Origin of the sequence: Halomonas meridiana (assembly GCF_009846525.1) — a bacterium.
Lineage (GTDB): Bacteria > Pseudomonadota > Gammaproteobacteria > Pseudomonadales > Halomonadaceae > Vreelandella.
Genome location: NZ_CP024621.1, coordinates 2326296 through 2383744 on the forward strand (window position 1 = coordinate 2326296; position 57449 = coordinate 2383744).

The 57449-nt window shown below is 58.9% G+C and carries 57 protein-coding genes, 1 other RNA gene and 2 pseudogenes (2 of these 60 cut by a window edge); 19 read left to right on the forward strand and 41 right to left on the reverse strand.

Annotated features, from left to right (window positions below):
* Nucleotides 1–1011 carry the beginning of a DNA internalization-related competence protein ComEC/Rec2 gene (locus tag CTT34_RS11295; RefSeq protein WP_159342526.1) on the reverse strand. 1254 nt of this gene lie to the left of the window's left edge, so 1011 of the gene's 2265 nt are visible here — the first part of the coding sequence; its start codon is at nt 1009–1011; the stop codon falls past the left edge of the window.
* A 97-nt stretch (nt 1012–1108) separates the two neighbouring features.
* On the opposite strand from CTT34_RS11295, the gene CTT34_RS11300 reads away from it, so the two are divergent.
* Nucleotides 1109–1660 (forward strand): DUF2062 domain-containing protein, encoded by a 552-nt coding sequence (locus tag CTT34_RS11300; protein ID WP_159342527.1) that lies wholly within the window; start codon nt 1109–1111, stop codon nt 1658–1660.
* A gap of 1 nt (nt 1661) precedes the next feature.
* Here CTT34_RS11300 and CTT34_RS11305 read toward each other — a convergent pair whose 3' ends face one another.
* Together CTT34_RS11305 and CTT34_RS11310 are read right to left on the reverse strand one after the other, a co-directional pair.
* Nucleotides 1662–2363 (reverse strand): ABC transporter ATP-binding protein, encoded by a 702-nt coding sequence (locus CTT34_RS11305; protein WP_159342528.1) that lies wholly within the window; start codon nt 2361–2363, stop codon nt 1662–1664.
* Between the two features lie 10 nt (nt 2364–2373).
* Nucleotides 2374–3615: a lipoprotein-releasing ABC transporter permease subunit gene (locus tag CTT34_RS11310; RefSeq protein ID WP_159342529.1), complete on the reverse strand. Its 1242-nt coding sequence runs from the start codon at nt 3613–3615 to the stop codon at nt 2374–2376.
* A gap of 198 nt (nt 3616–3813) precedes the next feature.
* Here CTT34_RS11310 and CTT34_RS11315 point away from each other — a divergent pair, with 198 nt between their 5' ends.
* Both CTT34_RS11315 and CTT34_RS11320 read left to right on the forward strand, forming a co-directional pair.
* A complete protein-coding gene (locus CTT34_RS11315; RefSeq protein ID WP_159342530.1) occupies nt 3814–4884 on the forward strand; it encodes an agmatine deiminase family protein in 1071 nt (356 codons plus the stop codon).
* A gap of 10 nt (nt 4885–4894) precedes the next feature.
* Nucleotides 4895–5797, forward strand: a complete 903-nt coding sequence (locus CTT34_RS11320; RefSeq protein WP_159342531.1) for a carbon-nitrogen hydrolase — start codon at nt 4895–4897, stop codon at nt 5795–5797.
* An 84-nt stretch (nt 5798–5881) separates the two neighbouring features.
* Here CTT34_RS11320 and CTT34_RS11325 read toward each other — a convergent pair whose 3' ends face one another.
* From CTT34_RS11325 to secA, 3 genes are all read right to left on the reverse strand, one after another.
* A complete protein-coding gene (locus CTT34_RS11325; RefSeq protein ID WP_174788526.1) occupies nt 5882–6838 on the reverse strand; it encodes a Nudix family hydrolase in 957 nt (318 codons plus the stop codon).
* A gap of 75 nt (nt 6839–6913) precedes the next feature.
* Entirely contained in the window at nt 6914–8143 is a 1230-nt protein-coding gene (argJ, locus tag CTT34_RS11330; protein ID WP_159342532.1) for a bifunctional glutamate N-acetyltransferase/amino-acid acetyltransferase ArgJ, read from the reverse strand.
* A gap of 37 nt (nt 8144–8180) precedes the next feature.
* A complete protein-coding gene (gene secA / locus CTT34_RS11335; protein ID WP_159342533.1) occupies nt 8181–10904 on the reverse strand; it encodes a preprotein translocase subunit SecA in 2724 nt (907 codons plus the stop codon).
* A gap of 546 nt (nt 10905–11450) precedes the next feature.
* Between secA and CTT34_RS11340 the strand changes: the two genes are divergently transcribed.
* A complete protein-coding gene (locus tag CTT34_RS11340) occupies nt 11451–11927 on the forward strand; it encodes a DUF721 domain-containing protein (protein ID WP_159342534.1) in 477 nt (158 codons plus the stop codon).
* A gap of 104 nt (nt 11928–12031) precedes the next feature.
* On the opposite strand, the gene lpxC is transcribed toward CTT34_RS11340, so the two are convergent.
* The 17 genes and pseudogenes from lpxC to rsmI all read right to left on the reverse strand — a co-directional run bounded on the left by lpxC (nt 12032) and on the right by rsmI (nt 31066).
* Complete coding sequence (lpxC, locus tag CTT34_RS11345; RefSeq protein ID WP_159342535.1) at nt 12032–12943, reverse strand: UDP-3-O-acyl-N-acetylglucosamine deacetylase; 912 nt, start codon at nt 12941–12943, stop codon at nt 12032–12034.
* Nucleotides 12944–13099: 156 nt separating this feature from the next.
* Nucleotides 13100–14283: pseudogene (gene ftsZ, locus CTT34_RS11350) on the reverse strand (cell division protein FtsZ).
* Between the two features lie 34 nt (nt 14284–14317).
* Nucleotides 14318–15607: a cell division protein FtsA gene (gene ftsA, locus CTT34_RS11355; RefSeq protein WP_159342536.1), complete on the reverse strand. Its 1290-nt coding sequence runs from the start codon at nt 15605–15607 to the stop codon at nt 14318–14320.
* A gap of 313 nt (nt 15608–15920) precedes the next feature.
* Nucleotides 15921–16649, reverse strand: a complete 729-nt coding sequence (locus tag CTT34_RS11360) for a cell division protein FtsQ/DivIB (protein ID WP_159342537.1) — start codon at nt 16647–16649, stop codon at nt 15921–15923.
* Between the two features lie 22 nt (nt 16650–16671).
* Complete coding sequence (locus CTT34_RS11365; protein WP_159342538.1) at nt 16672–17610, reverse strand: D-alanine--D-alanine ligase; 939 nt, start codon at nt 17608–17610, stop codon at nt 16672–16674.
* Nucleotides 17607–19019 (reverse strand): UDP-N-acetylmuramate--L-alanine ligase, encoded by a 1413-nt coding sequence (murC, locus tag CTT34_RS11370; protein ID WP_159343771.1) that lies wholly within the window; start codon nt 19017–19019, stop codon nt 17607–17609. Before murC ends, CTT34_RS11365 begins: the two co-directional genes overlap by 4 nt.
* Nucleotides 19020–19072: 53 nt before the next feature.
* Nucleotides 19073–20170, reverse strand: a complete 1098-nt coding sequence (gene murG / locus CTT34_RS11375; protein ID WP_159342539.1) for an undecaprenyldiphospho-muramoylpentapeptide beta-N-acetylglucosaminyltransferase — start codon at nt 20168–20170, stop codon at nt 19073–19075.
* Between the two features lie 18 nt (nt 20171–20188).
* Entirely contained in the window at nt 20189–21385 is a 1197-nt protein-coding gene (ftsW, locus tag CTT34_RS11380) for a putative lipid II flippase FtsW (RefSeq protein WP_159342540.1), read from the reverse strand.
* Complete coding sequence (murD, locus tag CTT34_RS11385; RefSeq protein WP_159342541.1) at nt 21382–22761, reverse strand: UDP-N-acetylmuramoyl-L-alanine--D-glutamate ligase; 1380 nt, start codon at nt 22759–22761, stop codon at nt 21382–21384. Before murD ends, ftsW begins: the two co-directional genes overlap by 4 nt.
* 54 nt (nt 22762–22815) lie before the next feature.
* Nucleotides 22816–23898 carry a phospho-N-acetylmuramoyl-pentapeptide-transferase gene (mraY, locus tag CTT34_RS11390; RefSeq protein WP_159342542.1) on the reverse strand — a complete coding sequence of 361 codons (1083 nt, stop codon included), beginning with the start codon at nt 23896–23898 and terminating at the stop codon, nt 22816–22818.
* 9 nt (nt 23899–23907) lie between these two features.
* A complete protein-coding gene (locus CTT34_RS11395) occupies nt 23908–25266 on the reverse strand; it encodes a UDP-N-acetylmuramoyl-tripeptide--D-alanyl-D-alanine ligase (protein ID WP_159342543.1) in 1359 nt (452 codons plus the stop codon).
* Nucleotides 25263–26753 carry a UDP-N-acetylmuramoyl-L-alanyl-D-glutamate--2,6-diaminopimelate ligase gene (locus CTT34_RS11400; protein WP_159342544.1) on the reverse strand — a complete coding sequence of 497 codons (1491 nt, stop codon included), beginning with the start codon at nt 26751–26753 and terminating at the stop codon, nt 25263–25265. Before CTT34_RS11400 ends, CTT34_RS11395 begins: the two co-directional genes overlap by 4 nt.
* Nucleotides 26754–26769: 16 nt before the next feature.
* Entirely contained in the window at nt 26770–28476 is a 1707-nt protein-coding gene (locus CTT34_RS11405; protein WP_159342545.1) for a peptidoglycan D,D-transpeptidase FtsI family protein, read from the reverse strand.
* The gene (gene ftsL, locus CTT34_RS11410; RefSeq protein ID WP_159342546.1) at nt 28473–28808 is read right to left on the reverse strand and encodes a cell division protein FtsL; all 336 of its coding nucleotides are present in this window, start codon (nt 28806–28808) and stop codon (nt 28473–28475) included. The genes CTT34_RS11405 and ftsL overlap by 4 nt, the downstream gene beginning before the upstream one ends.
* Before the next feature lie 2 nt (nt 28809–28810).
* Nucleotides 28811–29764 (reverse strand): 16S rRNA (cytosine(1402)-N(4))-methyltransferase RsmH, encoded by a 954-nt coding sequence (gene rsmH, locus CTT34_RS11415; protein ID WP_159342547.1) that lies wholly within the window; start codon nt 29762–29764, stop codon nt 28811–28813.
* A gap of 52 nt (nt 29765–29816) precedes the next feature.
* Nucleotides 29817–30176: RNase P RNA component class A (gene rnpB, locus CTT34_RS11420), an RNA gene on the reverse strand.
* 32 nt (nt 30177–30208) lie between these two features.
* Nucleotides 30209–31066: a 16S rRNA (cytidine(1402)-2'-O)-methyltransferase gene (gene rsmI / locus CTT34_RS11425; protein ID WP_159342548.1), complete on the reverse strand. Its 858-nt coding sequence runs from the start codon at nt 31064–31066 to the stop codon at nt 30209–30211.
* Between the two features lie 112 nt (nt 31067–31178).
* On the opposite strand from rsmI, the gene CTT34_RS11430 reads away from it, so the two are divergent.
* Genes CTT34_RS11430 through CTT34_RS11445 form a run of 4 tightly spaced genes read left to right on the forward strand, consistent with a single transcriptional unit; the run spans nt 31179 to nt 34281 of the window.
* A complete protein-coding gene (locus CTT34_RS11430; protein WP_159342549.1) occupies nt 31179–32687 on the forward strand; it encodes a penicillin-binding protein activator in 1509 nt (502 codons plus the stop codon).
* Complete coding sequence (locus CTT34_RS11435; RefSeq protein ID WP_159342550.1) at nt 32674–33048, forward strand: YraN family protein; 375 nt, start codon at nt 32674–32676, stop codon at nt 33046–33048. The genes CTT34_RS11430 and CTT34_RS11435 overlap by 14 nt, the downstream gene beginning before the upstream one ends.
* Nucleotides 33049–33070: 22 nt before the next feature.
* A complete protein-coding gene (locus CTT34_RS11440) occupies nt 33071–33664 on the forward strand; it encodes a phosphoheptose isomerase (protein WP_139527185.1) in 594 nt (197 codons plus the stop codon).
* 44 nt (nt 33665–33708) lie between these two features.
* Nucleotides 33709–34281 (forward strand): BON domain-containing protein, encoded by a 573-nt coding sequence (locus CTT34_RS11445; RefSeq protein WP_159342551.1) that lies wholly within the window; start codon nt 33709–33711, stop codon nt 34279–34281.
* A gap of 69 nt (nt 34282–34350) precedes the next feature.
* Here CTT34_RS11445 and CTT34_RS11450 read toward each other — a convergent pair whose 3' ends face one another.
* The 8 genes from CTT34_RS11450 to zapE all read right to left on the reverse strand — a co-directional run bounded on the left by CTT34_RS11450 (nt 34351) and on the right by zapE (nt 40708).
* Nucleotides 34351–34851, reverse strand: coding sequence for a ClpXP protease specificity-enhancing factor (locus CTT34_RS11450; protein WP_159342552.1), 501 nt, complete (start codon nt 34849–34851; stop codon nt 34351–34353).
* A 60-nt stretch (nt 34852–34911) separates the two neighbouring features.
* Complete coding sequence (gene sspA / locus CTT34_RS11455; protein ID WP_159342553.1) at nt 34912–35538, reverse strand: stringent starvation protein SspA; 627 nt, start codon at nt 35536–35538, stop codon at nt 34912–34914.
* A gap of 149 nt (nt 35539–35687) precedes the next feature.
* Nucleotides 35688–36455 carry a cytochrome c1 gene (locus CTT34_RS11460; protein WP_159342554.1) on the reverse strand — a complete coding sequence of 256 codons (768 nt, stop codon included), beginning with the start codon at nt 36453–36455 and terminating at the stop codon, nt 35688–35690.
* Nucleotides 36455–37714: a cytochrome b gene (locus CTT34_RS11465; RefSeq protein ID WP_159342555.1), complete on the reverse strand. Its 1260-nt coding sequence runs from the start codon at nt 37712–37714 to the stop codon at nt 36455–36457. The genes CTT34_RS11460 and CTT34_RS11465 overlap by 1 nt, the downstream gene beginning before the upstream one ends.
* Nucleotides 37714–38313 carry a ubiquinol-cytochrome c reductase iron-sulfur subunit gene (gene petA, locus CTT34_RS11470; RefSeq protein ID WP_159342556.1) on the reverse strand — a complete coding sequence of 200 codons (600 nt, stop codon included), beginning with the start codon at nt 38311–38313 and terminating at the stop codon, nt 37714–37716. Before petA ends, CTT34_RS11465 begins: the two co-directional genes overlap by 1 nt.
* 208 nt (nt 38314–38521) lie before the next feature.
* Nucleotides 38522–38911, reverse strand: coding sequence for a 30S ribosomal protein S9 (rpsI, locus tag CTT34_RS11475; protein WP_044629966.1), 390 nt, complete (start codon nt 38909–38911; stop codon nt 38522–38524).
* 13 nt (nt 38912–38924) lie between these two features.
* Nucleotides 38925–39353, reverse strand: a complete 429-nt coding sequence (gene rplM / locus CTT34_RS11480) for a 50S ribosomal protein L13 (protein ID WP_159342557.1) — start codon at nt 39351–39353, stop codon at nt 38925–38927.
* Between the two features lie 173 nt (nt 39354–39526).
* Complete coding sequence (gene zapE / locus CTT34_RS11485; RefSeq protein ID WP_159342558.1) at nt 39527–40708, reverse strand: cell division protein ZapE; 1182 nt, start codon at nt 40706–40708, stop codon at nt 39527–39529.
* A gap of 217 nt (nt 40709–40925) precedes the next feature.
* Here zapE and CTT34_RS11490 point away from each other — a divergent pair, with 217 nt between their 5' ends.
* Complete coding sequence (locus CTT34_RS11490) at nt 40926–41363, forward strand: ZapG family protein (RefSeq protein ID WP_159342559.1); 438 nt, start codon at nt 40926–40928, stop codon at nt 41361–41363.
* Nucleotides 41364–41438: 75 nt separating this feature from the next.
* Here the strand turns inward: CTT34_RS11490 and CTT34_RS11495 are convergent, their stop codons facing one another.
* Nucleotides 41439–42200 (reverse strand): Nif3-like dinuclear metal center hexameric protein, encoded by a 762-nt coding sequence (locus tag CTT34_RS11495; protein ID WP_159342560.1) that lies wholly within the window; start codon nt 42198–42200, stop codon nt 41439–41441.
* A gap of 140 nt (nt 42201–42340) precedes the next feature.
* On the opposite strand from CTT34_RS11495, the gene CTT34_RS11500 reads away from it, so the two are divergent.
* A complete protein-coding gene (locus CTT34_RS11500) occupies nt 42341–43606 on the forward strand; it encodes a S1C family serine protease (protein ID WP_159342561.1) in 1266 nt (421 codons plus the stop codon).
* Between the two features lie 30 nt (nt 43607–43636).
* Here the strand turns inward: CTT34_RS11500 and hisD are convergent, their stop codons facing one another.
* The 9 genes from hisD to CTT34_RS11545 form a co-directional block, all read right to left on the reverse strand.
* Entirely contained in the window at nt 43637–44953 is a 1317-nt protein-coding gene (hisD, locus tag CTT34_RS11505) for a histidinol dehydrogenase (protein ID WP_159342562.1), read from the reverse strand.
* 13 nt (nt 44954–44966) lie between these two features.
* On the reverse strand, nt 44967–45620 hold the full coding sequence (gene hisG, locus CTT34_RS11510; protein WP_159342563.1) for an ATP phosphoribosyltransferase: 654 nt from the start codon (nt 45618–45620) through the stop codon (nt 44967–44969).
* A gap of 28 nt (nt 45621–45648) precedes the next feature.
* Nucleotides 45649–46911 carry a UDP-N-acetylglucosamine 1-carboxyvinyltransferase gene (murA, locus tag CTT34_RS11515; protein WP_159342564.1) on the reverse strand — a complete coding sequence of 421 codons (1263 nt, stop codon included), beginning with the start codon at nt 46909–46911 and terminating at the stop codon, nt 45649–45651.
* A gap of 10 nt (nt 46912–46921) precedes the next feature.
* Nucleotides 46922–47173 (reverse strand): BolA family protein, encoded by a 252-nt coding sequence (locus CTT34_RS11520; RefSeq protein ID WP_044629957.1) that lies wholly within the window; start codon nt 47171–47173, stop codon nt 46922–46924.
* A 139-nt stretch (nt 47174–47312) separates the two neighbouring features.
* The gene (locus CTT34_RS11525) at nt 47313–47642 is read right to left on the reverse strand and encodes an STAS domain-containing protein (protein WP_159342565.1); all 330 of its coding nucleotides are present in this window, start codon (nt 47640–47642) and stop codon (nt 47313–47315) included.
* Nucleotides 47639–48238, reverse strand: coding sequence for an MlaC/ttg2D family ABC transporter substrate-binding protein (locus CTT34_RS11530; RefSeq protein WP_285263550.1), 600 nt, complete (start codon nt 48236–48238; stop codon nt 47639–47641). Before CTT34_RS11530 ends, CTT34_RS11525 begins: the two co-directional genes overlap by 4 nt.
* 90 nt (nt 48239–48328) lie before the next feature.
* Nucleotides 48329–48793 (reverse strand): outer membrane lipid asymmetry maintenance protein MlaD, encoded by a 465-nt coding sequence (gene mlaD / locus CTT34_RS11535; protein ID WP_159342566.1) that lies wholly within the window; start codon nt 48791–48793, stop codon nt 48329–48331.
* Nucleotides 48794–48808: 15 nt separating this feature from the next.
* Nucleotides 48809–49609, reverse strand: a complete 801-nt coding sequence (gene mlaE / locus CTT34_RS11540; RefSeq protein WP_159342567.1) for a lipid asymmetry maintenance ABC transporter permease subunit MlaE — start codon at nt 49607–49609, stop codon at nt 48809–48811.
* The gene (locus CTT34_RS11545) at nt 49610–50431 is read right to left on the reverse strand and encodes an ATP-binding cassette domain-containing protein (RefSeq protein WP_159342568.1); all 822 of its coding nucleotides are present in this window, start codon (nt 50429–50431) and stop codon (nt 49610–49612) included.
* 272 nt (nt 50432–50703) lie between these two features.
* Here CTT34_RS11545 and CTT34_RS11550 point away from each other — a divergent pair, with 272 nt between their 5' ends.
* The 9 genes and pseudogenes from CTT34_RS11550 to rapZ form a co-directional block, all read left to right on the forward strand.
* The gene (locus CTT34_RS11550) at nt 50704–51690 is read left to right on the forward strand and encodes a KpsF/GutQ family sugar-phosphate isomerase (protein WP_159342569.1); all 987 of its coding nucleotides are present in this window, start codon (nt 50704–50706) and stop codon (nt 51688–51690) included.
* 42 nt (nt 51691–51732) lie between these two features.
* Nucleotides 51733–52275 carry a KdsC family phosphatase gene (locus CTT34_RS11555; protein ID WP_159342570.1) on the forward strand — a complete coding sequence of 181 codons (543 nt, stop codon included), beginning with the start codon at nt 51733–51735 and terminating at the stop codon, nt 52273–52275.
* Nucleotides 52275–52859: an LPS export ABC transporter periplasmic protein LptC gene (gene lptC, locus CTT34_RS11560; RefSeq protein WP_159342571.1), complete on the forward strand. Its 585-nt coding sequence runs from the start codon at nt 52275–52277 to the stop codon at nt 52857–52859. Before CTT34_RS11555 ends, lptC begins: the two co-directional genes overlap by 1 nt.
* Nucleotides 52856–53350, forward strand: coding sequence for a lipopolysaccharide transport periplasmic protein LptA (lptA, locus tag CTT34_RS11565; protein ID WP_159342572.1), 495 nt, complete (start codon nt 52856–52858; stop codon nt 53348–53350). Before lptC ends, lptA begins: the two co-directional genes overlap by 4 nt.
* 11 nt (nt 53351–53361) lie before the next feature.
* On the forward strand, nt 53362–54120 hold the full coding sequence (lptB, locus tag CTT34_RS11570) for an LPS export ABC transporter ATP-binding protein (protein ID WP_159342573.1): 759 nt from the start codon (nt 53362–53364) through the stop codon (nt 54118–54120).
* A 105-nt stretch (nt 54121–54225) separates the two neighbouring features.
* Nucleotides 54226–55641, forward strand: coding sequence for an RNA polymerase factor sigma-54 (locus CTT34_RS11575; RefSeq protein WP_159342574.1), 1416 nt, complete (start codon nt 54226–54228; stop codon nt 55639–55641).
* A gap of 97 nt (nt 55642–55738) precedes the next feature.
* Nucleotides 55739–56047, forward strand: a complete 309-nt coding sequence (hpf, locus tag CTT34_RS11580) for a ribosome hibernation-promoting factor, HPF/YfiA family (RefSeq protein WP_027335376.1) — start codon at nt 55739–55741, stop codon at nt 56045–56047.
* Nucleotides 56048–56051: 4 nt separating this feature from the next.
* A pseudogene (gene ptsN, locus CTT34_RS11585) lies at nt 56052–56518 on the forward strand (PTS IIA-like nitrogen regulatory protein PtsN).
* Between the two features lie 57 nt (nt 56519–56575).
* Nucleotides 56576–57449 carry the 5' portion of an RNase adapter RapZ gene (rapZ, locus tag CTT34_RS11590; protein ID WP_159342575.1) on the forward strand. The gene runs 47 nt beyond the window's last position, so the window shows 874 of its 921 coding nt (coding positions 1–874); it begins with the start codon at nt 56576–56578; its stop codon lies off the right edge, out of view.

Below are 57449 nucleotides of genomic sequence, written 5' to 3' on the forward strand. Positions count from 1 at the left end.
TGGTCGCCACAAGGCAAGGGGGTCGACGATCAGTACCAGCGCAAGCGCGAGCCACCACGCCTGCCAGGGTCCGGGAGCATGACGACCGCTCAACACCCAAAGGCCTAGTAGCGTCATAATCATCGCACGCATGGCCGGGGGCGCTAATCCTGCCAGTCCGGCATAGGCGACGGCCGCCGCACCGGCTAGCCACCAGGGCCACGTCCGCAGCCGCCAATGGGTGGGAGAGCTCAAGCGAGCGCTATAGCGCCCTAGCAACAGCACGAAAGAGGCCACCAACCCCACGTGCAATCCGGAGATCACCACTAGGTGCGTCGTCCCGGTGGCATTCAGCAGCGCCCAGTCCTCCTGGGTAAGCTGCTCGCTATCTCCTAGCGTGAGCGCCGCTAACCAGCGTTGAGTACGGGGTGCAAGTGGACGCTGTGCCAACCACGCTGAGGCCCACGGGCGTAACCGAGGAGCGGCAGCGGCCAGCTTTTGCGGCGCAGGGTCCGTACGCACGTAGCCGGTAGCGTGTATCCCTTCGCGCCAAAGCCACTGCTCGTAGTCGAACGCATGAGGATTGAGAAAGCCAGAAGGCGGCCGCAGTCGCAAGATCATCCGCCAGCGCTCGCCTGCTTGGAACGTATGACCGTAGGCACTTACCCGAACGCTGCCTAAGCGCTCGCAGTTGGGTACGTGTGCAGGCGCCGTACAGCGCTCGATGTGCAAGCGCAGCCGCTGTGCCCCGGGCTGTGCTTGTACATCGACGACTTTGGCGTCAACCTCGAGATCTTGCCCGCTCAACCCAACGGGCAACCTGCGTGACCACTCCTGCTGAACGCTCAGCGCCACGACTCCCGCGATGAGCAGCCACGGCAGTGCGCTCGGCCGCGATGCCAGGCTCAGCAGGCCGCCCACGCTCAGCGCCAGCGGCAGTAGCCACGTGCCGCTCTGGGCACCGGTGAATCCTACGACAAGCCCGCCCACCAACGCCGCCAAGGCGGCAGGGATTGCCACCCCCCGTCCCATGCGCCCCTCCCTGGTGCTTCACCATTCCTGTGCACGCCATAGCCGAAGCCCTGCGCTATATGGATAATAGAAACCACTTATCGCAAGAGTACCTGACATGCCGCGCCGTTTCCTGCAGCGCTACATGCCAAAACCCGACACGCTAAAGCGCCAGCGCTCCCTGCGCTTCATGGCACCGCTGATTGCGGACCCGGGTTTATGGCTACTGACTCGACGCAGCGTGGCCAACGCGTTTAGCGTTGGGCTGTTCTGCGCGATGCTGCCCATCCCCTTTCAGATGGTGGTGGCAGCGTTGGGCGCGCGACTGAGTCGCTGTAATTTGGCGCTGTCGGTGGGGTTGGTGTGGGTCACCAACCCGCTCACCATGCCGCTGATTTTTTATGCTAATTATCGCATCGGCACGTTTTTGTTGGACGCCCCTGCACGGGAGGCGCCTTCACGTATCTCGACACGCTGGGTTGCCGAACAGATGCACGACATTCTGCCGCCCTTACTGCTCGGGTCGTTGATCACGGCCATCGTCCTTGCCGCCGTTGCAAACGTCGGCATTCGTCTTATCTGGCGCTGGCACGTCTCTCATAACTGGAAGCGCCGCCGCCTGAAGAGGCGGCGGCGCAGGGCTCGCATCGAATCAGAGTTTGACGACTAAGTCACCCCGCCTGTGCTACCAGGCGTCCTCCATCGAGCTTCATCACGCGATCCTGATGGGCCGCAAGACCCACATCGTGCGTAACGATGACGAAGGCGCAGGCGCTCTCTTTGGCCAGCTCATCCATTAGGCCCAGAATGGTAGCGGCAGTCGTCTGGTCCAGGTTGCCTGTTGGTTCATCCATTAAAACGAGACTAGGATCCGTGACGAGCGCGCGTGCAATCGCGACGCGCTGGCGCTCGCCCCCTGACAGCTCACCCGGCTTGTGGTCGGCACGGGCTTTCATGCCCACCCGCTCCAGTAACTGCATGGCCCGCTGTTCGGCGGCTTTTTTCGACTGACCACGAATGATCAGCGGTAGCGCCGCGTTCTCTACGGCGGTGAACTCCGCTAGCAGATGGTGGAATTGATAGACAAAGCCAATATATTGATTACGAAAGCGGCCTAGCGCCGCTTCGTTCAGCCCTGACAGCGGCTCACCGCCGATCACCACGCTGCCCGCACTGGGTCGATCCAACCCACCCAACAGGTTCAGCAGGGTCGTTTTTCCCGATCCAGAGCTACCCACGATCGCGACGCGCTCACCGGCATGCACGGTGAGTTCGAGCTGGTCCAGTACGGTCAGATCCTGCGGGCCTTCGCTGTAAATGCGAGTCAGCTCACGGCATTCTAGCATGACGGCGTTTGTGTTGGTTGACGTCATCGGAGCATCCTTATTCATAGCGAAGTACATCGGCAGGCTGAACCCGAGCGGCTCGCCATGCAGGGTAAAGCGTCGAGAGGAAGGTCAGGCCGAAGGCAGCCAACACGATGTCACGCACATCGCTCCACTCCAGCCGTGACGGCAGGTCGCTGATGAAGTAAACCCCGGCATCCAGGAACTGAATACCAAAGGCGCTCTCGAACCAGCTAATGAGGTCGGAAATGGTGAGCGCCAACAAAATGCCCACGGCGACGCCAACGACAATCCCAATCAGCCCGATGGCTAGGCCCTGTACGATGAAAATGCCCATGATCGAGCGCGGCGTGGCGCCAATCGTGCGAAGAATGGCGATATCGGCACGCTTGTCCGTGACGACCATGACCAGCGTGGAGACGATATTGAAGGCGGCAACGGCGATGATCACCGTGAGCAGCAGCGCGATCATGCGCTTTTCCATTTGAATCGCCTGGAAAAGATTACCGTGGGAAAAGGTCCAATCCGTGCCGCGATAGCCCGGGCCCAGCTCGTTCACGATGGCTTGGGTTTCACTCCCAGCAATGAACAAGTCATCGAGTTCCAGTCGCAGCCCGCCCACCGCATCGCCCAAGCGAGCCAGCGTTTGCATATCCTCAATATTGGCATACGCAAGACTTGCATCGAGATCGGCACCGACGCTGAAAATACCGCTCACAGTAAATCGCTTGAGCCTGGGGAACACGCCCGCTGGCGTAATGGATGCCTCAGGCACGAGCAGAGTTACGCGGTCACCCACCCCGACGCCTAATCGACGCGCAAGCATCGACCCCAGCACGACGTTCCACTCTCCCGGCACCAGATCGGACAGTTCACCCTCGCGCATGTGCTCACCAATGATGGAAACGCGATCTTCCCAATCCGGGTGAATGCCGTTGACCATCGCCCCTTGGTTTCGGCCACCGGCAGAGAACATGCCCTGCTGCTCCACGTAAGGTGCGGCGCCGATCACTCGCTCGCGCTGCATCAACTGCTCTGCCAGCGACTCCCACTCCACCAACCCTTCCTGGGATTCGATTTTGGTGTGGGGCACCATGCCCAAAATGCGTGTGCGCAGCTCGTGATCGAACCCATTCATCACCGACAGCACCAGAATCAGTACCGCGACGCCCAACATCAAGCCCAACATCGACGTCAGGGAAATGAACGAAATAAAGTGGTTCCGGCGTTTAGCGCGCACATAGCGCAGCCCCACCAGAAAAGGCAAACGATCAAGCATGGCGACATTCCTTAATAATGGGCGTCCATGGTACGGTTTTTTTAGCATGGCTGCATGTGCAAACGCAGCCTTAGAGTCGCGGCTGCGAACACCGTTCCCTTGATGACGGTATCGCTTGCAACTTGTGAGGCAACCCCCTAAATTGCGCCCGTTCCTCTTGCCCGCTGGGTAAGCTTATTCTGACTAGAGAGAGCACCGTTGACGTTGGCTACCAAGACCCACCGCCTACTGCCCGAGTGGCACCCTCAAGATGGCCTGCAGCTCACCTGGCCCCGCCCTGACGGCGACTGGGCACCGATGCTGGCGCGTATCGAGGCCACGCTCGAGCGCATCGTACTGGCCGCCGCGCGCTACCAACGCGTCATCATTAGCGTGCCCGACGAGGCGACTTACCAGCGCCTAACCGCCAGCTTCGAAGCGTACGGCATCCCCAAACAGCAGCTGCTGCTCATTGTCGCACCCACCGACGATACCTGGGCGCGGGATCACGGGCCGATCACGGTGTTGGACGAAGATGACCAGCCGTTGCTGCTGGATTACACCTTCACTGGCTGGGGCGGCAAGTTTCCTGCCGAACGGGATAACCAGCTAACGCAGTGGCTGGCAGATGCAGGCGTATGGGCCTGCCCGGTGGCTTCTCGTGACATGGTACTGGAAGGCGGCGCCATCGAAACCGACGGCGAAGGCACACTGCTCACCACCGACGCTTGCTTGCTGAATCCCAACCGCAACCCGTCACTCTCCCGTGCCGATGTCGAAGCGAGATTGGCAGACGACTTTGGTGTCGACCGAGTACTGTGGCTTACGCATGGGCACTTAGAAGGTGACGACACCGACAGCCACGTGGATACGCTGGCACGTTTTTGTAGTCCCACCACCATTGCCTACGTGCGCTGCGATGACCCCACCGATCCCCACTATGCGGCCCTTCAGGCCATGGAGCAGGAACTGAAAGCGTTTCGTCAGCGTAATGGCGATCCCTACCGGCTCGTTCCGCTTCCCTGGCCCCAGGCCTGCTTTGATCCTGAAGATGGGCATCGCCTACCGGCCACCTACGCCAACTTTTTGATCATTAACGATGCCGTGCTGGTCCCTACCTACGGGGATCCTGCGGATGTCACGGCCCTCCAGGCGCTGGCTACGGCCTTTCCCGAGCATACGCTGATTCCCATCGAGTGCGTCAGCGTAATTCGACAGCACGGTAGCCTGCACTGCTTAACCATGCAGCTACCCAAAGGTACGCTTGTGCCTGCGACCACTCACTCTTAAGGAGGGCAGCATGTCCCAGACACTCAACGTGGCGGTTGTTCAACAAGCCGCATGGCCAGACAAAGCACGCAGTTTAGCCGAAAGCGAAGCAGGCATTCGCACGGCAGCGAGCCAAGGGGCACAGCTCGTGCTATTGCAAGAGCTGCATGCCACCCACTACTTCTGCCAATATGAAGACCCGGCACTGTTCGATCTTGCTGAACCCCTGGATGGCCCCACCGGCCAGCGGCTAGCAGCACTGGCAAAAGAGTTGGATATCGTGCTGGTAGGCTCGCTGTTCGAGAAACGCGCGGCGGGGCTTTACCACAACACGGCCGTGGTCTACGACCGCGCTCAGGGGCGGGTGGGTCAGTACCGTAAGATGCACATTCCCGACGACCCTGGGTTCTACGAGAAGTTTTACTTCACCCCTGGCGACGCCGACGACACTCGCAAAGAGGGCTTTACCCCAATCGATACGTCCGTGGGGCGGTTAGGAATTTTGGTGTGCTGGGACCAGTGGTATCCAGAAGCTGCGCGCCTGATGGCGCTGGCGGGTGCCGAGCTGCTGCTCTACCCCACCGCCATTGGCTGGGATCCTAACGACGACGACGCCGAAAAGACGCGTCAAAAAGATGCCTGGACGCTGATTCAGCGTGCCCATGGCGTTGCCAACGGACTGCCTGTTCTGGTGGCTAACCGCGTCGGCTTTGAAGCGGACCACTCCGGCGTGGGCGACGGTATCGCGTTTTGGGGCGGTAGCTTTATTTGCGGCCCACAAGGCGAGCTGTTAGCACATGCGGGTGAAGAGACCGAGCAGTTGGTCGTAAGCCTGGATATGGCGCGTAGCGAAAACACCCGCCGCATTTGGCCCTACCTGCGCGACCGTCGGGTCGACGCGTATGGCGACCTGACCCGCCGCTATCGCGACTAAGCGTAGACACTCGCCCTGAAAACTCAAAACGCCTGCCCTGTTACCAGAGCAGGCGTTTTGCTATCGGCGATCAGGTAAAAGCGCTTACTTCCAGAAATCGCGAATCGAGGCAATCCCTTGAGCGCCCACTGCGCGCGCGTGGTTGGCATCGAAGCGGGTCATGCCACCTAGCGCGAACACTGGCATACCGGCACGCTCCACCAGCTGCTGGAAGTCATGCCAGCCCATGGGGGCCACTTCCGGGTGCGACGGCGTCGTACGCAGCGGCGATAGGGTGACGAAATCACACCCTAATACGGCCGCCTGGGAGAGCTGTTTCTGGTCGTGGGTAGAAGCCGACAGCCACTTGTTTTCGGCAATAGGGCGGCGATCTAGCTGCATCAACCGGGCGCTAGTCAGGTGAATGCCATCGGCGTCGACCTGGTCCAGCAGGGTTGGTTCACCGTTGAGCAGCAGTTTCGCGCCGTATTCGCGACACAGCGTGAGGGCGCGTTCGGCACGCGCGACGTACGCCGCATCATCCAAGCTTTTCGCACGCAATTGAACAAGACGGATGTTGTCTTCGTGCAGTGCGCGCTCCAGCAGCGCTGCGAAACGCTCGTCATCAGGCTCTTCACCAGTGATCAGGTACTCGGTGGGTAGCATGACGGCTCGGAGGATCGGCAGGTTTGCCGCCGGGAACGGATAGTTCACCAGCTCGTTCATCGGCACCCAGCGCACCGCCTGACCTTCACGACCAAATGGCTCACCCGCAAACTCGTGTACCTGCCATACATCAAGCAGGATATGTTTGTCAGGGTATTCATGGTGAACACGAATGAGCGGCTGGGCACGAACGATCTCTACCCCCAACTCTTCATGCAGCTCACGTTTGAGGCCCTCTAGTCCCGTTTCGTAAGGGGCCAGTTTGCCACCAGGAAACTCCCAAAGGCCGCCGTGATCGACGTTGGAAGGTCGGCGCGCGATCAGCACGTGCTTTTGATCGGCGCTGATCATCGCAGCCGCCGCAACATGAACCCGTCGTTTTACCATTACACTCATTACGTCTTATCCACTTTGTGCGCGCCGCCTTGCTTGCACGGCGCTATCTCGCTGCGTTAGCACGTTGCCGCAGCCTTAGCTGCGGTAATCCGCGTTGATGGACACATAGTCATGGGAGAGATCCGAGGTCCACACAGTGGCCGCCTCGTCACCACGTCCCAAATTAATGCGAATTGTGATCTCTTCCTCGGCCATGACGGCACTGCCCGCCGCCTCGGTATAGCTGTTCGCACGGCCACCGTTTTCCACCAAACGCACATCGCCCAAATCGATGACGACACGGCTGACATCGAACGACGCCACCGGCGCGCGCCCCACCGCCGCCAAGATACGTCCCCAGTTGGCGTCGGAAGCGTACAGTGCGGTTTTGACCAGCGGCGAGTGAGCCACGGTGAAGGCGACGTCCAATGCCTCTTGGCGCGTACAGGCCTCGTTCACCTGCAGCGTGATGAACTTGGTCGCCCCCTCGCCATCGCGAATGATCGATTGGGCCAGCTCGGTCATCACCCGCTGCAGGGCATTACGGAAAACGGCGACGTGTTCGTCGCTTTCGATACGCGCTCCGGTGCCCGTTGCCGCCAGCATGCAGGCATCGTTGGTCGAGGTATCGCTATCCACCGTGATGCAGTTGAACGAACGATCCACCGTTTCTCGCAGTAGCGTGGCGAGTAACGGCTGCGCGATGGCCGCATCGGTCACCACAAACCCCAGCATGGTGGCCATGTTGGGCTTGATCATACCCGAGCCTTTGGTAATGCCGTTGATCGTGACCTGCTGGTCGCCAATCATCACGGTGACCGTGGCCCCTTTCGCGCGGGTGTCGGTGGTGAGAATGCCTTCTCCTGCCTGCTGCCACGCCTGGCTCGAGTCGGCCAGCGTTGCCAACGCGTCAGGCAAGCCTGCCAGCAGACGAGCCATGGGCAGCGGCTCGCCAATCACGCCGGTGGAGAACGGCAGTACCTGGGTGGTGTCCACCCCGGCTTGCTCGGCCACCGCGGCACAGCTGGCATAGGCATCCTGCAGTCCTGCCTCACCCGTTCCCGCATTGGCGTTGCCGGTATTGATGAGCCAGTACCGGGGCGCAAGGCCGCTCTCTGCGCACGCCTCAAGGTGTGACTTGGCCACCACCACGGGAGCAGCACAGAACGCATTGCGCGTGAACACGCCCGCCACGGTGGCCGTCTCGGGCAGTTCGATCACGACCATGTCGCGGCGGTCCGGCTTCTTGATGCCCGCCTTTGCAGTCCCTAGACGCACCCCGTCAAGGGGTGGCAATTCCGGAAAGGGAAGATGTCCCACCGCCATGTTTCTCTCCTTTACGCACACTGACGTATGCGCGTGATTAGCTCAATTTGCCGCAGCACTGCTTGTACTTCTTACCGGAGCCACATACGCAGGGGTCGTTGCGGCCGACTTTCGGGTTTTCACGACGCAGCGGACGACCATCGGCGCCGGGAGCGGCTTCGCTCGGCTCGGTATCGGGTGCCTCATGACGGCTAGCAGCCGTCGCCTTCTCACGGGCCAGTTCTTCACGGCGCTTCTGCTCCAGAGCATCGACCTCTTCTGGCTGACGCACCTGAACGTGGCTGAGAATACGCGTGACATCGGCTTTGATGTTGGTCAACAGATGCTGGAACAGCTCGAAGGACTCGCGCTTGTACTCCTGTTTGGGGTTTTTCTGTGCATAGCCACGCAGGTGGATACCGCGACGCAAATGATCCATGGACTGCAGGTGCTCTTTCCAGCGGGTATCCAGCACTTGCAGCATCACCTGTTTCTCGAAGCGACGAATCAGCGCTTCACCAGCGGACTCGATCTTCGCTTGGTAGGCGTCTCGATGCATGGTTTGCAGACGCTCGCGCAACTTCTCTTCACTGAAGCGCTCGTCCTCGTCCGCCCACTTAACGACCGGAGCATCGAGATTGAACTCCGTTTTCAGATGCGCTTCCAGACCAGGCAGATCCCACTGCTCGGCCAGACTTTGAGGGGGCACGTAGTCGCTAATTGCGTCTTGCATTACCTCCTCTCGAATACCCACCACCGCAGCGGAGACGTCATCAGAGGCAAGGATTTCATTACGCTGCTCGTAAATCACGCGGCGCTGATCGTTGGCAACGTCATCGTACTCCAGCAGCTGCTTACGAATATCGAAGTTACGCCCTTCTACTTTCTTCTGCGCGCGCTCGACCGCATTGGAAACCATCTTGTGCTCGATGGCTTCGCCACGCTCAAGCCCCAGCGCCTGCATCAAGCGCTTCACCCGGTCGGAGCCAAATAGGCGCATGAGGCTGTCTTCCAGCGAGAGGAAGAAGCGTGTAGAGCCTGGATCGCCCTGACGACCGGCACGACCACGGAGCTGGTTATCGATACGTCGAGATTCATGGCGCTCAGAGCCCACCACGTGCAAGCCACCGGCTTCCAGCACCGCATCATGGCGCTTTTGCCACTCGGCTTTGAGCGCATCGATTTGAGCTTGCGAGGGGTTGTGCAGCTTAGCGGCCTCAGCTTCCCAGTTACCGCCTAGCATGATATCGGTACCGCGACCCGCCATGTTGGTAGCGATAGTGATCGCGCCGGGACGGCCAGCCTGGGCAATAATTTCCGCTTCGCTTTGGTGCTGCTTGGCGTTCAAAACGTTAAATTTCAGCCCAGCCTCACGCATTAGGCGAGCTAAATACTCAGACGTTTCAATGGAGGCGGTACCCACCAACACCGGGCGACCAGCGTCGGTTTCCGCCTTCACGTCTTTGATGATGGCTTCGTACTTCTCTTCCGCACTGAGGTACACCAGATCGTTGAGATCCTTACGCGCCAGCGGACGGTTGGTGGGAATGACGATGACATCCAGGCCGTAAATCTGACGGAATTCGAACGCTTCGGTATCCGCCGTGCCCGTCATGCCCGACAACTTTTCATACAGACGGAAGTAGTTCTGGAACGTGGTAGACGCCAACGTCTGACTTTCTCGCTGAACCGTTACTCCCTCTTTGGCTTCGACGGCTTGGTGCAACCCCTCGGACCAACGACGGCCCGGCATCGTGCGGCCAGTGTGCTCGTCGACGATCACTACCTGACCTTCGGCGACGATGTAATCCACATCCAGGTGATAGAGATGGCGTGCGCGCAGCGCAGAGTGCATGTGCTGTAACAGGTTGAGGTTTTGCGCGGCGTAGAGCGACTCGCCTTCGCCCAACAGCCCTTCGGCTCGCATGAGCTCTTCGACTTTGTTGTGCCCCTGTTCGGTCAACTCTACCTGCTTCTGCTTCTCGTCGAGCACGAAATCGCCGCTTACCGGCGCGTCCTCATCTTCGGAGACTTCTCCCTGCTCGAGCTGCTGGGCGAGGCGGTTGACGATGCCATAGAGGTCGGTATTTTCATCTACCGCGCCGGAGATGATCAGCGGCGTGCGCGCTTCATCGATCAGGATGGAGTCCACTTCGTCGACAATCGCGTAGTGCAAACCGCGCTGGACTTTGTCTTCCAGCGAGAACGCCATGTTGTCGCGCAGGTAGTCGAAGCCAAACTCGTTGTTGGTGCCGTAGGTAATGTCACACTGGTACGCGTGACGTTTCTCTTCCCCCGTCTGTCCGGCGAAAATAACGCCCACCGTGAGCCCCAGGAATTCATACAGGGGGCGCATCCACTCCGCATCGCGACGGGCAAGGTAGTCGTTCACGGTCACGACATGCACGCCTTTACGGGTCAGCGCGTTCAAATAGACCGCGAGCGTGGCAACCAGCGTTTTACCTTCCCCGGTTTTCATTTCCGCGATTCGACCACGATGCAAGGTCATACCACCGACCATTTGCACGTCAAAGTGGCGCATTCCCATGACTCGCTTGCTGGCTTCACGCACCACGGCAAACGCATCGGGCAGTAGGCTATCCAGCGCTGCCCCGTCGTCTAGGCGCTGGCGCAGTTCTAGAGTTTTCGCTTGAAGCTCGGCATCGCTCAGGCCCGCCAGGGTCTCTTCCAGCGCATTGATGCTCTGCACGCTTTTCTGCATGCGCTTGACTTCACGGTCGTTCTTGGAACCGACTACTTTACGTAACAAGTTGTTAATCATGAAATTTCCAAATCATCGTGAGCGCCCCATCCAGGTACGCTCAGGTATCAAGCAAAGAGGGTGATATGAAGCGATGCGTTATCGAGCAGGCGGGCCACGGGGCGTCACGACATCGCGGGCAGCGACGAGCGGGAGCGCGAACGGCAGAAAAGACAAAGGGCGACGGGGGGCCTGGGGCGCTCGCCGCGTTTGACGGTGAAACCAGCGGCGAAGCGCGCGCCGTTTCTTCGCGATCCAGTGAGATTGGGCGCGAAGCATAGCAGGCATCCAAAAGCAGATGCAGACGCCACGGTCACTACTTCTCAGTGCGTCGGATGGGTGTAGACTAGCGGGTAATAAACAGCTCACCAGTAAACCAGCCAACCACCAACGCGCTAGGCCATAGCGTCGAGGACGCCTTGGCGAAGCAGATTCGATCTGTAACGTTGATGACATGCTGTGGACTGGCTCCCGAGCGTGTTAGGCTCTGTCTATTGGCGGTCAAACACAGGTGCTGCTCGTAGTTGCCAGTACGACGCCACTCGCAACACCCTAGGAATCAAGTTGATGAGTATAAAGGTTAAGCGTTCTCGCGCACAGCCCATTGCCCAACTGCTGACCAAGTCAGGCGGCGTTGGCCAGCTCATGCGGCAAACACGCTTGATTGATCAAGCGCAGCGCCATCTTCGCGCTCATTTACCCGACGAGATGCGCGAACACATTTTCGTGGGCGGCTTCAGCAGCGGGCGCCTGACTCTCATCAGCGGACAAGCAAGCTGGCTGACGTGGCTACGCTATGAACAGTCGCGACTATTATCGTTACTTCATCAGCTCCCTGGCTTTGAAGGGGTAACAGGATTTACCCTCAAAGTACGTCCCGTACGCCCCATCGAATCGCCTAAACGCTTCACGCGAACGCTTTCCGACGACGCAGGCAAAACCTTGGCCGAATGCGCCAAAGACACCGACAGCCCTAGCCTGAGACATGCCTTAGAGCGCTTGGCCTCTCACGCGCGTTCGGAAGATACCAAAACGTCACGCTAGAAGCGCTTACCCAAAACAAACAAAGCACCGCCGAAGCAGTGCTTTGTAGATGGGGGACCCTTTCATGATTTCAACTCGTCCCCAACGTTTTGTTTTTCGGCAAATTACGCCATCGCCGGTGCCGCATAGGAGATAGGGGCCACGGCCTTCTCTTCTTCGAACGTCACGATCTCGTAAGCATCCGGCTGAGCCATCAGCTCACGGCACAGCTGATTATTCAGGGCATGACCCGACTTCACGCCACGGAATTCGCCAATCAAGCTGTATCCCAGCTGGTACAAATCGCCAATGGCATCCAGCACCTTGTGTTTGACGAACTCGTCTTCGTAGCGCAGACCGCCCTCGTTGACGATACGGTAATCGTCGACCACGATTGCGTTTTCCAGGCTGCCCCCCAAGGCTAAATTGTTGGAGCGCAGGTACTCTAGATCGCGCATGAACCCAAAGGTGCGCGCCCGTGAGACTTCTTTGACAAACGACGTGGTCGAAAAATCGATCAGCGCAGTTTGTTTCTGCTGTTCGAAAACCGGATGGTCGAAATCGATGGCAAACGAAACCTTGAAACCTTGATGGGGCAAAAAGGTGGCTTCTTTATCGCCATCGGTCACGCCAATACGGCGCTTGATGCGAATAAATTTTTTCGCCGCGTCCTGCTCCAGGATACCGGCCGATTGAATCAGAAAAACGAACGGACTAGCGCTACCATCCATGATAGGCACTTCGGGGGCGCTGATATCGACGTAGGCATTGTCGATGCCCAAACCCGCAAAGGCGGACATGAGGTGCTCGACGGTCGCCACTTTGACGCCTTCATGAGAGAGTGCCGTACACAGCGTGGTGTCTTCGACTAGCTCGGCACGGGCAGGTACATGTACCACGGGGTCCAGATCGGTTCTGACAAACACAATGCCGGTGTTGGCCGGCGCCGGACGCAAAGCCATATGGACTTTTTTGCCAGAGTGCAGACCCACTCCAGTGGCGCGAATGACGTTTTGTAATGTGCGTTGTCTGATCATGGGTAGTGGTCAAGCTCTAATGACGGCGGTTTGCAGCGAATTGCCACAGGGTCCGCAGGGGAAGAAAGTTATCAAACAGTGTTCACTTTAACAGCAAACGAGCGTTTTAACCAATAAAACTCTCGTTTGCTGCTGCAATGAACCTGATAGCGAGCGTTAATCCGCCTGACGGCGTAGAAACGCGGGGATATCCAGGTAGTCGTCAGCATCCGCTGCGCGACGTTTCTCAGCGCGCGGTTTTGGCGCTGCATCGGGGGCTTCCGCGCGTGCCGTGGCCTGCTGACGCATCACGGTGGGTTGCTGAAGTTTACGGTAGTCAGAGCCACCGGCCTCTGCCGCTGAACGACGAGCGGGCTCGCGCGCTGCCGCAGCTTTGGCTTTACTGCCATCGAGTCCCGCCGCAACGACCGTCACACGCAGCTCATCGGACATTTCCATGTCGATGGACGTACCGACCACGATCGTCGCCTCTTGGGACGCAAACTCCTGAACCGTGGCACCGACATCGTTGAATTCGCCAATCGAGAGGTCGGGACCTGCAGTGATGTTGACCAAAATGCCGCGCGCGCCGTGTAGATCGATATCTTCTAGTAGCGGGCTGCGAATGGCTTTTTCAGCCGCTTCGCGGGCACGGTTTTCACCCGTGGCTCCGCCAGTGCCCATCATCGCCATGCCCATTTCCGACATAACGGTGCGCACATCGGCAAAGTCGACGTTGATGATGCCAGGGCTGGTGATCAGCTCCGCGATACCCTGGACCGCGCCCAGCAGTACATCGTTGGCAGCACTGAAAGCCGTCAGCAGCGTGGCATTCTTCCCAAGCACCGACAGCAGCTTTTCATTTGGAATGGTGATCAACGAATCGACGTGCTCGGAGAGCTCTTTCATGCCCTCTTCAGCAGCGCGCATCCGCTTAGGCCCTTCGAAGGGGAAGGGGCGTGTCACGACCGCTACCGTCAAAATACCCAGCTCTTTGGCTACCTGCGCTACCACGGGCGCACCGCCGGTACCGGTGCCCCCCCCATGCCAGCGGTAATGAAGACCATGTCGGCACCGCTGAGCAGTTCGGCAATGCGCTCACGATCCTCCATGGCAGCCTGACGGCCCACTTCGGGATTCGCGCCAGCACCAAGGCCTTTGGTGATCTCGCTACCTAGCTGCAGCACCGTCTTTGCCGATACGCGCTTGAGGGCCTGAGCATCGGTATTGGCGCAAATGAATTCGACGCCTTCGATGTTGCTCTCGACCATGTGGTTGACCGCGTTACCGCCACCGCCGCCAACGCCCACTACTTTGATGACCGCACTGCTCGAGGGTGCGTTATCTACCAATTCGAACATAAGCCCCGTCTCCTGAACCGCGCTTGCGGCCCTATCAGAAATTTCCTTTGAACCAGCCTTTGATTCTTGCCAGCGCCGAATGGCCATCCTTGATATCACGCCGGGCTAATTCGTTACGTCCTTTGTGGGCCGCAACGACTCCCCCGTGGCTTTCTAGGCCTTGCCCATGACGCGTTTCCTGCAGTGCATAATGCAGTAAACCAACGCCCGTCGCATAGATAGGATTGCGAACCACATCTGCCAAGCCTCTGACATTTTGCGGGCAGGCAATACGAACCGGCATGTGAAAAATCTCTTCTGCCAATTCGCTCACACCTTCCATGCGCGAGGTGCCGCCGGTGAGCACCACCCCCGCAGCGACCATATCCTCATAGCCGCTGCGACGTAATTCGTCTCTTACCAAGGTAAACAGCTCTTCGTAACGTGGCTCGACCACTTCTGCCAGCGCTTGGCGCGATAGGTCTCTGGCTGGACGGTCACCGACACTGGGAACCTTGATCATCTCATCGCTTGCTGCCAATTGTGTTAACGCGCAAGCGTATTTCACTTTAATCTCTTCGGCGTGCTGAGTCGGCGTGCGCAGCGCCATGGCGATATCGTTGGTAACCTGATCGCCAGCAATGGGAATGACCGCCGTGTGGCGAATCGCTCCCTCGGTAAAGATCGCCATATCGGTGGTGCCACCGCCGATATCGACCATACAAACACCCAGCTCACGCTCGTCCTCAGTCAGCACGGCCATGCTTGACGCCAGCTGTTCGAGAATGATCGCGTCGACATCCAACCCACAGCGGCGCACGCACTTCTCGATATTCTGAACGGCATTGAGGGCCGCCGTCACCAGATGCACTTGGGCTTCCAGCCGCACGCCGGACATCCCCAACGGCTCGCGAATGCCGCCTTGGGCATCGATCGAGAACTCCTGCGGCAGCACGTGCAGCACACGCTGGCCTTCGGAAATCGCACGAGCGCGCGCAGAGTCGATCACTCGGTCGATATCGGAAGGCGTGACTTCACGCTCTTTAATTGCCACGACACCGTCTGAGTTCATCGAGCTAATATGGCTGCCGGCCACACCCACGTACACCGAGTGAATATCGCACCCTGCCATCAACTCCGCTTCTTCTACGGCGCGCTGAATCGACTGAACCGTCGATTCGATATTGATGACGACGCCGCGCTTCATGCCGCGCGACGGATGTGAACCGATACCGGCAATTTCAATCCCACCATCATCGGTGGGTTGACCGACTATCGCGACGACCTTGGACGTTCCAATGTCCAGCCCGACAACCATATTGGATGCGTTGGGTGAGCCTGCCATGAGTCGGGGAATCTCCTTGCCGTCATTTTAAATAATACGGAAGATACTTTAATTGCCTTAGCAAAAAGAGCAGCTGCCAAATTGAAATTAGTAACGTTAAACTTGATACGCGATGAACCGTGCTAACCGCTGATAGGATAATAAAAACCCACCCACAGCACCGCTAGGGACATAGTATAGAAACAATAGTCGCAATACGACTAGCCCACGCCCACGATAATTGGCTTGAACGGCAATTTAAACCCCATTGACGGGTTTTTCGGCGTTGGCAACCACTCACCTTTACCTACTTTTTGCACATTGTCATCGACGGTTACTCTGCATTTGTCGATGGTTCACTCTCTTGAAACTCTGTTTCTCCGTGCCAAGCGACCGCGACACCATTAGGGTAGCGCAAATCGATGTAGCGAATATGATCGCTGACATTGGCAAGTTCGCGTTGCCAAGAAGCTGACAGCCTCGCCAATCGCTCGCCGTGCTGACGACGGCCCAACATTACCCAAGCACCGCTGGATAGCTGTAAACGCCAGGCGCCACGCGGCTCCAATCGTAGCTGAGCGAGCGACAGGGATAACCCAGCGAAGTGCGGCAGCAAACGCTGATAGTAGGCCAACACTTCTTCGCTGCTCCCCCCAGGGCCTGCCAAGTCGGGCAAGCCTTCAGGAACGGCAAGGGGAGCAAAAGCAAACGGCTCCCCTTCGGGGTTCAAGAGAAACTCGTCGTTCCAGCGTGCCACCGGCGTTTGCTCGACGAGTTCGAAGACCAGCGCGTTGGGCCACTCACGGGAGATGCGCACCTCGTTTAGCCACCCAATGGTGAGTGCGCGACGGCGAAGTTCGCCCAAATCAGCCGATAACCAAGTCGCTTCCTGCACCAGCGGCGCTAACTGGGTACGTAAATATTCGGCGCTGACGTACTCCCACTCACCGCGGATCGACACTCGCTCGATGGGGCGGTCCAGCCATAACCACAGCGCTCGCCCCCCGGCACCCAGCAGTAGTGCCAACAGCACAACGCCTAGCCATGCGTTGCGTTTTTTCATAACACGCCTTTTACCCAGTCCATCATGACGCAACGCTCGGCGCGATCGCCGTCTGCAAAATCCGCATGACCAGGGTGTCGAAGTCGATACCCGCATGGGCAGCCGCTTGCGGAACGAGGCTATGATCGGTCATGCCCGGCACCGTGTTCACTTCGATGAGCCAAAACTGCCCAGCTTTGTCCCGCATGACGTCGATGCGTCCCCAGCCCTGACCGCCTACCGCGACAAACGCTTCTTTACAGAGCGCTGCCAAAGACTGCTCCTCCTCATCGGACAAGCCGCAGGGCAAGTGGTATTGGGTGGTATTGGCGATGTATTTGGCTTCATAGTCATAGAAACCGCCCGGCACCTCGACGCGAATGGCGGGCAAGACATCATCTCCCAGCAGCGCCACGGTGTACTCATCACCGACGACGAATCGCTCGGCCATGACACGCGCATCGAACTTGGCCGCTGCCGTATACGCCGATCGCAGCTCCTCTTGGCTTTTGACGATACTGATGCCCAAGGTAGAGCCTTCATGCACCGGTTTGACCATCATTGGCAGGCCGAGCTGCTCAACCACGGCGGCCCAGTCGGCGTGCTCGCTGAGCATGATGCATTCCGGCGTGGGCAAGCCCACGGCCTGCCACACTTGCTTGGTACGCTGCTTGTCCATCCCCAACGCGGAGGCCAGTACGCCGCTGCCGGTATAGGGCAGGCCTAGCAGCTCGAGTGCCCCTTGCAAGGTTCCGTCTTCGCCGCCGCGACCGTGTAGCGCAACGAACACTGCGCTGGGTGCCAAACGCTCGAGTCCAGCGAGGCCACCCTCTTTAGGGTCGTAGCCGATCGCATCCACACCCTGACGCTTTAGGGCAGCCAAAATCGCTGCGCCGCTTTTGAGAGACACCTCTCGCTCGGCAGAGGTGCCGCCATACACGACGACGACACGGTCCAAGGAACCGACTTGCCCCCTGTTCATAGCGCCACCTCGTCTAGCGCCAGCTTGGCCTGAGCCAAACGTAGCGAAATACCGCCCACATCCCCAGCGCCCTGAGTAATCAAGATATCACCCGGCCGCAGCACGTTAGTCAGCAAGGCGGGCAGTTCATGCTTGTGCTCGACAAAGAGCGGGTCGACTTCCCCGCGCTGTCGGATGGAGCCTGCCAACGTGCGCCCTTCTGCCCCAGGCAGTACGGCCTCGCCCGCGCTGTACACATCCAGCAGCACCAGCGTATCCACCTGAGAGAGCACGCGTACGAAATCCTCGTATAGATCCCGAGTGCGGCTATAGCGGTGAGGCTGGTAGAGCATTACCAGACGGCGGTCGGGCCAGCCGGCTCGCACTGCCTGAATCACCATGTCGACTTCACGGGGATGGTGGCCATAGTCGTCCACCAGCATGATCTCGCCGCTCCCCGACGGTGCTGGAAAGTGGCCGTGTACCTGAAAACGGCGCCCCACGCCTGCAAATCCGGTCAGTCCCCGCTGAATCGCCTCATCGCTGACGCCTGCGTCCGTCGCCACCACGATCGCCGCCATGGCGTTGAGCGCATTGTGTCGTCCTGGCATGGCCAAGCGAATAGCCAGCGGCGCGGCATCGCCGGGGCGCAGCGCGGTGAACGAGACCTCTCCCCCCTGCTGCGAAAAGTCGACGATGCGATAGTCGGCATCTTCGTCGAAGCCATAGGTGACGAACTGTCGCTTCACCTGCTCACACAGGCCACGCACGTGGGGGTCGTCGATACACAGCACCGCCAGCCCGTAGAACGGCAGATTGTGCAAGAATTCGATGAACGTGCTTTTTAGCCGCTCGAAGTCACCGCCATAGGTCGCCATGTGGTCGGCATCGATGTTCGTCACGATCGAAACCATGGGCTGCAGGTGCAGGAACGACGCGTCGGATTCATCGGCCTCGGCCACAAGGTAGTCGCCCTCACCCAAGCGGGCGTTGGCACCGGCACTAGTGAGCTTACCCCCAATCACGAACGTCGGATCCAACCCCCCTTCCGCTAGCAGCGTGGCCGTCAAGCTGGTGGTGGTGGTTTTGCCATGGGTGCCCGCCACGGCAATGCCATGGCGAAAGCGCATCAGCTCTGCCAGCATTTCAGCACGACGCACCACCGGCACGCGGTGCTCATGGGCCCAGCGTATTTCAGGGTTGGCATCGTCAATCGCACTGGACACCACGACCACGTCGGCTCCCTGGACATGCGCTTCCGCATGACCGATCGCCACGTTGACACCGCACTGGCGCAGACGCTCTACCACGGCGGACGCTTTCATATCGCTACCGCTGACTTGGTAACCCTGGTTCGCCAATACCTCGGCGATACCGCACATGCCTGCACCACCGATACCCACGAAATGCAGCCGCTGAATACGACGCATGCCGGGGCCGGCAGGGCGTGCGCCCCGCGGCGACAGGTTAGTCACTGAATCGGTCACGCAGTTTCTCCTTGCTTTACCAAACCCAAACAGCCGTCGGCAAGACGCTCGGTGGCATCTAAATGAGCAGCCTGGCGCGCCTTCGACGCCATGGTCGCGAGCCTGTCAGGGTCCAATAATTCATCTAGTAATTGGGTTAAACGCTCAGGCGTCAGCGCGGACTGAACCACACACTGCGCCGCTCCCGCCTTGACCAACACATCGGCATTGACTCGCTGATGGTCATCGACGGCAAAGGGAAAAGGCACCAACAGCGCCGGTTTGGCGGCAGCCGCCAACTCTGCCACCGTTAATGCCCCCGCACGGCATACCACCAAATCCGCCCAGGCATAGGCCGCTGCCATATCATCAATGAACGGGCTGACATCGGCGACGATGCCATGTTCCGTGTAAGCTTGCGCCGTCGCGACATCGCGCTCTTTACCGGCTTGGTGGCGAACGTCAGGACGCCGCTCTGGCGGTAGCGCGGCCAGTGCCGGGGGCAGCCGCTCGTTGAGAGCAACTGCTCCCAAGGAGCCACCCACTACCAGCAGCCTGAGCGGCCGCCCCACCAGATCCGACACCTGCTTGGGATGCTCCCCTAGCGCCGCGATCTCATCACGCACGGGGTTACCAATGACGACAGCCCGCTGGCCGAACGCATCGTCGAAGGCGGCGTAGGTACGCGTCGCCAGGCGCGACAGCACTTTGTTGGTCAGACCCGCCACGGCGTTCTGTTCGTGAATCACGAGCGGCACCCGCGACAGCCACGCCGCTAGCCCGCCAGGGCCGCTGGCGAAACCGCCAAGCCCCACGACGACGTCCGGCTTGAAACGCTGAATGATACGCCGCGCCTGCAATACCGCCTTGGAAAGATTCATGGGCGCTTTGCACCAGCCAACGAGCCCTTTACCTCTTAGCCCTTGAATGGCGATGGTGTGCAGCGGAATACCGGCTTTGGGCACCAACTGATTTTCGATACCGCGCGGGCTCCCGAGCCATTCCACGTCGACACCCTTGGCTTGTAACGCATGCGCTAACGAAAGCGCAGGAATGACGTGCCCACCGGTCCCCCCGGCCATGATCAATATCCGTCGACGTGAGTTGGTCGCCACAAACGGCTCCTTGAGTGATTACGATAAACGTGGTTCTCGACGCGCACGATAAGGGGTCGGCGTACGTCGCGGGCGGTGGCGAGTTTCCGCATCGACCCGTAGCAGCAGCCCGATCATCATACCGGTCACCAAGAGGCTAGAACCGCCGTAACTGATGAGTGGCAATGTGAGGCCTTTGGTCGGCAACAGACCAGAGCTCACCGCCATATTAATGAACGCTTGAGCAGCGACGATAAAACCAATCCCATAGCTGACGTAGGCACCGAACAGATGACCTGCCAGCTCTGCCCGACGGCCTACCCACATCGCGCGTACGATGAACAGGGTAAACAGCAGCACCATGGCAATGGCGCCAATCATGCCCAGCTCTTCGGCCACCACGGCAAAAATGAAATCCGTATGCGCTTCCGGCAAATAGTGAAGCTTTTGGACACTGTTGCCCAACCCCGTGCCGGTGACGTGGCCACGGCCAAACGCAATCAGCGCCTGGGTCAACTGATAGCCAGTGGCAAACTGATCCGCCCAAGGGTCGAGGAAGCTGGTCCAGCGCGCCAAGCGGTAAGGCTCCATCACGACCATCATGACCGCGCCAAACCCTAACACGCCACCGCTACCAACCAGCAGCGTCAGCGACGCACCGCTCATCATCAGCATGCCAATGACACAAACGGTGTAGACCACCATGCCGCCGAAGTCTGGAGCAAGAAATAGCAGACTCGCAGGCACCGCCAGAACGGCCAAGGGCCGCCACATGGTAAACGCCCGCTGACGCAACTCGTAGGTAAAACGCGACATAAATGCCGCCATGTAGAAGATCAAACCGATTTTCGCCAACTCCGAGACCTGCAAACTCGGTAGCGGTCCTGGCAGTGAAATCCAGCGCTTACTGCCGTTCACTTCCTGACCGATGATCAGCACCACTACCAGCATGAAAATACTGACGAGCAGAATGAGCGCCGCATTCTGGCGCCAAAGCTCCAGGGGCACGCACAGCATGAACAGGCAAGCCGCCATCGCCAACACCAAAAAAATGCCGTGCTGCCGGGAGTAGTGGTAGCTATTCTCCAGAAGTCCTATCGAGGCAGAGCTGACCATGACCCAGCCCAATCCCGCCAGCGCCACGACGGCCAAGACCAGCCAGATATCACAGGGCAGATGCTGAGTCGTCAAGGCAGCGCGCAAGCGCTGAATACGGCTAACGGACGCATCGCTCATATCGTCAACTCATTACGTTTGCGCGCCACCCACTGACGAAAGACATCGCCACGGGCTTGGTAATTCGCGAATTGATCCAGGCTGGCACAGGCGGGAGACAGCAGCACACAATCACCGGGCTCGGCCATGGCAAAGGCGACTTCCATGGCCTGCGTCAAGTGCTCGACCCGCTCCACGGGCAGTGCCCCTGCCAGCGTTTCCATCAAACGAGGCGCATCGGTGCCAAACACGATCGCCGCACGGGCACACTCAGCAAGTGGAGCCGTTAGGGGCGTAAAGTCAGCGCCCTTACCCACGCCCCCCGCCAGCAGGATAAGCTTTCCATCGAGAGTGGGACCAATACCGTTGATGGCCGCCAACGTGGCCCCAACGTTGGTTCCTTTGGAATCATTGACCCAACGGACCCCGTTAATATCGGCGATCCATTCGCTTCGATGGGGCAAACCCGCGAATGCTCGCAGGGCACGACACATCTCCTCGCGACCGAAGCCTAACGCGTTTCCCATCGCCAGTGCAGCCAACGCATTGGCATAATTATGCCGACCCGCCATCTGAAGCTCGTCAGCCGCCAACCAAGGCGTCTGCCCCTGCATCAACCACCAGCGTCCCTGGCGCTCGTCGAGCCCCCAGGACTGGCCGGTGGGTGGTTCACTGCGGAAGTAGTCGACGCGGTCGAGCATCGGCTCTGGCCACGTCTGGGCATCGTCTGCGTTCACCACGGCGTGCGCGGCGCCCAGGAAGATGCGCTGTTTGGCCTGACGGTAACCCGCCAAGTCGCCGTGCCGATCCAGATGGTCGTCGCAAAGATTCAAAAACGCCACCGATGCAGCGCCTAGCCACGGGGTCGTTTCTAGCTGAAAACTGGATAGCTCCAGAATGTAGAGGTCAGCGTCAGGCTGCTGCGCCAACAGATCGAGCGCAGGTGTCCCTAAATTGCCCCCCACCGCGGCCTCGATTCCCGATGCAGCGGCCATCTCGCCGAGCAGCGTGGTGACGGTGGATTTGGCATTCGACCCGGTAATCGCGGCAATGGGTGCCTTGACGGCACGCTTGAACAGGGCAATTTCACCCACGAGCATCGGGTCACCGGTGGCCGGATTGTGACGATCCAGCAACCCGTCCAAACCTGCCGTCCGAGGGTCGACCCCCGGACTGATGACGACCTCGTAAGCCTCGCGCATATCCAGCAGCGTCAAGGCACCACAATGTACGTGGACACCAGGGTGCGCTTGCTGAAAGGCTTCGAGTCCCGGCGGGGTCTCGCGGGTATCCGCCACCATGAACGGCCTACCCAACTGGGTAAGATGACGGCAAATGGCCTGACCAGAAACTCCTAGTCCGACGACCACCGTAAATCCGTTGGGTACCTGCACCATGTGGCTCCTTCTGCCTTGTGCTAAAGGCGGGCTTACCGCCTATCGGGTCTCGACTTATCGCAATTTCAAAGTGGCGAGGCCAAGTAGGACTAGCACCACCGTGATGATCCAGAAGCGTACGATGACCCGAGGCTCTGGCCACCCCTTTAGCTCGTAGTGGTGGTGCAGTGGGGCCATACGGAAGATACGGCGTCCGGTGAGCTTATAGGAGCCCACCTGCAGGATCACGGAGACAGTTTCCAGCACGAAAATACCGCCCATGATGAACAGTACGATCTCTTGACGAACGATGACTGCCACCACGCCAAGCGCCGCGCCCAGCGCCAGGGCACCGACATCCCCCATGAACACTTGGGCGGGATAGGTGTTGAACCACAGAAAGCCAAGACCGGCGCCAGCAATGGTGGCGCAAAAGACCGCCAGCTCACCGGTGCCGTGAATGAAAGGAATATGCAGATAGTTCGCAAACACCGCGTTGCCGCTAGCGTAGGCAAAGACCGACAGCCCCATGGCCACGAGCACGGTCGGCATGATCGCCAAGCCATCCAAGCCATCGGTGAGATTGACGGCATTCGAGCTGCCTACGATCACGAAGTAGCTCAGCACGATATAAAACACGCCCAGCGGAAGCGCGACGTCCTTGAACATGGGAATGAGCAGGCTGGTTTCTGCAGGCGTGGCGGCCGTTACGTAGAGCACCACGGCCGCTCCAATCCCCACGACCGACTGCCAGAAGTATTTCCAACGTGCCGGCAGGCCACGGGGATTCTTCTCGACCACTTTACGGTAATCATCGACCCAGCCAATCGCACCAAATCCGAGCGTCACCAGCAGCACGACCCACACGTAGTGGTTGGTCAAGTCGCCCCAGACCAGTGTACTAATAGCAATTGCCAACAGAATCATGGCCCCGCCCATCGTCGGGGTACCCGCTTTGGAGAGATGCGACTGGGGGCCGTCATCCCGCACTGCTTGCCCAATTTGGCCTTCCACCAACCGGCGAATTACCCACGGGCCCAACCAGAGGCAGAGCATGAGTGCGGTGAGCGCGGCCAAAATAACGCGCAGTGTCAAATAGTTAAAAACTTGAAACGTTGACTGGTATTGGGCTAAGAAATTCGCCAAATGAAGTAACATGAACGGCGTTTACCTTGTGTCATCCGCGCGCAGTGCAGCGATGACCGTTTCCATGCCAGCACTACGCGACCCTTTCACCAGCAGTGTGGTGTGGGGTGGAAGAGTATTAATAACATGACGCACCAGCGTCTCGTGATCGTCAAAATGCTGCCCGCGACCAAAGGCATCCGAGGCGGCCCGGGCTGCCTCGCCGTACGTCAATAGCGCATCGATGCCCAGCGACGCCGCGTAGCGGCCAATCTCGGCATGGAGGGCTTGCGATTCGTCCCCCAACTCCCCCATCGCTCCTAACGCGCACCAGCGCGGCGCTGGAAAGCTGGCCAGGGCATCCAGTGCAGCTTTCACCGCGCCAGGATTGGCATTGTACGTGTCATCCAACAGCGTAGTGTGGCGTAACCCGGCAACCACGCTCAGACGCCCGGACAGCGAGGTCAAACCGCTCAACCCGGTCACCACGTCCTGCGGTGGCACGCCCAGCGCCAGTGCCGCTGCCGAGGCAGCCAGGGCATTGCTGACGTTATGCCTGCCAATGAGCGGCAGTTGAACGTCGCCGAGAGGCTGACCATGGGCAATAAGCGTGAAAGCATACCGCCCCTGAGAGTCGCAGGAAAGTGCCCGAGCGTGAACGTCCGCATCCTCGTGTAAGCCATAACTTACACAACGCCGCGGAGCGGCGCAGGCCGACCAAAAAGCGTAGTAATGATCGTCTCGGTTGATGATGGCCGTGCCATGGGCGTCGAGGCCCGATAAGATCTCGCTTTTGGCCTGTGCAATCTGCCCCATGCCACCAAATTCCCCTACGTGTGCACCGGTCACATTCGTCAGGATGGTCACTTGCGGGGCGGTGAGCTGGCTCGTCCAAGCAATTTCGCCAAGATGATTCGCTCCCAGCTCGATCACGCCCGCCTGATGCTCTTCGGAGAGACGCAGCAGCGTTAGCGGAGCACCGATATCGTTGTTGAGATTACCCGTTGTCGCCAGCACCTTCCCTAACGGTGCCAGCAGGGCAGCGGTCATCTCTTTCACCGTGGTCTTGCCGCTGTTACCGGTGACCGCCACGAGCGGCAGGCTAAACCGTCTGCGCCATGCTTTGGCCAATAGCCCTAGCCCCAAGCGGGTATCCGAGCACAACAGTTGCGGCATGGCGCTATCCACACGCCTCTCTACGAGCGCGGCGGCGGCTCCTTGCGCTCTTGCCTGTTCCACGAACGCATGACCATCGAAGCGCGGCCCCTTCAAGGCGATGAACAAGCAGCCCGGAACGATGTTGCGCGTATCGGTCACGATGGCTGACACCCGCTGCTCTGCAAGTTCTGGCGGCACAGGGCTCCCCAGCGCGGTAGCCATTTCTGCCAACGTCCACATCACGCGGCTCCTCGCGTAGCAAGCGCGTCGCGCACCTGCTCGTCGTCTTGGAAGGCATGACGTACGCCATCGATCTCTTGATATGCTTCGTGCCCTTTGCCGGCCACGAGAATGACATCCTCTGGCGCGGCCTGATGTACCGCGTGGCGGATGGCTTGGCGGCGGTCACCGACTTCATCGACCGTGGCACGCCCGGTAAAGCCGGTGAGAATCTGTTGGCGAATGTGCGCCGCCGACTCACCGCGCGGATTGTCATCGGTCACCACGATCCGGTCTGCCAGCTGCTCTGCCACGCTGGCCATTTCGGCGCGCTTGCCGGTATCGCGCTCGCCTCCACAGCCAAACAAGCACCATAGCTTACCCTGACTGCCCAAATGGGCACGCAACGCACCCAATGCACTTTGTAGTGCATCTGGGGTATGGGCATAATCCACCACCACACTGGGCGCGTGTTCACCACCGAAGCACGCCATACGCCCCGGCACCGGCGAAAGCGTTGTCGCAGCCTCGAACAGAGCGTCCAACGACTCCCCCAACCCGTACAGCACGGCGATGGCCAGCAGCACATTGTCCAGATTGAAGCGGCCCATGAGTCCTAGCTGCAGCGCTTTCTCACCGTCTGGAGTCGCAATCAACGCCTGCTGCCCGAGAGCATGCGGCTGCCAATCCAACACCCGTAGCGTCACGGCTTCATCACTGCCGGTCGCCAACACACGCACGCGCTGATCGCACCCGGCCAGCATCAAGCGGGCCAGGGGGTCGTCACCGTTCACAACGGCCAGGGTCAACTCTGTCCGACGAAAGAGCTTGGCCTTCGCCGCCGCATAAGCGGCCATGCTGCCGTGGTAATCCAAGTGATCCCGAGTCAGGTTGGTAAACACGCCAACGTTCACGTCCACCGCATCCAAGCGCTGCTGATCCAACGCGTGGGAAGAGGCCTCCAGCGCGACCCGTTTGACGCCCTGGCGTGCCAGTTCACCTAGCGTCGATTGCAGCGCCAGCGGTCCTGGTGTCGTCAACCCGCTCTCCGACAGCTTCCCTGGACGTCCCACGCCTAAGGTGCCGATCACACCGGCGGGCGTTCCCAAGCGTTCGCTGAGCTCAGCAACGTAGTGGGTCACCGAGCTCTTACCGTTGGTTCCCGTGACCGCAATGATCTCAAGTCCGCTCGGCACGTCAAATAACGTACGCCCCAGCTCCCCCAGGCGTAGCGACAAATGCGGCAAAAACAGCACGCGCCCGTCCAGGCTCACGTCGCTCTCTTTGGTATGCGCCAGCACCAGGGTAGCCCCACTGGCCAACGCCTGCTCGATATACGCTCGGCCATCACTCTGACTGCCGGGCACGGCAACGAACACATCGCCTGCCTGGAGCTTGCGAGAATCGGTGATCAGATGAAGCTGCCGAGGTAGGTCAGGCAGGGCCGGCAGTTCGGCGCTCGGCCATACGTGGTGCAACGCTTTCCGTAACTGATCTGGGCATATGGTCATGCCATCTCCTTAAACACTATTCGACCTCGTAGTCTGGCGGCACATCCAGCAAGCGCAGAGCGTTACCGGTGACGCTCGAAAACACCGGAGCTGCCACGGCTCCCCCATAAAACTCACCTGCTTTGGGGTGATCGATCATTACTACCGTCACGATACGCGGGTCCGAAATCGGGGCGATACCGGCAAACACGCTGCGGTAAGCATCGGTGGCGTATCCCTGCTGGCCGGTTTTGCGCACCGTGCCGGTTTTACCGCCTACGCGATACCCTTCTACCCGTGCCCGTCGCCCCCCGGTGTAAGCCCCTACCGATGTCTCCAAGATGTCGAGCAAGTCGTTCGCAACGCTAGGCTCAATGGCGGGAATGCCCTGCGGGGGTTCTGACAACCTTAGCAGCGAAGGAGGGAGGCGCTCACCGTCATTGGCTAACGCTGTGTACGCGCTGGCCAATTGGACAGCGGTGACGGATAGGCCATAGCCATAGGAAAGTGCCGCGCGTTCACTTCGGGACCATTGCACACGGGCGGGTAAATTACCCGTCGATTCGCCCGGAAATCCTGTGCCTGGACTCTGCCCAAGGCCCAGTTGGTTGTACTTTTCCCAAATCGCCGTATCGCTCAACTGCAATGCCAAACGGGACATACCGATGTTGGACGACTTTTCGAGAATCCCCGCGAGGTCCAACTCACCATAATTACGAAAATCGCGGATCGTGAACTCATCCAGACGCATCCACCCCGGCGAGGTGTCGACGACCGCATCACGACCAACGATGCCACTTTCAAGAACGGCCGCCATCGCGAGCGGTTTCATCACCGACCCCGGCTCGAATACATCGACCAGCGCCTGGTTACGCAACCCGCGAGGATCCAACCCGGCCCGATTATTGGGGTTGTAGGAGGGAAAATTGGCCATTGCCAGCACTTCACCGGTGCGTGCATCCATCATCACGAGCACGCCCCCATCGGCTTGATGCTCGGCCACGGCGGCGCGGAGCTCACGATAGGCCATGTACTGAATACGCTGGTCGATCGCCAATGTTAGCTCTCCGCCGGGCTGCGCCTCGCGAATGACTCCCAGCTCTCGTACCAGCCGGCCGCGTCGGTCCTTGATGACGCGCCGCTGACCGGGGTGGCCTGCTAGATAAGGCTGATACGCCAACTCCAAGCCTTCCTGGCCAACGTCGTCCACATTGGTGACCCCGAGTATTTGAGCCGCGACTTCACCAGCAGGGTAGTAGCGTTTGTACTCACGCTGGGGGTAGACACCTGGCGTGCGCAAATCGAGGATGCGTTGTGCCGACTCGGGCGTCATCTGCCGCCGCAGGTACATGAACTCACGGCTGCTGTAGCGAGCCACGCGAGATTCGAAATCCTCCAGCGTCATGCCTAACGCCTGGGCAAGCATGACGCGCTGGATGGCGTCCGTCGGCAACTCTTGCGGATTCGCCCACAGCGTCACGACCGGGGTAGAAATGGCTAACGGCTCACCGTTTCGGTCGGTGATCATGCCACGGTGGGCGGGAATGGTTTCATGGCGCAGCGTGCGGGCATCGCCCTGGCTCTGCAAGAAGGGGCGATCGATGACCTGGAGCAGCGTAATTCGCCCAATCAAAATCGCCGATGCCAAGCCAACGGCCAATAAGATAAAGAAAAAACGCCCACCGGCAAGCGGCGGCGCAATGGGGTATTGGCGGGACTTCCCTCCCCGACCGTCACGCCTCATGGCCGAATCACCTCGACATCATTTACGTCAGGAATACGCATTTCTAGCCGTTCCGTGGCAATTTGCTCAATGCGGGCGGGTGTAGACCACGCCCCCTCCTCCAACAACAGCTGGCCCCACTCGGTCTGCAGCTGGTTTTTCTCCTGCTCCAACCGCTGCAGCTCGGCATACTGCATCCGCGTCATGTGCGTTGTCGTCACTACGGCCAAACCGGTCAGCAAACAAGCCATGAAAAGCACGATCATCGTGATGGGCCACCAACGTAGGCGCAGTTTAAACGGCCACTCTGCCCTCAATGTGGACGCCCAGTGCCCTAACCGCTCCATGTTCATGATTAGCCTCGCTTACGAGCCGCCCGCATGACGGCACTACGCGCGCGGGGGTTAGCATCGACTTCCTCGTCGCTCGGACGACTCCCCTTGCCCAACGCCTCCAGACGGCGATTCAACTGATCGTCCCGAATGGGTACCCCGCGGGGTAAGTGAGTATCTCCCCGCACGTGATGACGAATGAACCGCTTCACGCGACGGTCTTCCAAAGAGTGGAAGCTGATCACCACGAGGTGCCCACCCGGTGCCAGCGCCTCTAACGCTGCCTCTAAGGCGGCGTCTAATTGCTCGAGTTCCCCGTTGAGGTAAATTCGTAGCCCCTGGAACGCTTTGGTCGCCGGATGGCGCCCCTTTTCCCACGCCGGATGGGCAGCCTTCAGCACCTCGGCCAGATCCACCGTATGGGTGAAAGGCTGCTCCACACGACGCTTCACGACGGCATTCGCCAATCGCTTGGCGTAGCGCTCTTCACCATAGGTTTTGAAGACGTTGGCGATATCGGCTTCGCTGGCGCGGGCTAAAAACTCGGCGGCGCTCTCCCCCTGGGTAGGGTCCATGCGCATGTCCAGCGGGCCGTTACGCATGAAGCTGAAACCGCGCTCCGGGTCGTCGAGCTGTGGGGAAGAGACGCCGACGTCTAGCAGCACGCCAGAGAGTTTGCCGTAGAGCCCTTGCTCCTTGGCAAATTCCGCCAAATGGGCGAACTCACGCTGAGTAATGTGGAAACGGGCGTCATCTATTTCAGCCGCGGCAGCAATGGCCTGCGGGTCGCGGTCCATGGCCAACAATCGGCCCTGGTCGCTCAAGCGCGAAAGAATCAATCGGGAGTGACCGCCACGACCAAAGGTACCGTCCAGATAGACTCCTTCAGGGTCATGGACCAGGGCATCTACCGCTCCTTCCAATAAAACGCTGGTATGACGAAAGCGGGTGACCTGATCAGCGTCAGCAGAAGGCATGTTACTCTCACACAAAATTTGGGAAGGCGCGCTGGGCGCGCCTTTCATGGAAATGGGGAGTCGGCCGATAAGCCGGGTTCTGTCGTGGACAGTCATTCCTCTAGGCGCTGCGTCACCACAGCGCTCAAGCAACCTACCCGGACCCAGCGCGGGCCACGCCGTTGGGTCCCTATTTGGTCTTGCTCCGAGTGGGGTTTACCATGCCACGCACTGTTGCCAGGCGCGCGGTGCGCTCTTACCGCACCCTTTCACCCTTACCGGCCCCGAAAGGCTTAGGCGGTCTACTCTCTGCTGCACTTTCCGTCGGCTTACGCCGCCCAGGCGTTACCTGGCACTCTGCCCTATGGAGCCCGGACTTTCCTCCCCTGGCGGCTCTTGCGAACGCGCCAGCGGCGACTGTCTGGCCAACTCCGGCGGCAAGCATACCAGCGCCCTGCGTTCGCCTCAATGCTGACCTTTCATTGCCTGCAACCGGGCGTACCACTCCTGCTTGCGCCCGCCCAACATTCGCGCCGCAACCGAGGCCCCCTGCTTGACGCCAACACCCTCGGCCAGCAAAGCAGCCAGCAACTCCTCAGCGGCGATGGACTGCTCGTCCTCTCGTACCGCCGGGGGCGCCCCAGAAATCATGACAACGAACTCCCCGCGACTCTGGTTGGGGTCCTCCGCGAGCTGATCCCGCAGCGCGGCCGGAGCGCCCTGCAAAAACGTTTCGAAGGTTTTGGTCAGCTCCCGTGCCAGCACCACCGTTCGCTCGGGCATCTGTTCGCAAAGCGCTTCCAGCGTATGGACAATACGATGGGGCGATTCGTAAAACACCAGCGTTTCTTCACGACTCTGCCACTTCTCCAGCGCTTGTCGGCGGGCACTAGGCTTGGAAGGCAAGAAGCCGCCGAACGTAAAGCGGTCAGTGGGCAGGCCCGCGCCGGACAACGCGGTGACTAGCGCACAGGGGCCGGGTAGCGGCACGATATGCCGCCCTCTGGCGCGCAACTCCCGCACCAAGACAAACCCCGGATCGCATATCAGCGGCGTACCCGCATCGCTGATCAGCGCGATGCTCTCGCCCGCCAGCAAGTAGCGATCCAGCGTATCGACCCGCTGGGCTTCGTTGTGTTCATGTAGCGACATCATGGGCGTGTTGACGCCTAAATGAGCGAGTAGGCGCGCGCTGTGACGGGTATCTTCCGCCGCAATGCGCGACACATCGGCTAAAACCCGAGCGGCACGCGGCGTTAAGTCGTCCAAATTCCCAATTGGCGTAGCAACCACGTACAATGTGCCCGGATGTTGGTGTGTCATCGTGACTCCCGATTTGTTAATGGCTTGCCCTGACGGTGCGCTATGCTTGTGGAAAGCCACGCTTACCAGCTGATAGACCGCGACAGCGCAAATGGAAACTAAGGAAGGATACATGAAACAGTCACTTCGTGGCCTGTTGGCCACTGCCTTCATGGCACTGCTCATCACCGGGTGCGCCATGCAGCCTCCCAGCGTGGTTGATCGCGTGCCTGACCAGGACGCAGGGCGCTTGCTCGATCAAGCCGAACAGCAAGCCCCGGAGCAAGCGGCGCGCACGCGCTTGGAAGCGGCCAACATTTTGGCCCGCCAAGGTCAGCGTGAAAACGCCTTCGATGCCGCCAACAGCATCGACGAGGCGCAGCTCAACGACACCGACCGCGTTCGCTGGGCCATGCTGTTTTCCGAACTTGCCCGTGGCTTGAACGACCCACGCGCGGTACTCCGCGCCACCCAGGTCTTGGACGACGAACTGCCCATGCAAGCCAATCAGCAGCAGACCTTAGCCGAACGGCGTCAGTGGGCTCAGCAGGCCATGAATCAGCAGCCGGATCAGGTGCAGGTCACGCTTCCCGAGCTGGATGGCACCGACGTGCGCCGCATCGTCGTTGCACTGCCGGAGTCTGGCCCGCTGAGCAGCGTGGCCAACACCATTGCCAGCGCCATGCGCCGTCATAACGACATCAGCGATGACGGCGTTCAGTTAAGCTTCATCGACGCCGCACAGTACTCGCTAGACGAACTCTATAGCCGCGCGCAGCAGATGAACGCGCAGCTCATGATTGGGCCGCTGGACAAAGATCAAGTGACCCAGCTCGAACAGCGCGATAGCGTTCCGCTGCCTACGCTAGCCCTCAACTACGGCAGCAGCGCCAACAATCAAGCACAGCGCCTGCTGCAGTATGGCCTGTCTGCGGAAGACGAAGCCCGCCAAGCCGCGCGACGTGCTTATCAAGACGGTCAGCGCCAAATGTCGTTGATGGTGCCCGATAACGATTGGGGCCGCCGAGTTGGTGAAGCCTTCTGGAACGAGTTTCAGCGCCTGGGTGGCGAGGTGACGAATGCCGTGCGCTACAACCCGAGCAGCCCGGTATCGAATGCGGTGCAAACGGCGCTCAACGTCAGCGGCGAACGGGCGCGTCTTGGCAACATCGATGCCCTCTTCCTGCTGGCACTCCCGGATTACGCACGCCAAGTGCCGCCTACGCTGGATTACTACTACGCGCCGGATCTGCCCATTTACGCCACGTCTCACCTGCACGAAGGGCGCCTACAAACGCGCTTGGATCAGGATCTCAATGACGTGATGTTCATGGACATCCCCTGGCAAATCCCGGACGCCGCAGTAGGCGGCGAAGAAGTGCTGCCCTTCTACCCCACGTATCAAGCGCTGCGCGATGAAGCGGATGCCTCCATGTTCCGTCTAATGGCCATGGGCGTGGACGCCTACGAACTCGCTAAACGCATGTCGGACCTTTCTGGACTGAATGGCCTGAGCGGCAGTACCGGCACCCTATCGCTCTCCAACGACGGGCGCATTCATCGCGAACTGCCTTGGGCCAAATTCCAGAACGGCACGCCGTCGCCCATCTTGATTCCTGGCTTACTGGATGACGAGCAGTAGACCACAAACAGCTCGCTCACGAGGCGCAGCCATTGAGCAATTAGCCGCTCAATGGCTGCAGCAGCGTGGTCTTCGGTGGGTGGCCAGCAACCACCATGTCAAAGGCGGCGAACTGGATCTCATCATGTACGACCGGGATACGCTGGTCTTCGTCGAGGTCAAACACCGCGCCACGACGCGCCACGGGCACCCACTCGAAATGGTCAACGCACAAAAGCGTCGCCGCTTGATTCGCGCAGCGTCGCTCTATCTTGCGCGACATGACCTCTCATGCCCCTGTCGCTTTGATATCCTAGCCATTACAGGCAGACCGCCCGCTCTCGAGTTCCATTGGGAGCAAGCGGCTTTCGACGCGTATTAATACTCTTAACTAGGAAGCCCTGATGGACTTTCAATCTCGTATACTCAGCCATTTTAATGCCAGCATCGATACCAAAACCTACGCCAGCGAAGTGCTACCTCCGTTCATCGAGGTCGCCAGTCAAATGATGGTGCAGTGCTTAGTCAACGAAGGAAAAATTCTCGCGTGTGGCAACGGTGGTAGTGCCGGTGACAGCCAGCACTTTTCGTCTGAGTTACTGAATCGTTTCGAGCGCGAGCGCCCCAGTCTCCCTGCCTTGGCTCTGACGACCGATACATCGACACTCACCTCTATTGCGAACGATTACAGCTACAACGAAGTCTTTTCCAAGCAGATCCGCGCACTGGGCCAGCCTGGCGATGTCTTGCTGGCAATCTCCACCAGCGGCAACTCGGCCAACGTCGTTCAAGCCATCCAGGCTGCCCACGACCGTGACATGACCGTGGTAGCCCTCACCGGACGTGACGGTGGCAATATGGCCTCGCTGCTGGGCCAAGATGACTGCGAAATTCGCGTACCTGCCACTTCCACAGCGCGCATCCAAGAGGTGCATTTGCTCGTCATTCACTGTCTTTGTGATTTAATTGACGAACAACTGTTTGGCGGCGCTGACTAATAACGCGCGTTTTGTGAATCCCTACTGATCAAGGAGTCATCCCCATGGCCCTGCGTTTCTCCTCCAAAACTCTACTGGTTGCAACGCTTTGTGGCGCGATCGCCCTCAGCGGCTGCGCCAACAATAGCGCCTCGAATCCGTCCAACTACGGCCAGCGCAGCAACGACGTAGAAGCGGTCGATGCCACCATCGAGCGCGAAGTAGAGCGCGCCCTGGCCCGCGCAGACGCCCGCCTTGGCGATGCCCGCATCCGCGCCCACAGCTACAATGGTGCCCTGCTACTCGTCGGACAAGTGCCTAGCGAAGAGCTAAAGAACATGGCTGGTAGCGTGGCTTCCAACCTGCGTGGCGTGGAAAAAGTCCATAACGAACTGACCGTGGCGGCCAATCTACCCGCGACTCAGCGACTGACGGATACGTGGCTCACTACCAATGTGATCAGCCACTTGGCCACCAATGACCGCATCGACTCCTCCAAGCTGAAGGTCACCACGGAAAATGCCAGCGTCTACCTGATGGGCATGGTGACGCGTGAAGAGGCTGACCGCATCGTCAACGCCGCTTCATCGGTAGGAGGCGTTCAGCGAATCGTGAAGGTGTTCGATTACCTCGACTAGCCTCCATGAACGACAAAACCTCGCCAGATATCTGGCGAGGTTTTGTATACAGGCGAGCCACTCAGCGAATTACTTCACGACACGCAACGTAGGCTTCTTCTTGGGCTTGTCATCGCTGACACCGGCTTCGGAAGAACCGTTGGACGCCGTGTCCGACGTTGGCTCCGTCAAAGTCAACTCCGGCTTCGAAGCCTCCGACGCCGCATCTTCCACGTCATCCGACGTCTCATCATGCTCGTCGAAGCCTGCCGCATCCAGCTCAGGCTCATGACCAAACACCATACCCGCCCCATTCTCACGGGCATAAATGGCAATTAGCGCGGGCGTTGGAATCATCACTTGCATGGGCTGACCGCCAAAACGAGCGTTAAAGCCGATCGCCTGATTCTCCATAAACAGGTCGCGCACGGCCGTCGGCGCCACGTTGAGCACGATCTGTCCGTTCTGCACGAATTGCCGTGGCACTTCGACCCCAGGCTGGGTCGCATCCACCACCAAATAGGGGGTCAGCTCGTTGTCTAACAGCCACTCATAAAGGGCTCGGGCGAGATAGGGACGGCTCGATTTCATAAGGCTCCCTCCTCCTAACGTGTATGGCCCCTTGCTCAAGCGCTAAGAGGCCGAATGAATTCAAGCGCGCATCTCTTTTTCACGCTCGTTCAAAGATGCTTTAAACGCTTCACGCTCAAATACCCGCGCCATGTAACCGAGCAGCGGCTTGACCTGCTTTTCGGGCAACTCGATGTTCAGCTCGGGTAAACGCCAAAGGATGGGGGCGAGACAGCAGTCCACCAGCGTAAACTCTTCGCTCATGAAATAAGGCATATCTTCGAAGATGGGCGAGATACCAATCAGGCTTTCGCGTAGCTCCTTACGCGCCTTATCGGCCTCTTTCTTACCGCCTGTACGAATCTGCTCGAGCATCGGGCACCATTCGCGCTCGATACGGTGCATCCAGAGACGGCTTTGCGCACGCGCTACAGGATAAACCGGCAGCAACGGTGGATGAGGAAAACGCTCGTCCAAGTACTCCATCATGACCTTGGACTCGTAAAGCACCAAGTCACGATCCAGCAGCGTCGGAACGCTGTTGTACGGGTTGAGGTCTGCTAGCTCTTCAGGCGGCTGCTCCTCGGCGACATCGACGATGTCGACCGCCACTCCTTTTTCAGCCAGAACAATGCGCACTCGATGACTGAAATGATCATCACTACCTGAGTAAAAGATCATTGACGACCGCTTGGCCACAACACCCATGAAAGCATCCTCGCATCAAAACAATTTTCGATAATAACATGCCAGCACCCTCTTATGGGAAGGTAGCCAGCGATACATAGCAACATGCAGACAAGCAAAAGGCGCACGACTTTCGCCGTGCGCCTGTACGTCCCATCAAATCTGACTGCTTAGTGGACGTCTCGCCAGTACTCACGCTTGAGCAGGTAGGCAATCACACCAAAGATAAAGATGAAGATCAGCACTTTGGGTGCAAGAGCTTGCGCCTGCAGCTTGGAAGGCTCACCGACATAGGCCAGGAAGTTGGTCAAATCGTACACCGCTTCCTCGAACTCGGCAGGCTCCATGGCCCCCGGCTGAGTGACTTGCAGCACGTCACACGACTGATACTTGCCCGATAAAGGATCCGGTTCGTGACCTGCCACCGGCTGATCGGTTTCGGCACAGACCATTTCCTGAACGCCCTGGAGAGGCTCCAGCACGTTAGGCATCGCCACCAGCTCGTAAACCGTGTTGTTCACACCGGTGGGTCGGCTCGGGTCTTTGTAAAAGCCCAGCAGGTAAGAGTAAACCCAGTCAGTACCACGCAGACGCGCTTCCAGCGTCAGATCGGGCGGCGCAGCGCCGAACCAAGACTCAGCATCACCACTGTCCATGGCGATGTGCATCTGGTCGTTGAACGCCAGGTCGGAGGAGAAGATCAGGTTCTCTTCCACCAAGTCCTGCGGAATCCCCAGGTCGTCAGCAGCACGCGCAAAACGCTGGTGCTCCAGCGAGTGACAGCCCATGCAGTAGTTGACGTAGAGCTTCATGCCGTTTTGCAGCGACGCTTGGTCGTGCAGATCAGGCTCCATACTGTGGGGCACGCTCGCGCCACCAGCGGCCATCGCGGTGACCGGCACGATTGCGAAGAGCAGTGCTAATAGTTGCTTTTTCATTAGCCAGTCACCCTTTCCGGAACGGGTTTAGTCTTCTCCAGCTTGGTGTAAATCGGCATCAGCAGGAAGAAGGCGAAGTAAATGGCTGTACACACCTGCGCAAGGATGGTGCGACCTTCCGTAGACGGCAGCACGCCCAATACGCCCAGAATGATGAAGCTAATCGAGAACAGCAGCAGCATGACCTTCGACATCCAGCCTTTGTAGCGCATGGAGCGCACGGGGCTGCGGTCAAGCCACGGCAGCACGAACAGCACAGCGATGGCGGCTCCCATACACACCACGCCGAGGAACTTCGCATCCAGCCCGAACAGCGAGAAAGTAATCGCGCGCAGGATGGCGTAGAACGGCGTGAAGTACCAAACAGGTGCGATATGGTCAGGCGTTTTCAGCGGGTTGGCCGGCTCAAAGTTCGGCTTCTCGATGAAGTACCCACCCCCTTCCGGGAAGTAGAACACCACCACGCAGAACACGAACAGGAAGACCGCGATACCCACCAGATCCTTCACGGTGTAGTACGGATGGAACGCAATGCCATCGAGGGGCTTACCGGTCTCATCTTTCTTCTGCTTGATGTCGATACCGTCAGGGTTGTTAGACCCTACTTCGTGCAGCGCGATGATGTGCAGCACGACCAGCGCCAAAATCACGATCGGCAGTGCGACGACGTGGAGCGCGAAGAAGCGGTTCAACGTAATACCCGAGATCAGGAAGTCACCACGCACCCACTGAGCCAGGTCAGGGCCGATGCCCGGAATGGCAGAGAAGAGCGAGATGATGACCTGAGCACCCCAGTAAGACATCTGCCCCCATGGCAGCAGATAGCCCATGAAGGCCTCCGCCATCAGCGCGAGGTAGATCGTCATACCAAAGATCCACACCAGCTCACGGGGCGCTTTGTAAGAGCCGTACATCAAGCCGCGGAACATGTGCATGTAGATCACCACGAAGAAGGCTGACGCCCCCGTGGTATGCATGTAACGGATCAGCCAACCCCACTCCACATCACGCATGATGTATTCAACTGAGGCAAACGCACCTTCAGCTGACGGGTTGAAGCTCATGGTCAACCATACGCCGGTCAAGATTTGGTTGACTAGCACTAGCAGTGCCAATACACCAAAAATATAGAAGAAGTTGAAGTTCTTCGGCGCGTAGTACTTGGTCAGGTGGTCTTGCATCATTTGCGTGGCGGGGAAACGGTCGTCCACCCAACGCATGATGCCGCTTTCGGCCTTTGCCTTATTTGGATTAGCCATTAGGCACTCTCCTCATCTTCGCCGACCACGATGATGTCATCGTTTTCAAAGCGGTAGGGCGGCACTTCAAGGTTAGTCGGCGCAGGAACGTTGCTAAAAACGCGACCGGCTAAGTCAAAGCGAGAGCCGTGGCATGGGCAGAAGAAACCACCCGGCCAGTTATCGACGCCCACCCCTTCCGCATCCGGCTCAGGCCGAAACAGAGGAGAACAGCCCAGGTGAGTACAGATACCGATCAGCACACCGATTTCAGGCCTGATCGAGCGCAGTTCACCCTGGATGTAGGCAGGCTGCTGTGGCACTTCGGAATCCGGATCCGCCAGGCTATCCGCGCCAAGCGCTTCCGTACGCTCGATCATCTCGGGCGTACGGTTAATGATCCAAATCGGGCGACCACGCCATTCGACGGTCATGCGCTGACCCGGCTCAAGCTTGGAAATATCCGCTTGTACCGGGGCGCCTGCCGCCCTTGCCTTGGCACTAGGCTGCCAAGATGCCACAAAGGGGACCGCAACCCCGACAGCGCCCACCGCCCCCACAACGGAGGTGGCGCCTACGAGGAAACGGCGCCGGCCTTTGTTTACGCCGTTATCTGCCATTTCTGGTTTCTCCCATCAGCTTACCCGTTCCGTCGCAAAGGCGTCTTGCGACGACGAATATCAAATACAGTCTATGTTAAAAAAACAAAGCGCTCTGCACAAGAACAACCGCCCCGGACGATGGTGGTACGAGCGTTATAATTTTTTGATATTCCAATAAAAAACGCCCAGGTCTTTGACCTGGGCGTTTTTGCCGCATAGCGTAGAATTAACGCTTGGAGAACTGCGGACGACGACGTGCTTTACGCAGACCGACTTTCTTACGCTCAACTTGACGAGCATCACGGGTAACGTAACCCGCAGCGCGCAGCGTAGGACGCAGATCTTCGTTGTAGTTCATCAGGGCACGCGTAATGCCGTGACGAATGGCACCAGCCTGTGAAGAGCCGCCGCCGCCTTCAACGGTCACGTACACGTCGAACTGGTTCAGTGTCTCGGTCAGCTCTAGTGGCTGACGAACAACCATGCGACCGGTAACACGACCGAAGTACTGGTCAAGTTCACGGTTGTTGACGGTAATTTTGCCGGAACCCGGCTTCAGGAACACACGAGCGGTGGAAGTCTTGCGGCGCCCGGTACCGTAATACTGCTGTGTCATGGCGAAGATTTCCTCAGATGTTCAGTTCAAGCGGCTGCTGGGCAGCATGCGGATGCTCGGCACCGGCGTACACTTTCAACTTGGTATACATGGCGCGACCCAACGGACCTTTCGGCAGCATGCCTTTGACGGCAGACTCGATGATACGCTCAGGAGCGTGATCGATCATTTTGTCGAATGTCATGGAGCGCAGACCGCCCGGGTAACCTGTGTGGCGATAATAGGTCTTTGCCTTCGCCTTGTTACCGGTTACTTGGACTTTCTCGGCGTTGATGACGACGATGTAGTCACCGGTATCAACGTGAGGGGTAAATTCGGGCTTATGCTTGCCACGCAGGCGGCGAGCAATCTCGGTTGCCAGACGACCGAGCGTTTTGTCCGTAGCGTCGACAATGTACCAGTCGCGCTGGACGGACTGCGGCTTAGCACTGAACGTCTTCATGGATGAAATCACCAGATTAAGTGTGTTGGGTGTCTCACACCGCTAGGCGGTGAAGCACCATCCCTATTTTTTTTGGTTGCGGGCAAATGCCAGCAACGTGTAGCGAGGCGGCATTCTACAGTAAGCATCCGCTCAAGTTAAGGGCTCTATGACTTTTTTTGCGTGCCACCACCCTAAGGCTTGTGCGCCAGCGCCAGATACTCGCGAGACTGCATCTCTTGCAATCGCGACAAGGTCCGCTGAAACTCGAACGTCAGCTTACCGTCGCTGTAAAGCGACTCCACCGGCACTTCCGCCGACATCAGCAGCTTTACGCCGCGATCATAGAATTCATCCACCATGTTGATGAAACGCCGCGCTTGATCGTCCATCTTGCCATCCATCCGCGGCACATTGGCCACCAGAACGGTATGAAATTCGCGGGCCAGCTCGATGTAGTCGTTTTGGCTGCGCGGGCCGTCACACAGTTCGGCAAACTCGAACCACACCACATCTTCATGCAGGCGACGCGTTTTGAGCACCCGGTGATTAACTTCCAGCGGTGCACCCTCCTCCCCAGGCTGACCGGCAATTTCTCGGAAGCTGCGCGCTAGCTCTTTCTCGGCCGCAGCGTCGAGAGGCGCATGGAAAATTTCAGCACGCTCCAGTGCCCGCAGACGATAGTCGATACCCGAATCGACGTTGACCACCTCGCAATGTCGATTTACCAATTCAATGGCAGGCACGAACCGCGCACGCTGCAGCCCATCCTTGTAAAGATCGTCCGGGACGATGTTCGACGTCGCCACCAATACCACGCCGCGCTGGAAGAGCGCTTCCAGTAAGTTAGCGAGAATCATGGCGTCGGTAATATCTTTGACGAAAAACTCATCGAAGCAGATAACGCGTGCCTCGGCGGCAAATTTACCCGCGATGAGAGTGAGCGGGTTTTTCTCGCCTTTATAATGAGTTAGCTCATTATGAACCCGCTGCATGAACCGGTGAAAATGGGTGCGCATTTTTTCGGGAAACGGCAGCGCCTCATAAAAGGTATCGACCAAGTAGGTCTTACCACGCCCCACGCCTCCCCAGAAGTAGAGCCCTTTTACTTGGGGCAACGGCGGTTTGGCAGGCGCATGCTTCTTACCCAGCAAACCTGCCATTTTGGCTTTGATTCCTTTGCTGGCCACCACGGCCTTGGGCACCGTCGTTGGCGTCGCCAACAGCTCATCATAGAGCCGCTGGAGATGCTTGACCGCCTGCTCTTGGGCCGGGTCATACTGAAAATCGCTGCGCTTGATATCGGCTTGATAGCGCTCAAGCGGCGTGGGGCGACGAGTGGAATCGGACGCCTGACGCTCAGACACTGATGGCATGAAGATGGTGCTCCCGCAACACTTGAGCCTGAGTGCGTGCCCGCCGCCTTAAAGCGCCAGACAACACGAGCTCAACAAAAATGAGGGCAATTATACGCCGCTTGAACACTAAGCGCATGAGCGGATTGACCCAACCGACTGAGACGCGCCTATAATGGGTCGGTTTTTAAAGTCACGCCCTGTACACAGCGGCGCGCATTACTTAGGGAGAAGGACTGTGGAAGCAAGCTCGCCATTCACTTTTGCAATCATTGGCTTGGCCGTGGGATTCATCATTGGCCTTGGGTGCTATCGGCTTTTCAGCAAAGGTGCGCGAGACGTCGCTTCGCTCAAGCAGACGCTGCTTGAGCGTGAACACCAAATTGCCGATTTAAAGAAAGGGATGAGCCATCACCTCACCGGCATTCAGCAGCGCCTGGAGAATATTCGCCATGAGGCGGACCAGCTAGAGCAGCAAGTAGAGAGCGAAGCCGCCCAATGGAAACTCACGAGCGTCAAACCGTCCTCTCAGCCGACCGCCACGCCTGACGGCGACCAAAGCGTTGCCATGCCTCGGGACTACGCCGCTGGCAAAAACGGGACGCTATCGGAAGACTTTGGCCTCAAAGAGAACAGAGCCACAGATAACACCGCTGCCCAGCCGCCACGCTACTAAACGCGTGACGCTATCACCGCGTGCCAGGGCCCACCCTGTTGTGGCCCTGGTCAGCAACCTGCTCCCCACCCTCGGCTAGGCCGGATTATCGATATCGACGAAACGGTGTTCAACGCCAAACTCGCTGGCCAGCCATTCGCCCATGGCCTGAACACCGTAACGCTCGGTCGCGTGGTGTCCCGCTGCTAGATAGTGAATGCCCATTTCACGGGCCAAGTGGGTCGTTCGCTCAGAGATCTCGCCCGATATAAACACCTGGGCACCGGCCTCGTAGGCCGCCGTAATCATGTCTTGTGCCCCACCGGTGCACCAGGCAATCCGCTCGATGGGCTCACGGCTTGGCGCCTCGACGACGAGAGGCTCGCGTTCGAGGATAGCGCCAACTTGCTGCGCCAACGCTGACACACTCTGTGGCGTCACCAGCCGTCCCGACCAGAGCAGCCCTTCACCCAACTCTCCGTCTAGACATCCCTCGACTTTCCAACCCAAGCGCTTGGCCAACTGCGCGTTATTCCCCATCTCCGCATGGGCATCTAGCGGCAAATGGTAGGCCAACAGGCTGATATCATTGGCCAACAACGTTTTGATTCGACGCTGCTTCATGCCCGTGATGGGGACGGGCTCGTTCTTCCAGAAATAGCCATGGTGCACGAGCACCATGTCGGCCTGCCATGCCACGGCTTCTTCCAGTAACGCTTGGCAAGCCGTCACCCCTGTCATGACCCGACGCACCTGCTCACGCCCCTCGACCTGAAGGCCGTTGACCGTGAAATCTTTGAATTGAGTGGCGCGTAACTGGTGGTCGCAGGCAGTGACTAACTGATCACGGTGATTCACGCTCTCTCCTTCTTGCAATTAAACCAGCCCCCGTGAGGCACAGCGGCATTCGGTGTTACCATAGCGCCATTGTAAGACTCGCTTTACGTTATCGCGAACCTCGCGACCGTTTAGACTGCCACACGCTGAGGAACTTTCGCATGCACCGCTTCGTGCTGCCTTATTTATGGCCCATTTTGACCGGGCTTCTGCTTGCGGCCGTGGTGCTGCTCGCCTTTCCCGAGCAGCTGCCCAACCCGTTCCGTCAAACGCCCCCGGTAACGGAGGAGGCTCCCACCGCCTTCGAATCCCCCCCTGCACTGGTCCCAACGACCAGCAGCGAACCCAGTGCAAGTCGTCCGGCGCCGGATATCAAACAAGCAGCCCCGCTTTCCCGGCAGCAAGGCCCTGCTAGCTACTCCAACGCCGTCAATCAAGCCGCACCTGCGGTGGTGAACATCTACTCATCTCGAATCGTCGAGCGCGACCAGCACCCGCTGATGTCCGATCCCTTCTTCAACCAATTTTTCAGCGGTGACGATGCCACGACCCACCAGCGCATGCTGTCGAGCCTGGGGTCTGGCGTCATCGTCAGCAACGACGGCTACGTATTGACCAACCATCATGTGATTAACGGCGCCGACCAAATACAGGTCGCGCTTCGCGACGGGCGTGAAACCCTCGCGGAAGTCATCGGCACCGATCCAGAAAGCGATCTGGCAGTGCTCCGGATTGACCTAGACGACTTACCGGTCATTGAGCTTGCCGACTCAGAAGAGGTCGCGGTGGGCGATGTGGCGCTGGCCATTGGCAACCCCTTTGGCGTTGGCCAAACCGTTACCATGGGTATTATCAGCGCCACCGGGCGCAGCCACCTGGGATTGAATGCTTACGAAGACTTCATTCAGACCGACGCCGCCATTAACCCCGGTAACTCAGGCGGCGCGCTGGTCAACCCAGACGGCGCATTGGTGGGAATCAATACGGCGATCTTCTCTCGCTCCGGCGGCTCCCAGGGGATTGGTTTCGCGATTCCTGCCAATCTCGCGCACAGCATTTTGGACGAGCTGGTCACCCGCGGACGGGTCATTCGAGGGTGGCTGGGCATCGAAGCCCAGGCTCTTTCAAGGGAGCTGGCCGCATCGTTTGGATTACGGACGCCGCAGGGAGTCATCGTCGCAGGCGTCGTGAGCGGCGGCCCTGCCGCCCAGGCAGGCTTGCAGCCAGGTGACGTACTGCTCTCCATCGACGGACAAGTCATCTTGGATGCCCGAGCGACCATGAGCGATATCGCCTCGATCCCGCCCGGTACGTCGCTACCGCTGACGATTGTCCGCGGCGGCGAACGCATGGAAATGACGCTGGAGGTAGGCGAGCGCCCCGTACCGACCAACGCTACGTCAGCCGATCGGCAGAGCGGCTCTTAAGCCGCCCTGCCGGGGCGTTCTTACTGCCTATCAGTCGCGGATACGATACTCCGCCGAACGCGCATGGGCAGTAAGATACTCCCCGCGCGCCAGTACGGAAGCCACTTTACCCAGCTCGGAGGCGCCCTCTGGAGAGCAATGGATGATGGAAGAGCGTTTTTGAAAATCGTACACACCTAGCGGCGAGGAGAAGCGCGCCGTGCCGGACGTCGGCAGGACATGGTTCGGGCCTGCACAGTAATCCCCCAGCGCTTCCGACGTATGGCGCCCCATGAAGATCGCGCCCGCATGGCGGATATCGTCTAGCCATGCCTCAGGCTCTGCGACCGATAATTCAAGATGCTCTGGCGCAATGCGATTGATCATCTTGATCGCTTCAGCCTGATCGTGACACAGAATCAGCGCGCCGCGGCGTTTCAGCGAGGCGCGGGCAATCTCTTCGCGCTCTAGCGTTGGCAGCAACCGCTCGATGGAAGCCGCCACAGCGTCCAAATGCGCGGCGTCCCAGCTCACTAAAATCGCTTGCGCGTCTTCGTCATGCTCGGCTTGGGAGAAGAGGTCCATAGCGATCCAATCCGGATCGGTTTGCCCATCCGACACCACCATGATTTCGGAAGGCCCGGCAATCATATCGATACCCACCTGACCGAACACGGCTCGCTTGGCCGTGGCGACGTAGATATTGCCTGGGCCCACGATTTTATCGACGCGAGGAACACTTTGCGTGCCGTAGGCCAGCGCAGCGACGGCTTGAGCGCCACCAATGGTGAACACATAGTCCACGCCCGCCAGATGCGCTGCCGCCAGCACCAGGTCATTCAGCACACCATCCGGCGTGGGCACCACCATGACGATTTCACGCACGCCCGCTACGTGGGCAGGAATCGCATTCATCAACACCGAGGACGGATAGGCCGCTTTGCCACCCGGCACATAAATACCGGCCCGATCGAGCGGGGTGACTTTCTGGCCGAGCACCGTCCCGTCAGCCTCTTCGTACTGCCAAGAGGTCGGTTTCTGCCGCTCATGGTAGCGCTTGATGCGCTCGGCGGCCGTGGCCAACGCCTCTCGCTGGGCCTCTGGCAAACCGTCGTACGCTTTTTTCAACTGCTCGGGGGAGAGACACAGTTGATCCATGGACGCGACCGACAGACGGTCAAAGCGGTTCGTGGCGTCGATGACGGCCTGATCACCGCGCTGCTTGACGTCTGCCAAGATCTCTTCAACACGAGCCTGGACCGCTTTATCAGACACGCCCTCCCAATCCAGCAGCGCATCGAGGCGCTGGTGGAAGGCCGCGTCACGGGTCGAGAGGCGGGCAATGGTGGCTGTGGTTGTATCGCTCATGATGAACCTCGTGTCATTCGATAGGCTGCGTCTGACGCTTTTTCACGGCACTTTCCAGGCGCGCTAGCAGCGGCTTGATGCGGTCGTGCTTCATGGTCATGGCCGCTTTATTGACCACCAAACGCGTGCTGATATGAGCGATGAGCTCGCGGGGCTCCATGCCGTTAGCGCGAAGCGTATTGCCAGTGTCGACGATATCGACGATCTCATCGGCCAAGTTCATGAGCGGAGCCAGCTCCATCGCTCCGTAGAGCTTGATGACCTCTGCCTGAATCCCCTGCTCGGCGTAGTAGCGACGCGCGACGTTGACGAACTTGGTGGCCACACGGCGGCGCGCTTTGGCAGGCGGCTGCCCGGTCACGCCTGCCGTCATCAGCTTGCATCGAGCAATGTCCAGATCGAGCGGCTCGTAAAGACCTTCCGCGCCGTGCTCCAACAGCACGTCTTTACCGGCGATACCCACATCTGCCGCGCCTAACTGTACGTAGGTGGGCACGTCGGTGGCGCGAATGATCACCAGCTTGACATCGGGCAAGTTGGTATCGAACAGCAACTTGCGGCTTTTGCTCAAGTCTTCGGCGGGCGTAATGCCCGCATCTGCCAGCAAGGGCAGCGTTTCATCCAAAATACGCCCTTTGGAGAGGGCCAAAATCAGTTGCTTACTCATGGTCTAAGGCCAGTGTTGTCCGCGTGGCTTAGCCGGGAATACGGCGAATCTTCGCCCCCAGCAGCTGTAATTTTTCCTCGATACACTCGTAGCCACGATCGATATGGTAGATACGATCGACCAGCGTCTCCCCTTCGGCCATCATGGCCGCAATGACCAGCGATGCGGAAGCACGAAGGTCCGTGGCCATGACCGGAGCGCCAGATAGCTTATCAACGCCCTTGATCAACGCGGCATTACCCTCTAGTACGATGTTCGCGCCCATACGGTTCAGCTCTTGCACGTGCATGAAGCGGTTTTCGAAGATCGTCTCAACGACTCGTGAGTGTCCTTCGGCAACAGCGTTCATGGCGACGAACTGCGCCTGCATGTCAGTGGGGAACGCGGGGTAAGGCGCCGTGCGGATATTGACCGCTTTTGGGCGTTTGCCGTGCATGTCCAGCGAAATCCAATCGTCACCGCTGTCGATATCGGCGCCCGCCTCTTCCAGCTTGGCGAGCACCGCTTCCAAAATATCGGCCCGCGTGCGCTTTACTTTCACTCGCCCACCTGTCATAGCGGCGGCCACCAAGAAGGTGCCCGTCTCGATACGGTCGGGCATGACATCGTGCTCACAGCCGTGCAGTGAGGCGACGCCATCGATGACGATGGTGTCCGTTCCGTGACCACGGATCTTCGCGCCCATCTTGATCAGGCACTCGGCCAGATCGACGACCTCAGGCTCACGGGCGGCGTTTTCGAGAATGGTACGCCCCTCTGCCAACGTTGCAGCCATCAGCAGGTTTTCCGTACCGGTCACGGTCACAGTGTCGAAAAAGATCGTCGCACCTTTCAAGCGACCGTCGACACGGGCACGAATGTAGCCCGACTCGACATGAATCTCCGCCCCCATGGCCTCCAGACCACGCAGGTGAAGGTCCACGGGGCGAGAGCCGATGGCGCAGCCGCCTGGCAGCGAGACATCCGCCTTGCCAAAGTGTGCCAACAGCGGGCCGAGCACCAGAATGGAAGCGCGCATTTTCTTCACGAGCTCGTAGGGTGCATGACACTGGGTCACCTGAGAACCATCCAACTGGATGCTCATCTTCTCGCCCATCACCGGCTCGACGCCCATCCGCCCGAGCAGCTCTAGCGTGGTGGTAATATCCTGCAAATGCGGCAAATTACCGATGACCACCGGACCATCTGCCAATAGGCTCGCACACAAAATGGGAAGCGCCGCATTTTTTGCGCCGCTTGCCCACACTTCGCCATCGACCGAGCCATTGCCCGTAATAATGAGTTTATCCATGGAGCGGCCGTTACTGAGCGTTTTCCGCCGCAGTTTGCCACTGCGTCGGAGTAAACGTTTTGATACTGATAGCGTGCAGTGCGCCCGACGCGATCTCTTCGCTGAGCGCGGCGTAAACGAGCTGCTGACGCTTCACTGGAGAAAGACCTTCAAAGGCTTCACCAACCGCAATCACCTGAAAATTGCAGCCTTCACCCTGGATGTGGAACTCACACCCATCGATGCGGGATTCAAGCAGTGCTTTTACCTCGTTGGGTTGCATGAGACAGGAAACTCCTTTGGGGTCGTTGAAATGGTAAGCAATAGGGAGACATGATAAAGAAAAGCAGCTCACTTGGCGATGCTGAGCCACGCTGCCAATGAAGAGAGCAGCCCGTAGGCTGCTCTTGGGGTTGCGCATATCAGGCAGAGACGTCTCGAGCGGTCAGTGCGTCCAGCTCTGCCAGAGACGCCAACCGCTGCAGTGGCGGCGACAATACGATGGACCGCACCGTGATCTGAAGCGCTTGGCAAGCACGCAGCCACTCGAACAGAACGCTAAGCGCCACGCTGCTTGCTTTGCTGATTTGCGCAAAATCCAAACGCACTGATGAACGCTCGAATTCACGCAGCCACTGAACGCCCCGAGCGGCCACGTCGGCGGCGGCACTCATGACCAAATCGCCCGCGACCAGCAGCGTATCGTCCTGCACGGACAGCGTCACCTCTGAGCGAGAGAGGAGCGATGTCACGCGTCGCCTCCCTGCTCCAGCTCATCGACGCCGATTTCGGGTGCCCAACCGCGGATGACCGCATCGTAGTCACGGTTATTGTCACGCATGGCCTGATCGAACTGGTTGCGGAAGGTCAGCCCCAGATTGATGCCGTTGACGATCACGTTCACCACGCGCCACTGGCCATCAGACAGACGCAGGCTGTAGCTCACCGGATACACTTGACCATTGCTCGCCACGATTTCCATATCCACACTGGCTTGATCGTCATAGCGTTGTCCGCGCTGCTCGCTCAATACGCGCAGCTCATCATAATCAAACGTCACCAAACCACGGGTGTACGTGTCGATGAGCGTTTGACGAAACACGGTGGCAAACTGACTCCGCTGTTCCGGCGTTGCGTTGCGGAAATAGCTCCCCATCACACTGGCACCGATATAGCGAAAATCTGCTACGTCATCGAGACTCTCGTTCACCAGCGCCTTCAGTTCATCCAGGTTGTTGGCGTAATACTCCTTCTTGCCATCGATTTGACTCATGAAGGATTCGATGTTGTCACGAATCATCTCTTCGGGAGATTGGGTTTGCGCCTGAGCCAGCAGCGGTGCCAGCATGAGCAGAGCGGCCAACGCAACGCGCTGAACGAAAGCAGAATAAACGTTGAACATCATCTCGACCTCTTGAATGAAGATAACGGATGGCAGCTAGTTGCTGACCATATTGGATACGAATTGCTGAATAAGTTCTTCCAACACCAGTGCGGACTGGGTATCGCGGATGACGTCACCTTCCTCCAGCACCTCTGGCGCACCGCCAACGCTGAGCCCTATGTACTGCTCTCCCAGCAGGCCGGCCGTCAAAATGGCGGCGGTGGTATCTTGGGAAAGCTGACCCTCCAGCTCACTATCCAGGCTGAGGATGACGCGCGCGTCGTACCACTCCGTATCCAGCTCGATGGCCTCTACCCGGCCTACCGTAACGCCTGCCATGGTGACCCGTGCGCGCGGCTTCAAACCGCCGATGTTGGCAAAGTTGGCCTCCAGGCGAAACGTGTCGGAGGGCGCCGATAGCGTCAAACCGCTGACACGCAGGCCAAGAAACACTAGCCCAACGATGCCGGCCAACATAAAGAGACCAACGCCAAACTCTACGGTTTTGCTGCGTTTCATGAGACTACTCCACCCTTAAAGGCCGCCGAACATGACGGCGGTTAAAACGAAATCCAGCCCGAGCACGGCCAGCGAGGAGTACACCACCGTGCGTGTAGTGGCGCGGGAAATCCCCTCCGAGGTCGGCACTAGGTCATATCCTTGAAACACGGCAATCCAGGTCACGACGAGGGCAAAGACCACGCTTTTGATCATGCCGTTACCGATGTCATCGAAAAACGACACGCTGGCTTGCATGTTGCTCCAGTACGAGCCTTCGAAAACGCCCAGCCACTCGACGCCCACCAAGTAGCCGCCCCAAATACCCACAACGCTAAAACCGACGGTCAGAATGGGCAGCGCGACGAAGCCCGCCCAAAGCCTGGGAGCCACAACACGCCGCAGCGGGTCGACACCAATCATTTCCATACTGGTGAGCTGCTCGGTGGCTTTCATCAAGCCAATTTCGGCGGTCAAGGCAGACCCTGCCCGCCCAGCAAAGAGCAGCGCCGCAACCACTGGAGCAAGTTCACGCAGCAGTGAGAGGGCGACCATTTGGCCCAATGCCTCCTCGGCACCGAAATCCACCAAAATGGTATACCCCTGCAGCGCCAGCACCATGCCAATGAAAAGCCCCGACACCAACACGATGGCCAGCGACAAGACGCCCACGAAGTGCATTTGGCGTAGCCAAAGCGACCATCCCTCCCGCGACGGCACCCCTACGGCCGACTGCACTAGAAACACCGTGGCGCGTCCTAGCGCTTCGACCACGTCGCACCCTTTGCGCCCCAGGCGGGTCACTCGCGCCGCGTAGTGAGAAAATTTGGACTGCATCTACCCTGCCTTTATTGCTAAATCGTGGCCGAGGATATCCCGATAGAGCGTCTCTGCGGGATAGTGAAACGGTACCGGGCCATCTGGTTCGCCGTGCATGAACTGGCTGACCCGAGGGTCCTGATTCGTCTCCAGCGTGCTTGGGGAGCCGTGAGCCACCACCTGCCCATCGGCGATCAAGTAGAGGTAATCCGCGATACTCAACGTCTCTTTGATATCGTGAGAGACCACTACCGATGTCAGCGACAGCGCCTGATTGAGCCGCTTGATCAACTGCACCAGCACGCCCATGGAAATGGGGTCCTGGCCGACGAACGGCTCGTCGTAAAGAATCAGTTCGGGGTCCAGCGCTACGGCACGCGCTAGCGCTACCCGACGCGCCATCCCTCCAGACAGTTCGGCAGGCGTTAAGTGCCTCGCGCCCCGCAGTCCTACCGCTTGGAGTTTTAGTAGCACCAGGTCGCGAATCATCGCGTCTGGCAAATCCGTATGAACACGTAGCGGAAAGGCCACGTTTTCGAAAACGTCCAGATCCGAAAACAGGGCCCCGCTTTGAAACAGCATGCCCATGCGCTTGCGCAGTGCGAACAGCGCTTTACGTGACAGCCGGTGTACATCCTGCCCATCGATCAAGATCCGACCACGATCGGGCGTCAGCTGGCCACCGATGAGCTTCAAGAGTGTCGTTTTACCCGTACCGCTTGGCCCCATGATGGCCGTTACTTGACCGCGAGGGATGGTCATACTCACACCGCGAAAGATCTCGCTTTCACCGCGAGAAAAGTAGACGTCTTCGACCTGTATGAAGGGAACATCCGTCATGTGCTGATTGACCTTCATCGTTGATGCCAGAACGCGTCAGTATAAACCGACAAGTCACGGGGCAGTTTAAAAAACAGTGTTTTCGAAATATTATCGAACATCGTATCTTAACGCTACTCTCAGTAACAGCGGCGCAAATGATTACTACGCCAACCTTTTTACGGCGTATGCATCGCCACGAGGCTGGTGAGTTTGCCACGCTTTAGCTAAATAGCGCCGCAAGATGTTATTCTTACTTGCTACCTATTCACTCTATGAAAACGAGACATGCCATGGGCCAGCCACTCTCTACACCCAGCCAACTGCGTGAAAGTGCGCTGCGAACGCTGCAAATTGAGCAAGCGGCCATCGGCGGCCTTCAGGCCAAACTGGACGAACAGTTCGATCACGCCTGCCAGCTCATCCTCGCCTGTCAAGGCCGGGTAGTCGTCACCGGCATGGGCAAGTCAGGACACATCGCGGGCAAACTTGCAGCGACGCTGGCGAGTACCGGCACGCCCGCCTTTTTCGTACACCCAGGTGAAGCCAGCCACGGCGACTTGGGCATGATTACCCGTACCGATGTAGTACTCGCGCTCTCCAACTCCGGCGAAACCGCCGAAGTGACGGCGCTCCTACCACTTCTTAAAAGGCTTGGCACCCCGCTGGTCAGCATGACCGGGCGTCCAGGCTCTACCCTTGCCCGCCACGCCGATGCCCATTTAGACAGCGGCGTGGAACGCGAGGCGTGCCCACTGGACCTCGCGCCTACTAGCTCAACCACGGCGGCACTGGCTCTTGGCGACGCTCTGGCCGTTGCCCTACTCGAAGCACGCGGCTTTACCGCAGAGGATTTTGCGCTGTCCCATCCGGGTGGCAGTCTGGGTAAGCGCCTGCTGTTGCGGGTGCGTGACCTAATGCACGATGGCTCAAGGCTTCCCCAGGTCGCTTTGGGAAGCCCGCTGCGCGATGCACTATTGGAGATCACGCGCCAAGGGCTGGGGTTCACTTGCGTCATCGACAGCGAAGGCCGTTTGGCGGGCGTCTATACCGATGGCGACCTTCGGCGCACATTAGATCAATTTCATGACCTGCGCGACGTGCGCGTCGACGATGTCATGACGCGCCCAGGCAAACGTATCGGCCCTGACGTACTGGCTGCCGAGGCCGTTCGTATTATGGAAGATAGCCGGATAACCGCGCTCGCTGTCGTCGACGAGCAGCAGCGCCCCATCGGCGCGCTACATATGCACGATCTGCTAGCCAGCGGTGTGATTTAACTGCGTGATAACGCTTTTCGCCATGGATGTTAAGGAGGCTATATGGCCCTACCCGATGCACTACTCGACCGACTTCGCCGTGTAAAACTCCTCGCGCTAGACGTAGATGGCGTCTTGACGGATGGCCGCCTCTACTTTCAGGCGGACGGCATCGAAATCAAAGCGTTTCACACCCAAGACGGGCATGGTTTGAAACTGCTCAAGCGGGTCGGCATTCACGTGGCACTGATTACCGGACGCGATTCGCCCATGGTCAGCCAGCGCGCGGCGGCGCTCGGCATTAGCCACGTTCACCAAGGCTGCGAAGATAAGCTCACGACGCTTCGCGCGCTTTGCCAACGACTGGATATCACCCTCGAGCAGGTGGCCTACTGCGGTGATGACCTGCCTGACCTCGCTCCCATCAAGCGCTGCGGCGTCGGCATCACGGTCCCCAATGCGCCTGATTACATGCACACCCATGCCGATTGGATCACGGAACGGCTAGGCGGCCACGGCGCGGTACGTGAAATTTGCGATACGCTGCTCACTTCGCAAGGGCACTGGGATGCCGTGCTCGACACGTATCTTCACAGGCACTCGTGATGGGTCTCAGAGTCAGAAAACGGGTGTGGATCACGGCGATGGTCGTGGCCCTGGGCGGACTGCTGGTCTGGCTGGACCCGCGCGGCCCGCAAGAGGGTGAGATCGATCAGGAGGCCCGTGCCCAGGAGCCTGGGCATGTGTTGGAGAACGCCGAAATTACCCTGTTTGGCGAGACAGGCGCTATCCAGCAGTCGCTGGTCACGCCTCGACTGGTCCATACGCCTCAAACGGCCATGACCGATGTCATGTCGCCGCGCGCGACGCTGTTCGACAGCGAACAGCGGGAGTGGCTGGCCACGGCAGACACCGGCACCTTGAATACCGATTCCCAGGCCCTGACGCTAAGAGGGTCTGCCCGGCTACTGGCTCCCGAAGAGGGCTGGCAGCTCGACACGCAGCAATTAAACTACGATGGCGTGACGCGCCATGCCTGGAGCGATACGCCCGTGCTGTTGCAGCAGCCGCCGCAGCGCATGGAAGCCTCCCGCATGGACGTTTGGCTCGATGACAGCCAAGTCCGCCTGACCAATAACGTGCGCGGCGTCCACCCGCCTGCCACTCGTAACCCTGAGGAGTCGCGATGAACGCCTCTCTCCGCACTGCACTCTTTGCGTTAACCCTACCCCTCGCCACGGCGGCCATGGCACAAAGCCAAGCCCCCATCGAGGTCGAAGCCGACCGCCTGGACCTCGACCAGCGCGCTGGCACCGCTGTTTACTCAGGCAACGTGGACATTCGCCAGGGCGAGATGCAACTGCGCGGCGAACGCGTCGAAATTCAGCGCAACGACGCAGGCGAGCTGTCACGTGCTATTGCCACGGGTGAGCGCGCCTACCTGCGCAATCAGCTCGAAGATCAAGAAACCCCCATGGAGGGCTGGGCGCGTCGTATCGTTTACCATGTCGCCGAACGCCGTGTCGAGCTGATCGACCAAGCCGAACTGACCCAGCAAGGCGACCGTTTCCAAGGGGGGCGTTTGGAGTACTTCATCGACCAGGAAGTGGTGCAAGCACGCTCCGACGTGAGCGGTAGCGACAACCAGCGCATTCGCATGACTCTTCAGCCCGAACAATAGGGAGCGGCCACGTGGCAGCATCAACCTCTGCAGATTCCGCACCTGTCAAAACGCTCTACGCCCATCACCTAGCGAAGAGCTACAAACGCCGTCGGGTCGTGAAAGATATCAACCTGGAAATCGCTCAGGGTAGCGTCGTCGGCCTGCTGGGGCCCAACGGGGCGGGTAAAACCACGTCGTTTTACATGATCGTTGGACTGGTCAAATCCGATGCCGGTAGCGTCGGTATCGACGACGTCGACCTGACTCATGCGCCCATGCATGAGCGCGCCATGGCCGGGATTGGCTACCTTCCCCAGGAAGCCTCCATTTTCCGCAAGCTCTCGGTGGCCGATAACATCATGGCGATTCTCGAGACGCGCAAAGCGCTGGACCGCAGCGCTCGGGAAGCACGCCTCGAGTCACTGCTCGAAGATTTCCATATTACCCACATTCGCGACAACCTGGGCATGAGCCTCTCAGGGGGCGAGCGCCGCCGAGTGGAGATCGCTCGCTCACTCGCTACCGAGCCCGCATTCATTCTGCTCGACGAGCCGTTTGCCGGGGTCGACCCTATTTCAGTGGGTGAAATCAAAACCATCATCCGCGCACTGAAAAAACGCCACATCGGCGTCTTGATCACTGACCATAACGTGCGCGAAACCCTGGATATTTGTGACATTGCCTACATCGTTGGCGACGGCCATATCATCGCCAGTGGAAACGCCCAGGAGATTCTCAATAACCAGAAGGTTCGTGATGTCTATCTAGGCGCAGACTTCCGCCTCTAAACACTGGACTGACCAAACTTTTCTTTTAGTGGCATGCTTATTGCACTTGCACAGAGCCATAACTCGCTCTAGGGTGGAGCTTTCTGATTAACGAGTGGTTCTCAGATGGTCATGAAAGCTTCTCTCCAATTGCGTATCGGCACACAGCTGACCATGACACCTCAGCTGCAGCAGGCCATTGCCCTGCTACAGCTCTCCACGCTGGACCTCCGTCAAGAAATTCAGCAAGCGCTGGACGCTAACCCCATGCTCGAACAAGAGGATGAGTTTGGCGAACAGGCTGTTAGCGAGCCTCAAGAGGCCGAGTGGTCGGACAGCATTCCCAACGAACTCTCCGTAGACAGCGACTGGTCGGACACCTACCAAGACATGGGTAGCTTGGGCGGTAGCAGCGAAGGACCCGACTTCGAGCGCCAAGCCGCAGGCCAAAGCCTTCATGGCCATCTGTTATGGCAATTGGCCATGACCGACTTCTCTCCCCGCGACTATGCCATTGCCGAAAGCCTGATCGATGCACTGGATGCCAACGGCTATCTCACTCAACCGCTCAACGACATCCGCGAAGGCCTCAAGGCGCAAGGCCACGACAGCCTGAGCCAGCGTGAAGTAGAAAACACCCTGTTGCGCTTACAACAGTTCGAGCCCACCGGCGTGTTTGCCCGTGACCTGCGCGAGTGCCTAATGCTTCAGCTGGCCGCGCTGCCTGAAGACACCCCGCTACTGATGCCCGCAAAACGCTTGGTGCGTCAGTTTCTCGAAGCCTTGGGCAAAGACGATTTACGGCTACTCAAGCGCCGCCTGAGCCTGGATGACGAGCAGTTGGACGACGTCATCCGTTTAATTCGCAGCCTTGACCCACGCCCAGGCAGCGCCTACGGCGTGACCGACGACAGCTATATCACGCCCGATTTGGTCGTGCGCCATGACAACGAGGGCTGGCACTTAGAGCTCAACCCGGAGGCGCTGCCGCGCCTGCGTATCCAGCCCGATTACGCCAGTTTGATCAAACGTGCCGACAAGAGCCAAGACAACCAGTTCTTGAAAGAGCACCTCCAAGAAGCTCGCTGGCTGATCAAAAGCCTTTCCAGCCGTAATGACACGCTTCTGCGAGTAGGTCGTGAAATCATCGCCCGCCAGATCGGCTTTCTAGAGCACGGCGAAGAGGCCATGAAACCGCTGATCCTGGCCGACATCGCCGAGGCCGTGGAGATGCACGAGTCCACGATCTCCCGCGTGACGACGCAGAAATTCATACATACGCCACGAGGCGTGTTCGAGTTGAAGTACTTCTTCTCGAGCCAAGTCAGCGGCCACGATGGCGGCGATAGCCACTCCAGCACCGCCATCCGTGCACGGATCAAAAAACTGATACAAGAGGAGCCGTCGGGTAAACCGCTCTCCGATAGTCGCCTGGTGACCCTCCTTGAGGAGGGAGGCATCAGCGTTGCCCGGCGTACGGTGGCGAAATATCGCGAGTCGATGGGTATTCCCTCGTCCAGTGAGCGCCGCCGTTTACGCTAGTTAAACGGTAGAGCGTGACAAACTCGACGCAGGGGCTTTGCAATAGCGCAAAAAGGGTTACAATCGAAGTACAGCCCGATGGATAAGGAGCACGTCAATGCAAGTAAACATCACTGGTCATCACGTTGAACTGACTGACGCCTTGCGTGACTACGTTAACGAAAAGCTGGAACGCGTCGAACGCCACTACGACAACATCACCACGGTGCAAGTGACCTTATCTGTCGAGAAGGAACGCCAGCAGGCAGCCTGTACGCTGCATGCCGCCGGTGCCGACCTTCATGCCGAAGCCCTCGATAACGACATGTATGCCGCTATCGATGCGCTCGCAGACAAAATCGATCGTCAACTCGTTAAACACAAGGAAAAAGCACAAGCTCGCGCCCAGGGCGCAGGCGTGCGTTAACTCAATGACGTTGGAAACCATCCTCCCCCGGAGCGCGTACTCTACGACGTGCCCGGGGGCAGCAAAAAACGGGTGCTGGAGTTTTTCAGCACCTTCATCGCCCAAAACACACCCAGCCTCGATAGCCAAGAAGTGTTTAGCCGCCTGATTGGACGCGAGCGTCTCGGCAGCACGGGAATTGGCAACGGCGTTGCCATCCCCCACGCACGTAGCCCGCACTGTAGCTCGCCCATCGCTGGCTTTTTGAAACTTGCCGAGCCGGTCGATTTCGATGCCATCGATGGCGACCCAGTCGATCTAGTGTTCGTGTTGCTCGTACCCGAAGAGGCGGACGACACGCATCTCGCTCTGCTTGGGCAAGTCGCGACGATCATGAACGATGCGAATACCCGTCAACAGTTACGCAAAGCCAGCAGTCAAAAAGAGTTATTGACCCTGATGACGGCCAAGATACGCGAACAGGCCGCGTAAGATACTCACACGTCCATCACTGTTTATTTCCTACGCTCATACGCCAAGAGAGACGCTATGCAACTGGTGATCATTAGCGGCCGTTCGGGGTCCGGTAAATCTATCGCCTTACAAGCGCTGGAGGATCTTGGCTATTATGCGATCGATAACTTACCTGCCATGCTGCTGGGCTCGCTGATCGATGAGCTACGCGCTCAAGGCGAACGCACCCGTATTGCCGTTAGCATCGATGCGCGCAACCTCCCCATCGCGCTGGAGCGTCTGCCAGCGCTGTTGGAAGAGCTACGCCAGCGAGACATTCGTTTTCAGGTGATCTATCTAACCACGGACGCACGCATTCTGCTGGAGCGCTACTCCGCCACTCGTCGTCGCCACCCCCTCACTCGCGACAGCGAAATGACGCTGGAAGAGGCGATCAACAAAGAGGAGGAGACGCTACATGAAATACGCGATCTCGCCGATTTATTGATCGATACGTCTCGGCTCTCCGTCCACGATTTGCGCCGCCGCATTACCGATCAAGTGGCCCACCAGCGCCAGCATCAGCTCACGCTCACCTTTGAGTCCTTCGGCTATAAACGCGGCGTTCCGCTGGATGCGGATTTGGTCTTCGACGTACGCTGTCTGCCCAACCCATACTGGGACCCTACCCTTCGGCAATATACTGGCCGCGATGCCAATATCGTCGCTTTCTTGAGCGGTTACCCGGTAGTGGAAGCCATGGCCAGCGATATTCAGGCTTGGCTGGAGAAGTGGTTACCGGCCTACCAAAACAGCCAACGTAGCTACATGACCGTAGCTATCGGCTGCACGGGCGGCCAGCACCGCTCCGTCTACATGGTGGAGCAGCTCGCCCAGCGGCTCGTTAAGCAGACCGGAGAAGTGCAGTTGAGACATCGCGAACTGGGGCTGCAGTACACGCTGAGCGAAG

Coding starts and splice junctions, on each gene's coding strand:
- ftsA (WP_159342536.1), bottom strand. CDS start 15,607: ATGGCAGGCTCACCCAACGCATCCAATATGGTTGTCGGGCTGGACATT.
- murC (WP_159343771.1), bottom strand. CDS start 19,019: ATGCGTCGTATTCAGCGGCTGCATTTCGTGGGTATCGGTGGTGCAGGC.
- CTT34_RS11405 (WP_159342545.1), bottom strand. CDS start 28,476: ATGAGGCGTGACGGTCGGGGAGGGAAGTCCCGCCAATACCCCATTGCG.
- CTT34_RS11340 (WP_159342534.1), top strand. CDS start 11,451: ATGAGTATAAAGGTTAAGCGTTCTCGCGCACAGCCCATTGCCCAACTG.
- CTT34_RS11325 (WP_174788526.1), bottom strand. CDS start 6,838: ATGAGTGTAATGGTAAAACGACGGGTTCATGTTGCGGCGGCTGCGATG.
- CTT34_RS11435 (WP_159342550.1), top strand. CDS start 32,674: ATGACGAGCAGTAGACCACAAACAGCTCGCTCACGAGGCGCAGCCATT.
- lptA (WP_159342572.1), top strand. CDS start 52,856: ATGAACGCCTCTCTCCGCACTGCACTCTTTGCGTTAACCCTACCCCTC.
- lptC (WP_159342571.1), top strand. CDS start 52,275: ATGGGTCTCAGAGTCAGAAAACGGGTGTGGATCACGGCGATGGTCGTG.
- zapE (WP_159342558.1), bottom strand. CDS start 40,708: ATGCCATCAGTGTCTGAGCGTCAGGCGTCCGATTCCACTCGTCGCCCC.
- CTT34_RS11555 (WP_159342570.1), top strand. CDS start 51,733: ATGGCCCTACCCGATGCACTACTCGACCGACTTCGCCGTGTAAAACTC.
- hisG (WP_159342563.1), bottom strand. CDS start 45,620: ATGAGTAAGCAACTGATTTTGGCCCTCTCCAAAGGGCGTATTTTGGAT.
- CTT34_RS11430 (WP_159342549.1), top strand. CDS start 31,179: ATGAAACAGTCACTTCGTGGCCTGTTGGCCACTGCCTTCATGGCACTG.
- sspA (WP_159342553.1), bottom strand. CDS start 35,538: ATGGGTGTTGTGGCCAAGCGGTCGTCAATGATCTTTTACTCAGGTAGT.
- CTT34_RS11545 (WP_159342568.1), bottom strand. CDS start 50,431: ATGACGGATGTTCCCTTCATACAGGTCGAAGACGTCTACTTTTCTCGC.
- CTT34_RS11450 (WP_159342552.1), bottom strand. CDS start 34,851: ATGAAATCGAGCCGTCCCTATCTCGCCCGAGCCCTTTATGAGTGGCTG.
- secA (WP_159342533.1), bottom strand. CDS start 10,904: ATGATTAACAACTTGTTACGTAAAGTAGTCGGTTCCAAGAACGACCGT.
- hpf (WP_027335376.1), top strand. CDS start 55,739: ATGCAAGTAAACATCACTGGTCATCACGTTGAACTGACTGACGCCTTG.
- CTT34_RS11305 (WP_159342528.1), bottom strand. CDS start 2,363: ATGACGTCAACCAACACAAACGCCGTCATGCTAGAATGCCGTGAGCTG.
- CTT34_RS11460 (WP_159342554.1), bottom strand. CDS start 36,455: ATGAAAAAGCAACTATTAGCACTGCTCTTCGCAATCGTGCCGGTCACC.
- CTT34_RS11300 (WP_159342527.1), top strand. CDS start 1,109: ATGCCGCGCCGTTTCCTGCAGCGCTACATGCCAAAACCCGACACGCTA.
- CTT34_RS11465 (WP_159342555.1), bottom strand. CDS start 37,714: ATGGCTAATCCAAATAAGGCAAAGGCCGAAAGCGGCATCATGCGTTGG.
- CTT34_RS11445 (WP_159342551.1), top strand. CDS start 33,709: ATGGCCCTGCGTTTCTCCTCCAAAACTCTACTGGTTGCAACGCTTTGT.
- hisD (WP_159342562.1), bottom strand. CDS start 44,953: ATGAGCGATACAACCACAGCCACCATTGCCCGCCTCTCGACCCGTGAC.
- mraY (WP_159342542.1), bottom strand. CDS start 23,898: ATGTTACTTCATTTGGCGAATTTCTTAGCCCAATACCAGTCAACGTTT.
- murD (WP_159342541.1), bottom strand. CDS start 22,761: ATGGTGCAGGTACCCAACGGATTTACGGTGGTCGTCGGACTAGGAGTT.
- CTT34_RS11440 (WP_139527185.1), top strand. CDS start 33,071: ATGGACTTTCAATCTCGTATACTCAGCCATTTTAATGCCAGCATCGAT.
- mlaD (WP_159342566.1), bottom strand. CDS start 48,793: ATGAAACGCAGCAAAACCGTAGAGTTTGGCGTTGGTCTCTTTATGTTG.
- petA (WP_159342556.1), bottom strand. CDS start 38,313: ATGGCAGATAACGGCGTAAACAAAGGCCGGCGCCGTTTCCTCGTAGGC.
- rsmH (WP_159342547.1), bottom strand. CDS start 29,764: ATGCCTTCTGCTGACGCTGATCAGGTCACCCGCTTTCGTCATACCAGC.
- mlaE (WP_159342567.1), bottom strand. CDS start 49,609: ATGCAGTCCAAATTTTCTCACTACGCGGCGCGAGTGACCCGCCTGGGG.
- CTT34_RS11550 (WP_159342569.1), top strand. CDS start 50,704: ATGGGCCAGCCACTCTCTACACCCAGCCAACTGCGTGAAAGTGCGCTG.
- CTT34_RS11320 (WP_159342531.1), top strand. CDS start 4,895: ATGTCCCAGACACTCAACGTGGCGGTTGTTCAACAAGCCGCATGGCCA.
- CTT34_RS11310 (WP_159342529.1), bottom strand. CDS start 3,615: ATGCTTGATCGTTTGCCTTTTCTGGTGGGGCTGCGCTATGTGCGCGCT.
- CTT34_RS11575 (WP_159342574.1), top strand. CDS start 54,226: ATGGTCATGAAAGCTTCTCTCCAATTGCGTATCGGCACACAGCTGACC.
- CTT34_RS11520 (WP_044629957.1), bottom strand. CDS start 47,173: ATGCAACCCAACGAGGTAAAAGCACTGCTTGAATCCCGCATCGATGGG.
- rpsI (WP_044629966.1), bottom strand. CDS start 38,911: ATGACACAGCAGTATTACGGTACCGGGCGCCGCAAGACTTCCACCGCT.
- ftsL (WP_159342546.1), bottom strand. CDS start 28,808: ATGAACATGGAGCGGTTAGGGCACTGGGCGTCCACATTGAGGGCAGAG.
- CTT34_RS11400 (WP_159342544.1), bottom strand. CDS start 26,753: ATGACCATATGCCCAGATCAGTTACGGAAAGCGTTGCACCACGTATGG.
- murA (WP_159342564.1), bottom strand. CDS start 46,911: ATGGATAAACTCATTATTACGGGCAATGGCTCGGTCGATGGCGAAGTG.
- ftsW (WP_159342540.1), bottom strand. CDS start 21,385: ATGAGCGATGCGTCCGTTAGCCGTATTCAGCGCTTGCGCGCTGCCTTG.
- rsmI (WP_159342548.1), bottom strand. CDS start 31,066: ATGACACACCAACATCCGGGCACATTGTACGTGGTTGCTACGCCAATT.
- CTT34_RS11365 (WP_159342538.1), bottom strand. CDS start 17,610: ATGAACAGGGGGCAAGTCGGTTCCTTGGACCGTGTCGTCGTCGTGTAT.
- argJ (WP_159342532.1), bottom strand. CDS start 8,143: ATGGCGGTGGGACATCTTCCCTTTCCGGAATTGCCACCCCTTGACGGG.
- lpxC (WP_159342535.1), bottom strand. CDS start 12,943: ATGATCAGACAACGCACATTACAAAACGTCATTCGCGCCACTGGAGTG.
- rplM (WP_159342557.1), bottom strand. CDS start 39,353: ATGAAGACGTTCAGTGCTAAGCCGCAGTCCGTCCAGCGCGACTGGTAC.
- CTT34_RS11360 (WP_159342537.1), bottom strand. CDS start 16,649: ATGAAAAAACGCAACGCATGGCTAGGCGTTGTGCTGTTGGCACTACTG.
- CTT34_RS11500 (WP_159342561.1), top strand. CDS start 42,341: ATGCACCGCTTCGTGCTGCCTTATTTATGGCCCATTTTGACCGGGCTT.
- CTT34_RS11530 (WP_285263550.1), bottom strand. CDS start 48,238: ATGCTGGCACCGCTGCTGGCTCAGGCGCAAACCCAATCTCCCGAAGAG.